The 57,671-nt window shown below is 38.9% G+C and carries 56 protein-coding genes (1 of these 56 running past the window's edge); 20 read left to right on the forward strand and 36 right to left on the reverse strand.

The genetic code is table 11. The annotated features are described in order from the left end of the window. The coding region (locus tag ABJE44_RS19605) for a methylenetetrahydrofolate reductase (RefSeq protein WP_348120891.1) at positions 1–463 on the reverse strand (463 nt) is incomplete at its 3' end. Positions 464–616: 153 nt separating this feature from the next. Between ABJE44_RS19605 and metJ the strand changes: the two genes are divergently transcribed. Further along, positions 617–949, forward strand: coding sequence for a met regulon transcriptional regulator MetJ (gene metJ, locus ABJE44_RS19610; RefSeq protein WP_348110526.1), 333 nt, complete (start codon positions 617–619; stop codon positions 947–949). Between the two features lie 87 nt (positions 950–1,036). Here metJ and ABJE44_RS19615 read toward each other — a convergent pair whose 3' ends face one another. Together ABJE44_RS19615 and ABJE44_RS19620 are read right to left on the reverse strand one after the other, a co-directional pair. After that, positions 1,037–1,717 (reverse strand): glutathione S-transferase, encoded by a 681-nt coding sequence (locus tag ABJE44_RS19615; RefSeq protein ID WP_348110525.1) that lies wholly within the window; start codon positions 1,715–1,717, stop codon positions 1,037–1,039. 133 nt (positions 1,718–1,850) lie between these two features. After that, positions 1,851–2,435 carry an HD domain-containing protein gene (locus ABJE44_RS19620; protein WP_348110524.1) on the reverse strand — a complete coding sequence of 195 codons (585 nt, stop codon included), beginning with the start codon at positions 2,433–2,435 and terminating at the stop codon, positions 1,851–1,853. A 484-nt stretch (positions 2,436–2,919) separates the two neighbouring features. On the opposite strand from ABJE44_RS19620, the gene ABJE44_RS19625 reads away from it, so the two are divergent. The 7 genes from ABJE44_RS19625 (at position 2,920) to ABJE44_RS19655 (ending at position 12,221) form a co-directional block, all read left to right on the forward strand. Beyond that, positions 2,920–5,766, forward strand: a complete 2,847-nt coding sequence (locus tag ABJE44_RS19625) for an EAL domain-containing protein (protein ID WP_348110523.1) — start codon at positions 2,920–2,922, stop codon at positions 5,764–5,766. Positions 5,767–5,991: 225 nt separating this feature from the next. Next, complete coding sequence (gene ribA / locus ABJE44_RS19630) at positions 5,992–6,615, forward strand: GTP cyclohydrolase II (protein ID WP_348110522.1); 624 nt, start codon at positions 5,992–5,994, stop codon at positions 6,613–6,615. 137 nt (positions 6,616–6,752) lie between these two features. After that, positions 6,753–8,135 (forward strand): DUF3300 domain-containing protein, encoded by a 1,383-nt coding sequence (locus ABJE44_RS19635; protein WP_348110521.1) that lies wholly within the window; start codon positions 6,753–6,755, stop codon positions 8,133–8,135. Between the two features lie 64 nt (positions 8,136–8,199). Continuing rightward, positions 8,200–8,661 carry a GNAT family N-acetyltransferase gene (locus ABJE44_RS19640; protein WP_348110520.1) on the forward strand — a complete coding sequence of 154 codons (462 nt, stop codon included), beginning with the start codon at positions 8,200–8,202 and terminating at the stop codon, positions 8,659–8,661. 74 nt (positions 8,662–8,735) lie between these two features. Then, positions 8,736–9,740: an aspartate carbamoyltransferase gene (locus ABJE44_RS19645; protein ID WP_348110519.1), complete on the forward strand. Its 1,005-nt coding sequence runs from the start codon at positions 8,736–8,738 to the stop codon at positions 9,738–9,740. 51 nt (positions 9,741–9,791) lie between these two features. Then, positions 9,792–11,087, forward strand: a complete 1,296-nt coding sequence (gene hemL, locus ABJE44_RS19650) for a glutamate-1-semialdehyde 2,1-aminomutase (protein ID WP_348110518.1) — start codon at positions 9,792–9,794, stop codon at positions 11,085–11,087. Between the two features lie 57 nt (positions 11,088–11,144). Then, a complete protein-coding gene (locus tag ABJE44_RS19655; RefSeq protein WP_348110517.1) occupies positions 11,145–12,221 on the forward strand; it encodes an adenylate/guanylate cyclase domain-containing protein in 1,077 nt (358 codons plus the stop codon). A 425-nt stretch (positions 12,222–12,646) separates the two neighbouring features. Here the strand turns inward: ABJE44_RS19655 and ABJE44_RS19660 are convergent, their stop codons facing one another. After that, complete coding sequence (locus ABJE44_RS19660; protein WP_348110516.1) at positions 12,647–13,570, reverse strand: Dyp-type peroxidase; 924 nt, start codon at positions 13,568–13,570, stop codon at positions 12,647–12,649. Between the two features lie 300 nt (positions 13,571–13,870). Between ABJE44_RS19660 and ABJE44_RS19665 the strand changes: the two genes are divergently transcribed. Then, the gene (locus tag ABJE44_RS19665) at positions 13,871–14,974 is read left to right on the forward strand and encodes a mechanosensitive ion channel family protein (protein WP_348110515.1); all 1,104 of its coding nucleotides are present in this window, start codon (positions 13,871–13,873) and stop codon (positions 14,972–14,974) included. Positions 14,975–14,996: 22 nt separating this feature from the next. On the opposite strand, the gene ggt is transcribed toward ABJE44_RS19665, so the two are convergent. From ggt to glnK, 3 genes are all read right to left on the reverse strand, one after another. Then, positions 14,997–16,688: a gamma-glutamyltransferase gene (gene ggt / locus ABJE44_RS19670; RefSeq protein ID WP_348110514.1), complete on the reverse strand. Its 1,692-nt coding sequence runs from the start codon at positions 16,686–16,688 to the stop codon at positions 14,997–14,999. A 199-nt stretch (positions 16,689–16,887) separates the two neighbouring features. Continuing rightward, positions 16,888–18,129 (reverse strand): ammonium transporter, encoded by a 1,242-nt coding sequence (locus ABJE44_RS19675; RefSeq protein ID WP_348110513.1) that lies wholly within the window; start codon positions 18,127–18,129, stop codon positions 16,888–16,890. 17 nt (positions 18,130–18,146) lie between these two features. Continuing rightward, a complete protein-coding gene (glnK, locus tag ABJE44_RS19680) occupies positions 18,147–18,485 on the reverse strand; it encodes a P-II family nitrogen regulator (protein WP_006992692.1) in 339 nt (112 codons plus the stop codon). A gap of 461 nt (positions 18,486–18,946) precedes the next feature. Between glnK and ABJE44_RS19685 the strand changes: the two genes are divergently transcribed. Both ABJE44_RS19685 and ABJE44_RS19690 read left to right on the forward strand, forming a co-directional pair. Further along, a complete protein-coding gene (locus ABJE44_RS19685; protein WP_348110512.1) occupies positions 18,947–19,135 on the forward strand; it encodes a hypothetical protein in 189 nt (62 codons plus the stop codon). Between the two features lie 15 nt (positions 19,136–19,150). Further along, positions 19,151–19,285 (forward strand): hypothetical protein, encoded by a 135-nt coding sequence (locus ABJE44_RS19690; protein WP_348110511.1) that lies wholly within the window; start codon positions 19,151–19,153, stop codon positions 19,283–19,285. A gap of 6 nt (positions 19,286–19,291) precedes the next feature. On the opposite strand, the gene ABJE44_RS19695 is transcribed toward ABJE44_RS19690, so the two are convergent. The 4 genes from ABJE44_RS19695 to ABJE44_RS19710 all read right to left on the reverse strand — a co-directional run bounded on the left by ABJE44_RS19695 (position 19,292) and on the right by ABJE44_RS19710 (position 22,010). Then, the gene (locus ABJE44_RS19695) at positions 19,292–19,714 is read right to left on the reverse strand and encodes a DUF2721 domain-containing protein (RefSeq protein WP_348110510.1); all 423 of its coding nucleotides are present in this window, start codon (positions 19,712–19,714) and stop codon (positions 19,292–19,294) included. A 130-nt stretch (positions 19,715–19,844) separates the two neighbouring features. Next, on the reverse strand, positions 19,845–20,219 hold the full coding sequence (locus ABJE44_RS19700; protein WP_348110509.1) for a rhodanese-like domain-containing protein: 375 nt from the start codon (positions 20,217–20,219) through the stop codon (positions 19,845–19,847). 114 nt (positions 20,220–20,333) lie between these two features. Beyond that, entirely contained in the window at positions 20,334–21,302 is a 969-nt protein-coding gene (locus ABJE44_RS19705) for a cobalamin biosynthesis protein (RefSeq protein ID WP_348110508.1), read from the reverse strand. Between the two features lie 12 nt (positions 21,303–21,314). Then, entirely contained in the window at positions 21,315–22,010 is a 696-nt protein-coding gene (locus tag ABJE44_RS19710; RefSeq protein WP_348110507.1) for a 5'-methylthioadenosine/adenosylhomocysteine nucleosidase, read from the reverse strand. Between the two features lie 226 nt (positions 22,011–22,236). On the opposite strand from ABJE44_RS19710, the gene ABJE44_RS19715 reads away from it, so the two are divergent. Beyond that, positions 22,237–23,415 carry a tetratricopeptide repeat protein gene (locus tag ABJE44_RS19715; protein ID WP_348110506.1) on the forward strand — a complete coding sequence of 393 codons (1,179 nt, stop codon included), beginning with the start codon at positions 22,237–22,239 and terminating at the stop codon, positions 23,413–23,415. Between the two features lie 49 nt (positions 23,416–23,464). Here ABJE44_RS19715 and ABJE44_RS19720 read toward each other — a convergent pair whose 3' ends face one another. The 5 genes from ABJE44_RS19720 to ABJE44_RS19740 form a co-directional block, all read right to left on the reverse strand. Further along, on the reverse strand, positions 23,465–24,304 hold the full coding sequence (locus tag ABJE44_RS19720; RefSeq protein ID WP_348110505.1) for a 2OG-Fe(II) oxygenase family protein: 840 nt from the start codon (positions 24,302–24,304) through the stop codon (positions 23,465–23,467). Between the two features lie 47 nt (positions 24,305–24,351). Beyond that, a complete protein-coding gene (locus tag ABJE44_RS19725) occupies positions 24,352–25,560 on the reverse strand; it encodes a NupC/NupG family nucleoside CNT transporter (protein ID WP_133470715.1) in 1,209 nt (402 codons plus the stop codon). 48 nt (positions 25,561–25,608) lie between these two features. Beyond that, entirely contained in the window at positions 25,609–26,232 is a 624-nt protein-coding gene (udk, locus tag ABJE44_RS19730) for a uridine kinase (RefSeq protein WP_348110504.1), read from the reverse strand. A gap of 149 nt (positions 26,233–26,381) precedes the next feature. After that, the gene (locus tag ABJE44_RS19735; protein ID WP_348110503.1) at positions 26,382–27,326 is read right to left on the reverse strand and encodes a hypothetical protein; all 945 of its coding nucleotides are present in this window, start codon (positions 27,324–27,326) and stop codon (positions 26,382–26,384) included. Beyond that, complete coding sequence (locus ABJE44_RS19740; protein ID WP_348110502.1) at positions 27,323–28,198, reverse strand: PhnD/SsuA/transferrin family substrate-binding protein; 876 nt, start codon at positions 28,196–28,198, stop codon at positions 27,323–27,325. Before ABJE44_RS19740 ends, ABJE44_RS19735 begins: the two co-directional genes overlap by 4 nt. Before the next feature lie 363 nt (positions 28,199–28,561). Here ABJE44_RS19740 and ABJE44_RS19745 point away from each other — a divergent pair, with 363 nt between their 5' ends. Then, a complete protein-coding gene (locus ABJE44_RS19745; protein WP_348110501.1) occupies positions 28,562–31,618 on the forward strand; it encodes a TonB-dependent receptor in 3,057 nt (1,018 codons plus the stop codon). A gap of 75 nt (positions 31,619–31,693) precedes the next feature. Next, a complete protein-coding gene (locus ABJE44_RS19750; RefSeq protein WP_348110500.1) occupies positions 31,694–32,872 on the forward strand; it encodes an endonuclease/exonuclease/phosphatase family protein in 1,179 nt (392 codons plus the stop codon). 20 nt (positions 32,873–32,892) lie between these two features. Here ABJE44_RS19750 and argR read toward each other — a convergent pair whose 3' ends face one another. After that, a complete protein-coding gene (argR, locus tag ABJE44_RS19755; protein ID WP_133470720.1) occupies positions 32,893–33,357 on the reverse strand; it encodes a transcriptional regulator ArgR in 465 nt (154 codons plus the stop codon). A 282-nt stretch (positions 33,358–33,639) separates the two neighbouring features. Between argR and mdh the strand changes: the two genes are divergently transcribed. After that, positions 33,640–34,575 (forward strand): malate dehydrogenase, encoded by a 936-nt coding sequence (gene mdh, locus ABJE44_RS19760; RefSeq protein ID WP_348110499.1) that lies wholly within the window; start codon positions 33,640–33,642, stop codon positions 34,573–34,575. Positions 34,576–34,638: 63 nt separating this feature from the next. Here the strand turns inward: mdh and ABJE44_RS19765 are convergent, their stop codons facing one another. Continuing rightward, positions 34,639–35,259, reverse strand: a complete 621-nt coding sequence (locus tag ABJE44_RS19765) for a DUF2726 domain-containing protein (RefSeq protein ID WP_348110498.1) — start codon at positions 35,257–35,259, stop codon at positions 34,639–34,641. A 130-nt stretch (positions 35,260–35,389) separates the two neighbouring features. Beyond that, positions 35,390–35,776, reverse strand: a complete 387-nt coding sequence (locus ABJE44_RS19770; RefSeq protein WP_348110497.1) for a hypothetical protein — start codon at positions 35,774–35,776, stop codon at positions 35,390–35,392. A gap of 107 nt (positions 35,777–35,883) precedes the next feature. On the opposite strand from ABJE44_RS19770, the gene ABJE44_RS19775 reads away from it, so the two are divergent. The 3 genes from ABJE44_RS19775 (at position 35,884) to ABJE44_RS19785 (ending at position 37,481) form a co-directional block, all read left to right on the forward strand. Then, positions 35,884–36,411, forward strand: a complete 528-nt coding sequence (locus ABJE44_RS19775) for a DUF2937 family protein (protein WP_348110496.1) — start codon at positions 35,884–35,886, stop codon at positions 36,409–36,411. Further along, complete coding sequence (locus tag ABJE44_RS19780) at positions 36,408–36,713, forward strand: antibiotic biosynthesis monooxygenase (RefSeq protein WP_348110495.1); 306 nt, start codon at positions 36,408–36,410, stop codon at positions 36,711–36,713. Before ABJE44_RS19775 ends, ABJE44_RS19780 begins: the two co-directional genes overlap by 4 nt. Before the next feature lie 114 nt (positions 36,714–36,827). After that, entirely contained in the window at positions 36,828–37,481 is a 654-nt protein-coding gene (locus ABJE44_RS19785) for a DsbA family oxidoreductase (protein WP_348110494.1), read from the forward strand. An 89-nt stretch (positions 37,482–37,570) separates the two neighbouring features. On the opposite strand, the gene ABJE44_RS19790 is transcribed toward ABJE44_RS19785, so the two are convergent. Together ABJE44_RS19790 and gltB are read right to left on the reverse strand one after the other, a co-directional pair. Next, the gene (locus ABJE44_RS19790; protein ID WP_348110493.1) at positions 37,571–38,986 is read right to left on the reverse strand and encodes an FAD-dependent oxidoreductase; all 1,416 of its coding nucleotides are present in this window, start codon (positions 38,984–38,986) and stop codon (positions 37,571–37,573) included. 10 nt (positions 38,987–38,996) lie between these two features. Continuing rightward, on the reverse strand, positions 38,997–43,463 hold the full coding sequence (gene gltB, locus ABJE44_RS19795; RefSeq protein WP_348110492.1) for a glutamate synthase large subunit: 4,467 nt from the start codon (positions 43,461–43,463) through the stop codon (positions 38,997–38,999). A gap of 547 nt (positions 43,464–44,010) precedes the next feature. Between gltB and arcB the strand changes: the two genes are divergently transcribed. After that, positions 44,011–46,356: an aerobic respiration two-component sensor histidine kinase ArcB gene (arcB, locus tag ABJE44_RS19800; RefSeq protein WP_348110491.1), complete on the forward strand. Its 2,346-nt coding sequence runs from the start codon at positions 44,011–44,013 to the stop codon at positions 46,354–46,356. Positions 46,357–46,448: 92 nt separating this feature from the next. On the opposite strand, the gene ABJE44_RS19805 is transcribed toward arcB, so the two are convergent. Together ABJE44_RS19805 and mgtE are read right to left on the reverse strand one after the other, a co-directional pair. Further along, complete coding sequence (locus tag ABJE44_RS19805; protein ID WP_348110490.1) at positions 46,449–47,309, reverse strand: DMT family transporter; 861 nt, start codon at positions 47,307–47,309, stop codon at positions 46,449–46,451. Positions 47,310–47,315: 6 nt separating this feature from the next. Then, complete coding sequence (gene mgtE / locus ABJE44_RS19810) at positions 47,316–48,671, reverse strand: magnesium transporter (RefSeq protein ID WP_348110489.1); 1,356 nt, start codon at positions 48,669–48,671, stop codon at positions 47,316–47,318. A 370-nt stretch (positions 48,672–49,041) separates the two neighbouring features. Here mgtE and ABJE44_RS19815 point away from each other — a divergent pair, with 370 nt between their 5' ends. Then, complete coding sequence (locus ABJE44_RS19815; RefSeq protein ID WP_348110488.1) at positions 49,042–49,779, forward strand: alpha/beta hydrolase-fold protein; 738 nt, start codon at positions 49,042–49,044, stop codon at positions 49,777–49,779. 2 nt (positions 49,780–49,781) lie between these two features. Here ABJE44_RS19815 and ABJE44_RS19820 read toward each other — a convergent pair whose 3' ends face one another. The 13 genes from ABJE44_RS19820 to ABJE44_RS19880 all read right to left on the reverse strand — a co-directional run. Then, positions 49,782–50,819: a mechanosensitive ion channel domain-containing protein gene (locus ABJE44_RS19820; RefSeq protein WP_348110487.1), complete on the reverse strand. Its 1,038-nt coding sequence runs from the start codon at positions 50,817–50,819 to the stop codon at positions 49,782–49,784. A 74-nt stretch (positions 50,820–50,893) separates the two neighbouring features. After that, complete coding sequence (locus ABJE44_RS19825; protein ID WP_348110486.1) at positions 50,894–51,364, reverse strand: GNAT family N-acetyltransferase; 471 nt, start codon at positions 51,362–51,364, stop codon at positions 50,894–50,896. Between the two features lie 50 nt (positions 51,365–51,414). Then, on the reverse strand, positions 51,415–51,630 hold the full coding sequence (locus tag ABJE44_RS19830) for a TIGR02450 family Trp-rich protein (RefSeq protein ID WP_348110485.1): 216 nt from the start codon (positions 51,628–51,630) through the stop codon (positions 51,415–51,417). A 51-nt stretch (positions 51,631–51,681) separates the two neighbouring features. Beyond that, positions 51,682–51,957: an HPr family phosphocarrier protein gene (locus tag ABJE44_RS19835; protein ID WP_348110484.1), complete on the reverse strand. Its 276-nt coding sequence runs from the start codon at positions 51,955–51,957 to the stop codon at positions 51,682–51,684. A gap of 17 nt (positions 51,958–51,974) precedes the next feature. After that, positions 51,975–52,820 carry an RNase adapter RapZ gene (rapZ, locus tag ABJE44_RS19840; RefSeq protein WP_348110483.1) on the reverse strand — a complete coding sequence of 282 codons (846 nt, stop codon included), beginning with the start codon at positions 52,818–52,820 and terminating at the stop codon, positions 51,975–51,977. Further along, the gene (gene ptsN / locus ABJE44_RS19845; protein WP_348110482.1) at positions 52,820–53,263 is read right to left on the reverse strand and encodes a PTS IIA-like nitrogen regulatory protein PtsN; all 444 of its coding nucleotides are present in this window, start codon (positions 53,261–53,263) and stop codon (positions 52,820–52,822) included. The genes rapZ and ptsN overlap by 1 nt, the downstream gene beginning before the upstream one ends. A gap of 33 nt (positions 53,264–53,296) precedes the next feature. Further along, positions 53,297–53,584, reverse strand: a complete 288-nt coding sequence (gene hpf, locus ABJE44_RS19850; RefSeq protein WP_348110481.1) for a ribosome hibernation promoting factor — start codon at positions 53,582–53,584, stop codon at positions 53,297–53,299. A 25-nt stretch (positions 53,585–53,609) separates the two neighbouring features. Continuing rightward, positions 53,610–55,112, reverse strand: coding sequence for an RNA polymerase factor sigma-54 (locus ABJE44_RS19855; RefSeq protein ID WP_348110480.1), 1,503 nt, complete (start codon positions 55,110–55,112; stop codon positions 53,610–53,612). Positions 55,113–55,167: 55 nt separating this feature from the next. After that, a complete protein-coding gene (lptB, locus tag ABJE44_RS19860) occupies positions 55,168–55,893 on the reverse strand; it encodes an LPS export ABC transporter ATP-binding protein (protein ID WP_348110479.1) in 726 nt (241 codons plus the stop codon). Further along, on the reverse strand, positions 55,893–56,441 hold the full coding sequence (lptA, locus tag ABJE44_RS19865; protein WP_348110478.1) for a lipopolysaccharide transport periplasmic protein LptA: 549 nt from the start codon (positions 56,439–56,441) through the stop codon (positions 55,893–55,895). Before lptA ends, lptB begins: the two co-directional genes overlap by 1 nt. Next, positions 56,404–56,970, reverse strand: coding sequence for an LPS export ABC transporter periplasmic protein LptC (gene lptC, locus ABJE44_RS19870; protein ID WP_348120897.1), 567 nt, complete (start codon positions 56,968–56,970; stop codon positions 56,404–56,406). The genes lptA and lptC overlap by 38 nt, the downstream gene beginning before the upstream one ends. After that, complete coding sequence (gene kdsC, locus ABJE44_RS19875; RefSeq protein ID WP_348112116.1) at positions 56,967–57,521, reverse strand: 3-deoxy-manno-octulosonate-8-phosphatase KdsC; 555 nt, start codon at positions 57,519–57,521, stop codon at positions 56,967–56,969. The genes lptC and kdsC overlap by 4 nt, the downstream gene beginning before the upstream one ends. Then, a protein-coding gene (locus tag ABJE44_RS19880) for a KpsF/GutQ family sugar-phosphate isomerase (RefSeq protein WP_348112107.1) crosses the window boundary here: on the reverse strand, positions 57,521–57,671 show its final stretch. It continues 815 nt past the right edge of the window; only the last 151 of its 966 coding nucleotides appear in the window; the start codon falls outside the window, past its right edge; the stop codon is at positions 57,521–57,523. The genes kdsC and ABJE44_RS19880 overlap by 1 nt, the downstream gene beginning before the upstream one ends.

A 57,671-nucleotide genomic window follows, 5' to 3' on the forward strand; every position in this document is an offset into this window, starting at 1 on the left:
GGTGTTTTTCGGGATAAGCGGCAACAGCAATGTCAAAGTCGGCAACATCTTTTAATAAAGTCACTAAATCAGAAGCGTAAGATTGAGGCTTAGCTATCCCTTCTGGCAAATCTCCTCGAAGAGCAACAATTTTTCGAATACCGCTGTCCCAATAATCTTTAGCTATTTGAATTAGCTCTTCCCGCGAGGCATCAACACAGGTTAAGTGGGGGACCGATTTGATACCTGTTTCTGATTGAATACGCTTTACCACATCATGAGTTCTGTCACGTTCACCACTATTGGCTCCATAGGTAACCGACATATAGGCAGGCTTTAGAGGCGCTAAACGTTCCACTGACTTCCACAGAGTCTGCTCCATAGATTCAGTTTTAGGAGGGAAGAATTCAAAAGACACATCTATGTCTTTTACTTCTGATAATGATTGATTTAATGCATCTATGCCGCGTGCGTAAGATACCATTGAGGTACTCCAAATAAATTTAGCCGTTTAGACGTCTAAAATAAGCTTTGTATGTAAAGCCGTCAAGATGTTTAGCAGTCTATCGTTGACCTTTTCTGCGTAATGTTTAGAATTTCCCCGTATAAGAAAGATAAAACTTGGTAAATTTTAGCAATGGCAGATCCAACAAAGTGGAATGGAGAGTATATCCATCCTTACGCTGAGCATGGTAAAAAAAGTGAATTGGTTAAAAAAGTCACGGTTTCTATTCCTCTCAAAGTACTGAAAGTATTAACCGATGAGCGTACCAGACGTCAGGTGAATAACCTGCGGCATGCAACTAACTCTGAGTTATTGTGCGAGGCATTTTTGCATGCCTTTACTGGGCAGCCATTACCCGATGATGAAGATCTTGAAAAAGACAACGCTCAGCGTATTCCGAGAGAGGCAAGGCGTCTAATGCAGGAAATGGGGTTGGAGATAGATACCGATACCGAAGAAGAGTAATACATTGAGCAATGTAAAACCTCATTCCATATAAATGTTAAAGTACTGCCTGCCTAGGGGAGGTAGTAAGTTTATGCTTGGCCGACTTTACCCATAGTCATACTGCCCTCCTTTAGTTAAAGCCTGTTGATAGGCACTGCGAGCGTGAATAGCTTTTACAAAACGGGTTATGTTTGGTAAATCAGCAGCTGTACCTCTCGCTACTGCAGCCTCTAGAGGAAAGCTCATTTGAATATCTGCTCCAGTTAACTTTTCTCCTGCAAACCATTTGTTTTTTGCCAAATGCTGTTCAATAAACTGCATATTTGTTTTGATTATAGGGCCATAATAAGCATCCATAAGTTTATCGGCTATTTTATTGGCTATGACTTTTACAAACCAAGGTTTGGCTTTTTCACGGGCTTTATCGAGTACCAGTTTTGCAACAAGAGGTGGCATTAAGGTACCTTCTGCAAAGTGAAGCCAGTAAGTATATTGCCAGTGAACAGGTGTATTTACTGTGGTTTGAAAAAGCTGGCTACTCTCTAACGTTGCACCGTAAGTTGATATTAAATATTCAATAATCGCCCCTGACTCGGCGACTGTGATGTCGCCATCCGTAATGATGGGGGACTTGCCTAAAGGGTGAACTGCTTTTAAAGATGCGGGTGCTAAATTTGTTTCACTGTCTCTCTGATATTGCTGAATTTTATAATCTAGGTTGAGCTCTTCTAATAACCATAAAATCCGCTGTGAGCGGGAGTTATTTAGATGGTGCAAAGTGATCATTTTAGTTTCCAGTTTAGGCATAGGTTAGCTGTTTATTGTTATGTATACGTCCTAAAACTATTTAGGACCAATTCTCCCTAAAAATTGTTATCTATTATTAGGCTTTATGTGGGGTGATAAGAGTTTCAGAAAACTATTTAAGTCTTACTCCGGCTTTTGTGCCTTTTTCTATCACTTGTTCTTTTACCCATTGCCAAAGTATGGGGTTGGCACCTCCAATGGCGCTATTTTTTGCTAAAATTTGCTCTATGGTTACATCATGTTCAAGCCAGCTTTGACAGCCATTATGAATATTTTGAATTACAGGCATGAGTCTATCTATGGCTTTGGCAAATTTAGCTTCAGGGGTGTTTGCATGTTCAAACTCAGTCCATAGGTCTAGGTAGGCGACTCCTTGTTGCTTGGGTAATATTGCAAAGATGCGCTGTGCCGCGGCTAGTTCATTTTCGTAGTCATCGTGATTGGCATCGTAGGCAAATTTGTCACCGGTATCAATCTCTACAATATCGTGTAACAGCAACATAGTAACTACTGTCAAAGCGTCAGTTTTTTGCTCGGCATAAGGCAGTAATGTCAAAGCGAGTAGGGCTATTTGCCAGCTGTGTTCTGCACTATTTTCATAACGCTTAACCCCAACAGGCTTTATTTTTCTGTCTACATTTTTTAGTTGTTCAATTTCAACAATGAAATGGGTAATCTTTTGAAAGTCTTCTGTCATAGTAGGCTCATTGTGTCGCTTAATAGTTTGGGATTATGCCATTAAATTGGCTGGGTGTTATTTTCCTGATGGATCTAAACTCGTAAAATAAGTCGCAATATTATCTATGTATTGCTTATGCCGCCACTTCAGAGGCCACTATCATATTTTAACGTTCAACAAATAATACTTGCTGTACCTCAGATTACTCCGATACCCAAGAACTTACTGCATCTGTTCTTTGAGTCTAGCTAAGACTACCGAAAGTGGCTTTTGATAGATAGTGAACTAGACATTGGAAGATTACTTGAAATTAGTTATAAATTTATTCTTCAATTAAAGTGAATCCAAAATAAAACAACAATATGAGGATATGCTTGTTTATGGTAAATATAGTAAACCTACTCCGAGTTGGGGTGGCTGTTTTGATGTTTCATTTGGTAGTTAAACGTGTACCTTAAGCATTCAATGCAATAAAAAAGCAATAAGGCGCTAGAAGATAAGTATGAAGATAAGGTTGTTAAATCAATTGATTATTAGATTTTTTGTAGTTCTCTTTTGGCTAATCAGTAGCGCTCAAGCTGAAGAAGTGTTTTTTGACGATGAAGTTAATCACATTGACCTTCTGCAGAAAATAACTTGGTTGCAGACAGATAGATACGTGCAGTTATCTGATGTTCAAGGTCTTGACAATTGGCAGCAGAATGCAATGCCAAACAAGCTGAAAGAAGATAAAAGCTTGTGGGGTACAATTGATTTATACCGTTCTATTTCAAGCGATGAACCTTTTGTTTTTAAAATTGGTAACCCTTTACTTGATTATGTTGACGTATATTTACTAGATGATAAAAATCGAATTTTAAGCTCCTATTTAATGGGAGCAAAACGGGAGTTCTCTAAACGCCCCATTGAGCATAGATTGTTTATGGTTCCTATTGACCCTCGTCAGCCTGTTATTAAAGTTTTCTTCAAGGTACGTGACGATGGGCCTATTGTATTTCCGGTAACGTTAAATAAACAATCCAATTTGATTGTTAACGAGCAGCTTTTGTTGTTAGCAACTGGCTTTGTGTGTGGTGGCTTAGCATTATTGGGTGGCTATTTTTTCGCAACCTATATATTTTTACGTAGTCCTGTACGTTATTGGTTTGCTGTATCCAATGCTGTTTTCTTTTTGTTTTTTTTAAACATCAAAGGCATGTTGGGTCAATTTACCGGTTTCACAACTTATATCTCAAATATAAATGCAGCGTTATTTGGGGTCTTGTTGATTACTATTGCTAAGGTGACTTTCTCCATCTTAGAAGTTGTACCTACAATATGGCGCCATTCTTTTTATGCTCTAGGGTTTGTGACCGTTGCAATGGCATTTTCTGCAGATACCAATAGTCAAATTATTTTTGCAGTATTAATGTCAGCATTATCTTGTCTAATTATTTTAATTATGGCGTTTATTTATAACAAAAGTGATAAAAAAGTCGCTAATTTAGCTTGCTTGAGTGGGCTTTCGCTTATCGCAATTAGTGGCTTTACTCGGGTTAGTATGTACCTAGCTACCGTGCCAATATTTGAATCAGTTTCATTTGTTTTTACCGTATTTATCATATTAGGTATGATATTAATTGCTTTGTCGATAGAAGCGCACGAACGAGTAATCATAAAGCGACATCACTTAAAGCAACAAACAGCTATAACCGATTTGCATCATTACTACGATTTTTTTCAAAATTCTGCAGAAGGCTTGTATGCCTCTAAAGTGGATGGACAACTTGTATCTGTTAACCCAGCAATGTGTAGTTTATTTGGTTATAAAAACCCTAAAGAAATGCTGCTTCAGGTGAACAATGCCGACGAGTTTTATGCTGATTCTTCAGACCGTGAGCTAATACTTGGTGAAATTCATAAAAACGGAAAAGTGATCGGTAAAGAAATTCAGGGTATTCGTAAAGATGGCAGTGAGTTTTGGTTTTCAATATCAGGGCAAATAAAAGAACAAAATGATGAACGTTATTTATTTGGTTCTATCTTTGATGTTACAGCACGTAAACAATCAAATATGAGCCTTAAATACTTAGCCTCACATGATTCGTTAACTGGAGTCTTTAATCGGCGCGAATTCGATACTCGATTACAGAGTGCCTTGCATCAGGCTAAAAGCCATAATACAGATCTAACCCTACTTTATTTAGATTTGGAGCAGATTAAGCAAGTAAATGATACTTGTGGCCATAAAGCAGGCGATCTATTAATTAAGCAGTTGTCTTTAAAGTTGGGCTCTGTGGTTTCAGACAAAGGTATGTTTGCAAGAGTCGGGGGGGATGAGTTTGCCGTGTTATTAGAAGGTGATGAAGCACCTATGGCCTACTTACTAGCTAATGAACTTCTAAATGTTGTAAGAGAGTTTCGTTTTACTTGGGAAAATAAAGTATTCACGCTAGGGGTGAGTGTGGGGCAAGCCCCTTGGCAGCCAAACATTAGTACTCCTGAAGAGTTAATGAGTATGGCAGATTCTGCATGTTTTATGGCAAAGAAGAAGGGTCGTAATCACATTCATACATTCTCTGCTGATGATAAACATATGCAAAGGTACGATAAGGAGCTGTCTTGGGTTTCCAAAATAAACGAGGCCTTACAAAATGAACAGTTTGAATTGTATTACCAGCACTATTTGCCTTTAAGTAAAAAGAACATTGGTCATCAATATGAACTATTACTTAGAATGACCCAATTAGATGGAAAGGCTATTTTACCGGAAGCTTTCTTACCAGCGGCTGAGCGTTATAGTTTGTCCGCTAAAATAGACCGATGGGTAATTGAGTATTATTTCAATTGGTTAACGAAACATCCTGAACACCTAGATGAATTAACCCAAGTTAGTATTAATTTAAGTGGTCATTCTATAGGTGATAAGGAATTAAAGTTATTTATTTTAAATGCATTTGAAAAGCATAGTATTCCCTACCATAAAGTAAGCTTCGAAATTACTGAAAGCATGGCCATTGTTAGGATGGAAGAAACCATAGAGTTTATCAATACGTTTCAGAAGTTAGGTTGCGTATTTGCCTTGGATGATTTTGGTAGCGGCATAACGTCATATAATTATTTAAAAAGCTTGCCCATTGACCAAGTAAAAATTAACGGAAGTCTTGTGAAAAATATTTTGGTGGACCCCATTGATTTGGCTATGGTGAATTCTATTCACGACATTACTAAAGCCTTGGGGATGGAAACTGTGGCTAAGTTTGTAGAGTCTACTGAAGTAATGGTGGCATTAGGCAAGGCTGGAATTGATTTTGCTCAAGGGTACGGCATTGCTAAGCCTATGCCTCTTTTAGAATTTAAGAAGTACTAATTCTAGCATCGTAAAAGTAACGCTCTTGTAAACAAAGTAATAGTGCCCATATAGACTGGTACTTTTATGCGTGTCATTGACTGGTCTATATTGAATACAATTGGATAGATTACATAGAAGTGTAAGTACTGGTTGGTTTATACAAGGTCTAGCCTTTTTGGCGAATATTCTAAGGTATACACACCCAGCAAGTTTTTACCTTATTTGAAGTATGTATAGAAAAATATGACCACTAGTGCCGAAAAGTATCAATATGTAAGTTCCGCAAAATTACCTACTCGTTGGGGCCAATTTACAATTCATGGGTTTGTAGAGCTAGATTCTGGTCAAGAGCATGTCGCCTTGTCTTACGGTGAATGGTCGATAGAAGAAGTTATACCTATGCGTATTCATTCTGAGTGCTTAACTGGCGATGCTTTGTTTAGTACTCGATGTGACTGTGGCGCTCAGCTTGAAAAAGGCCTACAAAATATTGTAGAAAATGGCAAAGGAGTGTTGCTGTATCTACGTCAAGAGGGTCGAGGGATTGGTTTACTTAATAAAATCAAAGCTTACAAATTACAGGACCAAGGCATGGACACTGTAGAAGCTAATGAGCATTTGGGGTTTGACGCAGATTTAAGAGACTACAGTATTTGCCAATTAATGCTGCAGACCCTAAAAGTACAAAATATTAAATTAATGACGAACAACCCAAAAAAGCGTGCGGCCCTTGCTCGCATGGGATTCAATGTAGCCGAACGTGTGCCTATTGACCATGGTGTAACTGATGACAATCGTTATTACATTCAAACTAAAACCGAGAAATTGGGGCACCAATTTACTCCAGAGCAATATATCAAGCGCTAACTAATTTCTTTTGTTCCGTTAATAACAAATTTCAGTCTGTATTCAGTCACTGTTAAGTTTACACAGCGTATAACTATTCTTACGATTTGTTCTGCAATTATTTGTTGAACTCTTAAAAGTCATAAGAGGAAAAGGATATGGGAAATCAAGAAAAGTACCTGCTGATATATTTATGCATTTTATGTGTGGTTGTGGGAAGCCTGGTGCAATTAGCCCAAGCTGATGAGCAAGACACATCCTCAATTAATGAATTAGGCTCCGTATTAGATCAAGCTGAAGTGGATCAAATGTTGGCTCCTATCGCTCTATATCCTGACACTTTGTTATCTCATATTTTGGTTGCCGCTACCTACCCTTTGGAAGTGGTTCAAGCTGCCAGGTGGCGCAATGCAAATGATACTTTAGATGCAGAGCAAGCCTTAAATTATGCTGAAACTCAAGACTGGGACCCCAGTGTTCAAGCCCTTGTTCCATTTAATGATTTATTACAAACTTTAAGTGATGATTTGCAGTGGCTACAGCAGTTAGGTGAAGCATTCTTGTTTAATGAAGAGCAAGTGTTATCTAGTATTCAAACCTTACGTCAAAAAGCCTATGCCTTAGGCACTTTGAGGGATAATGAATATCTAGATGTGGAGCAGCAAGATAGTGAAATTATTATTCAGCCGGTGCAAAAAGAAGTGGTATATGTACCTTATTACGATACTAGTGTGGTATACGGTAGTTGGTGGCATCACAGTCAACCATATAGATGGCATAGGCCTCTTCATAGTGTTTTAGTTTCAGGTTTTTATTGGAGTATTGGTTTTCACATTCGTCCTAGCTTTTATTTTGGTGGCTTCTTTTGGCCTAAACGTCATGTGTTTGCTGATTATAATTATCGTCGTCACTCAACTAAGTATTGGTCACAACATAAAACTAAAAGTCAAAAAGTAAAGGTTAGAGATTCACAGCGTTGGACTCATAATACTAAACACAGAAGAGGGGTGCAGTATCACAAAAATGGGCAAAAAGTTGTTTATGTGAGTAATAGTAAAAATGGTCGTTCTGCCATTGTGAAAGATAATACAAGGGGCAATAAGAATAATAAAAAGCGTATTATCAAATATGATAACCATTCACAAAAAGAGAAGTTAAACAGTAAGCGCGTTAAAACGGCTTTGCAGACTAAAAATGTAAAACAAGATAGAAGTAAAAATAATGCAAAAAGTAAGTACCAGTCACATCAGAAGAAGTCTACTGTATATCAAAAAAATAGTAAGCAGCATACGAGCACAAACAAACAGGTTTTAACTGAAAAAAATAAGCCCAAGTCTCAACAGTATGGCACGTATAAGGCTAGTAAAGTTGATAAATCACAGTCTCAAACAGCAAGCTATAACCGCCAAAACCAGACTAAATCGACTAAACAAAGCTATAATACTAGTAGGGCTAACTCGAATCGACAGAGCTACAAAGCGCAGAATAAGTCGCGCAATGTGAACAGTTATCGCCAGAGTCGTAATCAACAAAAACAATAATATTAAAACCCAGTGGCCCACGCTATTATCATTCCAATAGAATGATAATAGCGTGGGCTTTTTTGTGAACATAAAAGTAGATGATTTAACCCATCCCCAAATTAAACAGTTATTACAAAAGCATTTAGATGACATGTTTGCCACCTCTCCACGTGAAAGCGTCCATGCCTTAGATTTATCTGGATTACGTCAGTCTAACGTGACTTTTTGGAGTGGTTGGCAAGGAGATGAATTGCTAGGTTGCGGTGCTTTAAAAATATTATCCGCTACACACGGCGAGATTAAATCAATGCGCACGTCTGAACATCATATTCGTAAGGGTGTGGCGTCTAAAATGTTGCAACATGTTATTCAACACTCCCAAAGTATTGGACTACACCAATTAAGTTTAGAGACAGGATCCCAAGATTTTTTTAAACCAGCTCGTCAGCTATATATAAACCATGGTTTTAAATATTGTGGCCCTTTTGGTGATTACCTTCTTGACCCAAACAGCCAGTTTATGACTTTATTTATTACAGAGTAGACTTTTAGCGCTAGGGACTAAGCTGTTATTTTGATAAAATGCTCCTTATGTCAAGAGTTTGAGTTATAGGTCTTATGAATTTTAAAGGTGGTCACATCCTGTCGGTAAATCAATTTGACCGAGAGGCAATTGAGCAGGTTTTTACTGTTGCACATCAGATGTTGCCTTATGCAAAAAGGCAAAAACGAACCACTGTTTTAGACGGCGCTATTTTGGGAAACTTATTTTTTGAGCCTAGTACTCGAACTAGAGTGAGCTTTGGTACCGCATTTAATTTATTAGGGGGCGAAGTTCGCGAAACAACAGGTTTGAGTAATTCTGCTTTGGCAAAAGGCGAATCTTTATATGACACGGCTAGGGTATTAAGTGGTTACTCAGATATCATTGCTATGCGCCATCCAGATACAGGCTCGGTTGCTGAGTTTGCACAAGGAAGCCGTATTCCTGTGATAAATGGTGGTGATGGTGCAAATGAACACCCAACCCAAGCTTTGTTAGATTTGTATACTATTCAAAAAGAGTTACAGGATCATGGTAGTGGTATTGATGGCATGCACATTGCGATGATTGGTGACTTGAAGTACGGACGAACCGTTCATTCTCTTTCTAAATTACTATGCCTGTTTAAAAATGTGCGTTTCACCTTGATTTCGCCAAAAGAACTGTCGATGCCAGCTGCAATTATTGATGCAATAGAGAATGCCGGCCATCAGTATAAAATTACTGAGCAGTTTGAGGGCAGCCTAGATGCTGACATTTGCTATCAAACTCGCATTCAAGAGGAGCGTTTTCCATCGCAACAAGAAGCGAATCAATATCGAGGTAAGTTTCGTTTAAATCAACAAATTTACACTAAACACTTCCAATCAAAAACCGTGATCATGCATCCGCTTCCCCGTGATTCACGAGCCGAAGCCAATGAGTTAGATAACGACCTTAATTTAAACCCTAACTTAGCTATTTTTCGCCAAACCGATAATGGCGTGCTAGTGCGAATGGCCTTATTTGCCTTAACATTGGGGGTCGAAAATATCGTATCTCAGTTTGATCGTGACGTGCATTGGCATGTAAATCCTTAATACCTGAATTAGCAGAAGCTAGTCAATTTTATAAAATTTTAAGAAGACATTATGAACAAATCAGAAAGCTTATTTACTCGTGCCAAAGAACACATTCCTGGTGGAGTAAACTCTCCCGTTAGAGCATTTAAAGCTGTGGGAGGTACCCCACCTTTTATTAATAAAGCAGACGGTCCTTACCTATATGATGCTGACGGTAAGCGTTATATCGATTATGTGCAGTCATGGGGACCTATGGTTTTAGGTCACAATAACCCTAAAATTCGTGAAGCGGTTATTGATGCTGCGCAAGATGGCCTGAGTTTTGGTGCGCCCACAGAAATTGAAGTTCAGATGGCTGAAAAGGTTTCTAAACTGGTGCCTTCTATGGAAATGCTACGTATGGTGAACTCTGGTACTGAAGCCACTATGAGTGCCATTAGATTGGCTAGGGGATATACCAATCGAGATAAAATTTTAAAGTTTGAGGGATGTTATCACGGGCATGCAGATGCCTTGTTGGTAAAAGCAGGATCTGGTGCACTAACTTTAGGTGTACCAAGTTCACCAGGCATTCCAGTAGACTTCGCTAAGCATACTTTGACCATGGAATATAATAACTTGGATTCGGTAGCTGCCGCGTTCAAAGAATATCCTGAAGATATTGCTTGTATTATTGTTGAGCCCGTCGCCGGTAATATGAACTGTATTCCACCAGTGGATGGGTTTTTAGAAGGTTTAAGGGATATTTGTGACAAATATGGTGCGGTACTTATTTTAGATGAAGTGATGACCGGGTTCCGTGTTGCAAGAGGCGGCGCTCAAGAAAAGTATAATATTAAGCCAGACTTAACCTGTTTAGGTAAAGTGATTGGTGGCGGTATGCCAGTAGGTGCTTTTGGTGGTAAAACTGAAATCATGAAGTGTATCGCACCTGATGGCCCAGTTTATCAAGCGGGAACCTTATCTGGGAACCCAGTTGCTATGGCAGCAGGAATGGCATCTTTGACAGAAATAGAACAAGATGGCCTATATGAAAAACTAACTGCGACTACTAAAACTTTGGCTGAGGGCTTTAAATCTTTAGCGAACAAATATGGTATTCCGATGTCTGTTAATTACGCAGGTAGCATGTTTGGGCTGTTTTTTACTGATGTTGAGAGGGTCACAAATTATCAACAAGCTATTAGTTGTAATACTGAGCAATTTAATTTGTTTTATCACGGCATGTTAGAAAAAGGTGTTTATCTAGCCCCTGCATCTTACGAAGCAGGCTTTGTATCTGCTATGCATGACGATGATGTCATTGAAGAAACATTAGCGATAGCCGACCAAGTGTTTGCTATGGTTGCAGAGAAGTGCGGATAATATTAAGTTGGATAGTTTTAGGTATATACAGCATCAAATACAAGTGAATCTTATCTAGTGTTAGCGCAAGTTTTACAGCCAATATCATTAGCATTGCTAGGGATTATTGCTATTTACACAATAGTGCTGGTGGTATTACTCAAAAAGATATTGAAAAATAAAGCTGTAGAATTTGCAAGCTCACCTGCTACAAATAAACCATCAGATACCGCAGACTCTAGTTTTGAAGATAAAGCTGATGAAGCAATGCGTCTCAATCAAACATTTCGTAAGTTTGTTCCTAAGCAATTCGTAGATCATTTTGCTAAGCATGGCTCTGACACTCTTGAGCTTGGCCGTGCAGATGAAGATGAACTAGCGATTCTATTTTCTGATATCAGAGGTTTTACAGGGCTATCAGAAAATATGACGCCTCAGGAGCTGATGAATTTTCTTAATTCTTATTTCTTAAGAATGAACGACCCCATTCATCAAAATAGTGGTTTTATTGATAAGTTTATTGGTGATGCTGTAATGGCCTTGTTCGATAGGCCCGCTGGCACTAATACAGATAAAGCTCAGGATGCAATCCGTGCGGCATTAGGGTTACGTGAGGCTATTATTCTGTATAACGAGCATAGAGCTAATTGCGACTATCCAGCTGTGAATATTGGGATTGGGGTGCACTTTGGACCAGTAATTATTGGCACTGTAGGTTCAGAAGACCGAATGGACACTACTGTAATTGGTGACGCTGTAAATATTGCCTTTAGACTTGAAGCCTTAGCGCCTAAATACTTTACGGATATAGTGGTAAGTGCTGAAACGCTCAAGCAAGCAAATGCAGATGGGGTATTTAAATACAGACTTTTAGATTGGGTAAGAGTTAAAGGAAGACAAACGCCTCTTGAAATATATGAAGTGATTGACCATCAAGCTGATGAAGTCAAACAGTTAAAGTTAGCTAATGCTGAGTTTATTAAACTTGGCATAACTTACCGAAAACTACAGCAATGGGATCAGGCTCAACAATCTTTTCAAAGAGCGATAGAAATTAGTCCCAGTGACACATTAGCAAAACACCATTTATTTCAGTGCGACGTATTAATGAATTCAGACTTACCAAAAGATTGGGATGGTTCTATTCTGCTTTAGCTTAAGGTTAGCAACTTAGACCATAGTTGTTGCCATCGATTCACTTTATCTGTTGAACTTAGGAGTTTTGGGGATATGGTTATTGAAGGCTGCAACTCGCAGTACTGGTCTAAGACGGTTGCATTGAGACTAGCTAACCTATTGTTCTTATGAGTGTATGTGGCAAGCAGAAACGTTTGGCATAATGGACATCGTAAAAAATTTGCTTGTCCTGAACCTTGTTTGTAACACTTTAATTGAAATTGACTTGATAGAGTGATTTGTCCATGGGGATCAGATAAATACTCAAGTTTTTGAAGTTTACAAAAATCGCAATCGCATACCCTAGGTGAATAATTTGATAAGGTTTTGGGCAGGCTTAATTTGACCTGAACCTCTCCACAAGAGCATTTTCCAGAGTATTCATACATAAGTAATGTTCTTAGTTACTCTTTAGCCTGCTGTTTAATAAAGTTAATTGAAGGAGCAAAGAACGCACCGCCAGTTTCAGCGCTGGTGAAGTCTAGAAACTTGTCATAGTTTCCTTCTTCATCACCAACAATTCTACTTGTGAGTATCTCAGTAAAAGGTTGTGGACTTTTAGCACAGGATACGCAATATAAGCCTTGAATTGTCATATCACCGTAGGGCATATTTTGTCTGAGTACCTCACGGTTGTTGCCATACTCATCTTTTAAAGAAGTACGTATTGTATGAGAAAATGGGGCAGTGTTATCGCTCTTAAATTCAATATTATCTGCTTTTGTCCGTCCTATAATCTCTTCTTGTTCAGAGACTTCTAGTTGTTGCCATTTCTTCATATTATGCCGGTAACGTTGAACATGGATATAGCTACCACCGGTAAAGTCAAGGTCCTGATCACCTACTAGAGCTACCGAAAATTTACGCATACCTTTTGGGTTTTCAGTACCATCAACAAAGCCTGTTAAATCTCTACCATCTAGATAACGAAAGCCTCTAACTTCTTCATATAAATCCACATGGGGTTGCAGTAATTGAATAACTTCAGCTCCTATTGCATGACAGATATCCATTCGGTCAGCTTTTATTTGTATAAACAGGTCTCCCGGTGTGGCTGGTGCATTACGGTCGTCACTATTCGTAATGGGAAATGGGGATAATTCTTGAGGGATTAACCTTGGATACAGCTCATACCAATAGTCTGTTCCAATAGCCACTATGCCTGAGACCATAGCTTCGTAATACTCTTCATCATAGTGAGCAAACAAGGCTAATATCTGAGCGATCTTTTTACGCATGGTTGATGCGTCATCGTCAATAACATTAAGCGTTAAATATAGAGCATGCAGATTCGGCTCTGCACAAATACCTTTTTGAGCCTGAGTCATGAATACATTCTTATTTGAATAAGCACAAATACCTTCGAAGTGTCGTTATGTGGCTTTGATTATGCCTATATAGTAATCGTCTGATGAAGGCATTGAAATAGAATCAAATAGAATTGTTATCTTATCTTTACAAATTCGACGTCAACAAAAACTCACAAACCATAATTGAACATTATTCATGCTGTTATGGTGCATATTTGTTTTTAAAAGCACAGGTATACCGCTGAAGCCTATATAAGTTCTATTGGTGTGTTATTTGCACAAAATAATATACAAGGAACTGAGAAAGGGTAAGCCTTTATGCCAGAAACTATAGAGTTTATAAAAAATCTCATTGATGTAACACCCGTTTGGTTATCTTCAATAGTAACCTTTATTTGTGTATTTATGAGCCTTTGGCTGTGTAAACGTATTGTCTTTTTCTATTTAAGCTTTTTAACGAACAAGTCTAAGTTTGCTTTAGACTCTTTACTATTAGAAGCAGCAGCAAGAGCAACCAGTGTCTTAATTTTTGCTATATCTTTGAAGATAGCGGAGCTTATCCTAAGTAACTTTGTTTCACTTTCTGATAGCAAAAGTGATTTATTAAATACCTCTAGCCAAGTGTTATTAATTTTGGCTTTGATTTTATTTATCGATAAGTTTTCCCGTTTAAGTCTGAGCCAATATGAAAGTAGCTCACCCTTTATGAAGACTAGCGGCAGTTTGATACGGGGCACTTCACGCGTTGTTGTCTACTGTATTGGCATGTTAGTTATTCTCAGTACACTGGGTGTTTCGATTACGCCCATAGTGGCTTCTCTAGGTATTGGCTCCCTCGCTGTGGCATTAGCATTACAACCCACTTTGGAAAATTTCTTTTCTGGTATCCACATGATAGCTGATAAACCTTTACGGGTAGGGGATTTTGTAGAGTTAGATTCTGGTGAGCAAGGGTTTGTAGAGAAGATTGGCTGGCGGTCAACCTGGATAAAAATGCTGCCTAATAATATTGTGATTATGCCAAACAGTGTGTTAGCTCAATCTAAACTCATCAATTATTACTACCCTGAAAAACAATTATCCGTGCCCGTTGATGTTGGGGTGCATTACGATTCTGACCTTGAGCACGTAGAGAAAGTCACGCTAGAGGTGGCAAGAGAGATTTTGCATTCTCATAAATGGGGGGTCCCTGAATATGAAACATTCGTGGTATTTCACACTTTTGATAACTCGAGCATTAACTTTACTGTGATGTTAAGAGCTCAAGAGTATTTTAATCGATTCTTTATTAAGTCGGCTTTCATAAAGGCATTACATAAAAGATTTAAGGACGAAGGTATTGTTATACCTTATCCAATTAGTGCGATTAACTTAAGTCAAGAAAATGCTCAACAAAGCATAACAAACCATAACGACACTTAGTGTCGCTATGGTTTTAAAAGAATTAGTAGCCAGCCGCTTGTCCGTCTTTGCGGCTCTCAGATGCGCCAAAATACACACCTGTTTCAAGATCACGCATTATGGCTTGATAGCCGCCGTAGTTACCTACGCTATCTTGCAAAATATGACCTTTTTGAATTAAATTACGTCTTACATGAGGAGCAAAACCAGACTCCAAGTGTACCTTACCACTATCGCTCATTTTTGTGCCCGTTGGTTGACTTGAGCCTGAATGTAGCATTCTTGGGGCGTCTCCAGCTTCTTGCAGGTTCATTCCAAAGTCGATCAAGTTGGTAATGATCTGCGCATGCATTTGTGGCTGGGTGCCACCTCCCATTACACCAAAACTTAACCAAGGCTGGCCATTACGAGTCACAAAGGCAGGAATAATAGTATGGAAAGGCCGCTTGTTTGGGGCATAGACATTGTTGTGGCCGGGCTCTAAGCTGAACAACTCTCCTCTATCTTGTAATACAAATCCTAACCCTGTGGGTGTCATACCAGACCCCATGCCACGATAGTTACTTTGAATGAGTGACACCATATTGCCTTCTTTGTCTGCCGTTGTGAGGTAAACAGTGTCACCGTCATTTAAGCCTGCATCGAAGCGCTTGGCGGCTTTATTGCTATCAATTAGTAGACTGCGCTTCTTCGCATAATGTTTTGATATTAACTGAGCTACAGGAATGTTATTAAAATTAGGGTCAGCATAATATTTTGCTCTATCTTCAAAGGCCAGTTTTTTAGCTTCAACAAAAGTATGAATATACTGCTCTGAACCATAACCCATGTCTTGGATATCATAGTTTTCTAAAATATTGAGTATTTGTAGTGCTGCTATACCCTGACCATTAGGTGGTAACTCCCAAACATCGTAACCTTTGTAGTTGGCTGAAACAGGTTCAACCCACTCTGATGTGTGGCTGGCTAAATCTTCATAACTTAGAAAACCGCCTTGTTTTTCCATGTAAGCTGCGATTGATTGAGCAATATCTCCTTTGTAAAAAGCATCTCGTCCACCAGTGGCTATTTTTTCATATGTTACGGCTAAGTCTTTGTTGGTAAAAATTTGTCCTTTAGCAGGTGCTTTGCCATTTGGCATATAGGTTTCTTTAAAACCGGGAAATTTGGCCAGTTTGGGAACACTTAACTGCATATAGTGGGCAATTAGCTCACTAACAGGGAAGCCATTTTTAGCATACTCAATACTTGGTGAGAGTATGGCTGCCATAGGTAGACTGCCAAATTTCTGATGTAATTCAAACCAACCATCTACAGCACCAGGAACTGAAACAGGAAGTGGCCCGTATGCTGGAATTGTATCTAACCCTTGTAGCTGAAAATGCTCCAAAGTTAATGATTTAGGGGAGCGACCTGAAGCATTTAATCCGTAAAGTTTCATTGTTTTGGCGTCCCAAACTATGGCAAACAAATCACCACCTATACCACTGCCTGTAGGTTCTACTAGGCCTAACATAGCATTGGCTGCTATCGCTGCATCTATGGCATTGCCACCTTGTTTGAGTATATCTAAAGCCACCTGAGTGGCTAAAGGTTGGCTAGTTGCCACCATACCATTGGCAGCTATGACTTCTGAGCGAGAAGCAAATGACTCTCCTGTCACTCTGTCATATGACCAAGTAGGAAAAACGACACTCAAGAATACAAAAGAAGTAACAAAGTTGGTTAGATTCATTAATTAAACTCGTTTAGGTTTGATAGTTTAGGATACACGGATTTCGCAATACTATGTACTTAGTTATTTACAAGCAGAAAAAAGCCCCGCAATTGCGAGGCTATGGCCTTCCTGGCTTAGAGGTTCCGAGGCTTAACTCGGTATCTCTTTATGGGAGTTTGTAATTGTTATTATCCCATTTTTCTAAAGCTTTTTGATATTAACGACCAGATGTGAAGTCAGGGTAAGCTTCTAAGCCACACTCACTAATGTCTACGCCTTCAAACTCTTCTTCTTCACTGACTCGGATTCCGATAACAGCTTTGATAATTGCCCAAGTGATTAAACTTGTTACAAATACCCATACGAAGATAGTAACAGCACCTAGCAATTGGCCACTGAAAGTAGCTGCATCAGAGTTAGTAACTGGTACTAGTAATAGACCAAGTAGGCCCACTACGCCGTGAACAGAGATGGCGCCAACTGGATCATCAATTTTTAACTTATCTAAAGCTAAGATACTGAATACCACTAGAATTCCACCCATTGCACCAAACAAAGTTGCCTGAAGTGGAGTTGGAGTAGACGGTTCTGCAGTAATTGCAACTAGACCTGCTAATGCGCCGTTAAGAGCCATAGTAAGGTCAGCTTTCTTAAATAAGATGCGAGCAAGTAATAAAGCAGCTACTAAACCACCAGCAGCGGCAGCGTTAGTATTCATAAATACTACAGCAACACTATTTGCACTTTCTACAGTAGCAGTAGCTAATACTGAACCACCGTTGAAACCAAACCAACCCATCCATAAGATGAATGTACCTAAAGTAGCTAAAGGTAAATTTGCACCTGGGATAGCGTTTGCTTTGCCGTCTACATATTTACCCTTACGAGCGCCTAGCAATAATACGCCAGCAAGCGCTGCAGCAGCACCAGCCATATGTACGATACCAGAACCTGCAAAGTCAGAGAATCCATTTTCACCTAGGGTATACATTCCGAATACAGATGCACCGCCCCAAGTCCAAGAACCTTCCATTGGGTAAATGAAACCAGTTAGTACGATTGTAAATGCTAAGAAAGACCAAAGCTTCATACGCTCAGCAACGGCACCTGAAACGATAGACATTGCAGTTGCAACGAATACTACCTGGAAGAAGAAATCAGCTGAAGGAGCATAAGTAGCTGGCTCTGCTTCACCTGTTGCACCATCACCAGTAATACCACTGAGGAACCAAGTAAAGTCGTCACCGCCATACATGATTGAATAACCACACACCATGTACATAATGCATGCTATAGAATATAAAGCGACGTTTTTAGTTAAAATTTCAGTGGTGTTCTTAGCTCTTACTAAACCAGCTTCTAGCATAGTAAAACCAGCAGCCATCCACATTACCAATGCGCCACATATTAAAAAGTAAAATGTATCTAGGGCGTAGCCCAACTCAAAAGTTATTTCCACAATCCTCTCCTCAAAATCTAAATGGCTTCGCCATCGGTTTCGCCTGTACGAATTCGAACGGCATGCTCTAAGTCATAGACGAATACTTTTCCGTCACCAATTTTGCCTGTTTTAGCTGCGCCAACAATAGCTTCAACTAAGCGTTCAACTTGATCATCCTGAACAGCAACTTCAAGTTTTACTTTAGGTAAGAAATCTACTTGATACTCTGCGCCACGGTAAAGTTCAGTATGGCCTTTCTGACGCCCAAAGCCTTTAACTTCAGTGACTGTCAAACCATCGATGCCGATTTCAGATATTGCTTCTCGCACATCATCAAGCTTAAAAGGCTTAATGATCGCTGTGACTAGTTTCATGGTGTTACTCCCAGTGTTTTAGTTATATTTTGCAAATGATTGACAAAATTACAACAAATCCTATGCCATAATTTTTTTCCATTAAAAACAATAGATTACGTTTTTTGATTAATGTTTTGATACATATTGTCGCACTGTTTGAGTGCGATTGTTCCGTGTTGCCTTTGTTTGGTGCTTTAGGTTTTGCGGAGGCATATTTAGGCCAGATACATGATGAATATATGGCTTTTTCCTTGCTAAATATTGAAGGCAATTAGAGTCTGCTAGACATTATTAGTAGGTACTACCTTTAGTGGCGCTCAATGTTGTTTACGGCCTTCCTGCATAGATAACACTGATATGATTTTTTACTGAACTTCTATGTAGTTACGTATACGCTGAGCTAAGCTAAAAAAGGCTTTCTCTTAAACAGGTGGTAGATTAGGCAGTTTGAAATATCTGAAAGCGATGGATTTGCAATCGTGAGTATTGAAGGGTCTCTAAACGCTTTAGATTTGCTGTTTATGTTACAAAGCCGTGATTATAAAAGCGTTATTGCAAAGTACGATAAGGTATTAATTGACTACTCAGATGTAATTGGCTCTTCACTTACCATGGAAGAAGCAGTTTGTATTACCTTGCTAGGTAAAATGGATTTAGATAATCAGTAAGGTATACATATAGCAGTGGCAGTAAACGAAAATGAGCGAGCTGTGATGGAGAAAGTTACAGCTGAATTATTTTCTAATGGTGACGCTAAAGTCACAATCGTAAAATCAAAACAGCAAGGTATCGATATTCTTAATTTACCTAGCCGTTAAATTAGATTATTTTTTTTGATTCTTAGTATTCCATACACGCTTTTTTGTAGGTAAGTTCAACTGGCTAAGATGCATGTCTAATGCTTCTATGGATATGCGTATTTCCCTTACGGATAACCACAGAGAATACAATAGTAGTACTAGGCTACAGGCGAATATTGAGCTTCCTACCGTTTGGTAGTTGGCGTAAATAGCTAGCATAGATAACACGCACATAAAAAAGGAAGCAATGCCAGCCGCTTGCATATTTTTTATTAATTGAATTCGCTGCCTTAAGTTTTTGATTTGTGCATTAGAGTTTGTATTTTCTTTTTCTAAATCAAAGTTTCGAATGACGCTTGCAAGTGCTAAAAAACGATTAGTGTAAGCGAGCAACAATAAGGATATTGCTGGGAACAACATGGCAGGTGTAGTGAGTGTAATATCCATTGAAATTGGTTGCTTTCTTTAAGTTACTAACGTTTCTGTGATTAATATTGTTGCGTTTATTCAGAAGGGCTTGCCTAAATCTTTACATATTATAATCACTGTATGTGGGTATATTTAGAAAAATACTGCTTTATTTTTCTATTGCGAGCCCAGATTTAACCCAGCCTAACATATCCCCTTCAAGATGGTTAATCTTAGAAAAACCGTTGTCGGTTAAAATGCCTGAAGCTTTATTGGCTCTATACCCAGAACGACAATACAAAACAATTTCTTTATCTGTAAAGCTATGAAACTGGTCTAGGTTGCTAGAAACCTCACTTAAAGGAATATTGATGGCTTTAGGAATATGTCCATCTGCAAATTCTTCTGGGCTTCGTACATCGATTATTATATATGAATAATTTTTATCATTAAGTATTGCAGCTTGACTAAGCTCAATCATGTCAGAAGCTTGTGCAGACAGCCCAAATAAACTTAAAAAACCAAACATAATTTGTTTAACCATCTATATTTCCTAAGTAATGTTAACAACTAGGATACTAAGTACACTTAGCCAAAGTGTAAAGTATTTAAGCTATAACTATGGCATTGCTAACAAGGGAATAAACTAAACATTAGATTAATGAATTTGAGCTGTTGAGTAAGTTAAGAAGTAAAATAGCAAAGCAGCAATCATTGTTACCCAAGTTGCACTGTTAACAATGATTAGTACTCGTTGATTGTCTGCTAACGTAACTTGTTTTGGCAGCCCGCAGCTAGGCATTCTTATCTTTTTATTATTGTAGTAGGCGGGCCCTCCCAAGCTAATGCCCATGGCTGAAGCCGAGATATTCAAGATAAACATTGATAAACTTTTATAGCTTTTTACTTGAGTTAGAGCTGTAGCTCCTAATTTGAGGTTGCAGGCCAATATAAGACTGCAACAAGTTAGGCATGATGGGACTAGTTGTAATAGTTTTATTAACCTCCTAGTTGGCCCTCCAAAATATCTAAAACGAATGAGCTTCACATTCCAAGAATGGCTTAATTCATATAAAACCCTATAGACTAAGGCTCCAACTCCTCCGGCAATAAGGTACCAAAATATAACGGAGCAATACTGATAACAAAATCGTAATAACACTGATTCTATATTGGCTTTTACTATACCCATTGGGGATAGCTTTTCGGTTTCACGTAGCACTATGGGGGACAGCATTTGCCGAGCTAGAATTTTCTTCTCAGATCTTAAGGCTTGGTTGACCTTTTGGGTTTGCTTAATAACATACTGAAATTTTAACGCTGTCAAAAGCATGATACTTTCAAAAAATAGCGGGAATTGAGACAGTAAAATAAATACAGCAATAACCGTACATACAGGGAGTAAAAGGGTTAAGGGGGCTAAAATTCCGGCTATTTGTTGCTGCCGAATCTGCCTTGGTTCTGAGGTCACCACTTTGTTTGCCATGCCTTGAGCCATTAGCTTGAGTAATGTGAGAGGATGGTATTTTTCAGGCAGGTATACGAATTTTTCAATGAGTACAACTAACACCAATACCCAATAAGCGAGTAGCTGCTCACTTATTAGTATATTGATTAAATTAGACATACCGACTCTAGCTTACTTCAGAGCTAAAATTGTTTGTATCACAAGCTCTGCTGAGTTTTTAGCCGCTTTTTCTAAATAGGTTTGGAATGAAACCGTCGATGTTTTTCCTGCTATATCTGATAACGAACGTATTACTAAATAGGGAACGCCAAGTAAGTGGCAGCTCTGAGCTATAGCGACACCTTCCATTTCAACGGCACAGGCTGTTGGAAAATTTTTACGAATTGTAGCAGCAGCTTGATCACTTCCAACGAATGAATCACCCGTGCAAATTAATCCAAGTTCAACTTGAATGTTAGTCATACTCTTGGCTTGGTTATAAGCTGCATCAACCAGCTTTGTTGCACATTCAAAGTGGGTAGGCATGCCGGCACACTGGCCAATTTCATAACCAAAGTGAGTTAAATCGGCATCAAAATGTCGTAATTCAGTTGCAATAACAATGTCACCTATATTCAAATGATTGGAAAAGCCGCCAGCCGATCCGGTATTAATGACATAGTCTGGTGAGAATTGCTTAACTAATAATGTGGTGGAAACAGAGGCTGCAACTTTACCAATACCGCATTTGACGAGCACAACATCAATGGAGCCAAGTTTGCCTGAATACACTTTTAAGTGGTTTACATGTTGTTCTTTACATTGTTGAAGAGAGTCTTGAAGAAGAGTTATTTCTTCATCCATTGCACCTAATATGGCAATTTTCATAGAGAGGTTTCTGAGTCGTTTTATTTTGAATTAAGTTTATTACGTAAGCGTTTGATTTAAAACATGCAAATAAACAGATCTCTTAAATAATCGTGTTTTAACTCTGTTGTTTGGGGGGCATTGAGTTTCGATATTTAGGACGAAATCAATCTATTAAGCGACAAATAGATTGGCTAATAGCGTTTAAAAGCGCTAATGTTAAATAAATGTTAGCGGTGGGGTTGATATGTTTAATATTAGACTTAGTTTGACGCATTATGTTTGTTTGTTATTTGTGTTTGTTTTACTGGGTTGTCAGTCTAGGGCCTCTCACAATCATGTTGCCGTTTCTGCAGAATCCCTTCTATTTGATCAAGGTTTTAAAAGCTTTTCCAATCATAGAGTAGAAACTGAATATGAAATATTTTATCTAGATGAAGACGCCAAAACCTTTGTGCATGACATCATAGGTAACATAGATAACGAGGTTGATCAGGTTGAGGCTCTAGTACATGCTGTATTTGATCGCTCTGAATTAAATCTGCTGTATCAAGCCAATGCAAACACTGTTGCCAATGATACTTTTAAATTGAAAGAAGCAAATTGTTTATCCATGTCTATTATGACCTATGCACTGACTAGGGAAGCCGGCTTTAATGTGGATTTTCAAGAAGTTTTGATTCCTGAGTATTGGACTCGTCGCCAAGGTTATAACCTGCTTAATGGCCATATAAACTTAAAATTCACTCCCCACCTGGATGCTAATGTGCTCAATTTAAGAACTCGTAGTTATCAAATAGATTTCGACCCTCAGCCTTCTAGACGGAGCTTTCCTAAAAAGCTTGTATCTAAAGAGCTGGTAGTAGCCATGTTTTACAATAATAAAGGTGCTGATGCTCTTGTGAAGCAACAATTTCCCTTAGCTTATGCCTATTTCAGAGAAGCAGTATTAAGTGAGCCATTGTTTACTTCTGCTTGGATTAATATGGGGATCTTATATCGTATGGCTGGATATTTAGAAGACGCTGAGAAGGTTTATTTGCATGCTTTACAGCAATCTCCTGATAATTTGACAGGACTGGAAAACTTGGCTTATTTATACAATATTACCGGTAAAGTAGAGTCCGCCAATGAGATTATTGCCAAAGTTGAACATAAGCGCGCTGTAAATCCCTATTACCACGTAAACTTAGGCGAGCAGGATATAGAGCAACAAAACTGGAAGTTAGCTCTGGGTCATTTTAAAAAAGCACTTATTTTAAATAGGAACATGCACGAGGGATATTTTGGTTTGGCTAGAGTTTACTTTGAAATTGGTGAGCTAGATGAAAGCGAGCGTTATTTGAAACTGGCAAAAAATAAAGCTCTCAATAATCATTATGAAGAAAAGTATCAGAGTAAATTAGATTTTTTAAGCAGTTTGTAATCGTACAAACTGCTTAGTTTTATGTTTAACAATGGCTCTAATTAAAGGGCTAGGCGACACCCAACTCTTCTAGCCTCTCTTTTAAATAGCTTTTGGCTGTATATCTATCTGATAAAACAACTTCGGGATTTGGATGTAAAAATAGAGGCAGTGAAATACGAGCTTTAGTCTGATCGCTTCCTTCTGGGTTTACAACCCTGTGAGTGGTTGACGGGAAATAACCGGCAGAGGCTTCTTGTAACATATCGCCTATATTCACGATAAGATTACCAAAATCGCATGGTACATCAATCCACGAATCGCCAGTGCCTTTAACTTGTAACCCAGGCTCATTTGCTGACGGTAATATAGTTAGTAGATTAATATCTTCATGTGCAGCAGCTCTTATCGCATCTGCCTCTTCTGAGCCGTCTAAGGGGGGGTAGTGTAAAATACGCAGTAAAGTCTGCTCACTTTCGGTCACCATGGTCGATAGTGACTGGGTATACTTAGCAGATATCTCTGCCGGCGAGTATTTTTCAACCCAAGTTAATAGCTCTGAGGCTAATGCATTGGTATCTCGGTAATAAGCTGCTATTTCCTGTTTGAGTGATTCTGGGCATCGTCCCCAAGGGTAAAAATGAAAATACTCTTTGATATCTTTCTTTTTAAAGCCTTTGGCTGTCTCTGATACACTGGTTGGGAAGAAACCATCATGGGTTTCACGGTTGTACAAAAAGTCATTTTTTTCATCAGTATTAAAAAAAGCTTGCCAGTTTTTATATATGCTAGTGACACGCTCTTTGCTTATTGGGTGATTTTTTAATACCCCAAAACCAGTTTTGTGTAATGACTCTACAAATAATTTATCGGCATTTGGTGCCTGGTAATCTACAGCTGTTAATTCCATGGTTTACTCTCAACTCAAAATCTTTATATATTTACTACAGTTATTTTTTATATGCTTAGATAGAAACCCGCTAAAGCGGCGCTCATTAAGTTTGATAAGGTTGCGGCTAATACTGTTTTTAATCCAAGTTGCGCAATTTCTTTTCGTCTATTTGGCGCTAACGCTCCTATGCCACCCATCAATATTGCTATTGAAGAGAAGTTAGCAAACCCACACAATGAGAAAATCACAATAGCCTGAGTATGGGGTGACAACTCTGCTTGATATTTCAAAAAGTCTAAATAGGCGACAAACTCATTAACCACCATTTTTTGGCCAATAAAGCTACCCGCTATATTAGCTTCATCCCATGGAACCCCTAGGGCCCAAGCTATAGGCTGAAAAAGGTACCCTAAAATAATTTCAAAGCTTAAATCTCCTGCTCCAAACAACCCGCCGGCCCATCCAATTAAGCCATTTAGTAGAGCAATAAGCCCTATAAAAGCCAGCAACATTGCCCCTACATTCAATGCTAAGTGTAATCCAGAAGCGGCACCACTTGCAGCAGCATCAAAAATGTTAGCGTACTGGTTATCTTCAGTGGTTTTTTGATCTAGCTCATTTTTAAACTCTTCTGTTTCAGGAATGATTATTTTTGCCATCAACAAGCCTCCAGGCGCAGCCATAAAGCTAGCAGCTAATAGGTATTTAATCTCTACCCCCATTCCTGCGTAACCTGCCATTACAGAGCCTGCAATAGACGCTAGACCACCAACCATCACAGCAAACAACTCGGAGCGAGTTAAATTAGGTATAAATGGCTTAATAACGAGAGGCGCTTCTGTTTGACCTACAAATATATTTGCTGCTGCAGACATAGATTCTGGGCGACTTGTCTTTAAGAAAAACTGCAAGAATCCACCGATCACACGAATAATGACCGTCATTACCTTCAGGTGATACAGCACTGTTATCAAAGAAGAGAAAAACACAATGACAGGTAATACATTGAACGCAAAAATAAAGCCCATTGATTTATTACCCATAGGGCCGAAAATAAAATTAATACCGTCTTGGCTATAACCAATGATGTTTTCTACATATCCAGTTAAAGAGAGTAAAAAGCTAATTCCTGGCGGGAAGTACAACACCAAGGCTCCAATACCTGCTTGGATTGCGAAAGCGCCGCCCACTGTACGCCAATTTATGGATTTTTTGTGAGCAGAGAATAGATAGGCAATAAACAACATTAAGGCAACGCCAATTAGACTAACCATACTTTTTCCTTATTTTTATTATTTTGTGTAGCATGTAACGGTAAGTTGTTATAACAAACTTTGTTGAATATGTGACTTAATAACATCTAGGGCGATACGATTTTCTCCCCCTTGAGTGACTATGACATCTGCTGTAAAGCGACTTGGCGCAATAAATTGGTGATACATAGGCTTTACCGTCGATTCATATTGTTGAGCTACTGACTCCAGAGTGCGACCTCTTTCAGCAATATCTCTTTTCATTCTACGTAGTAAACAAATATCTAGTGGGGTATCGACAAATATCTTTATATCAAAAAGAGGTTGCAATGCTTCGTTTGCCAATAACATGATCCCTTCAATTATAATGACAGGCGCTGAAATCAAGGTATCTGTTTGCTCGAGTCTAGTGTGGGTTTTATAGCAATAACTTGGATATTCTATAGACTTCCAATCTTTCAATGCTTTTAAATGTTGAATTAACAACTCATGCTCAAAGGCTTTGGGATGATCGTAATTATTCTTTTCTCGTTCTAGCATTGGAAGATGATCTTGGGACCGATAATAATGATCTTCACGTAAAACTTGAACGGGTTTACCTTTTTCTGAAAATTCTTTTAGAAGATTTTCGGTAAACAGTGATTTACCAGATCCTGATGCTCCAGAAATGGCAATAACTAAGGGGGCAGACATACCACTCCAGATAATTGAATTAAGACTTATAGAAAGATAACAGCGGAAACGCAAAAAGTCAGCACTTGAAATCCGCTTTCAAGTAACTAATGAAGTAATAGGCTCTGAACTGATTGTTTTTTATTCTATCGATAAATTTATAGTCGTATTTATTTACCAATTATTTCTAAATGCGATGGGTCAATGTGCTCAAGCGCATAGTTATGAAGTTTAGATCTAGATCCTTCTCCTTGAGCTTTGGGAGGATAAAAGAGCTCTTTTTCGTGGGGCTGATGTAAAAATACAGCATCTAAAGTTGCCCTAATTTCACTCAATGTTTTGTCTAAATTGGTACTGAAGTCGGGACGTTTTCGCTTGGTATGACCAATTTCAATTAGTCTGTAAAAATACTTATTTGCTAAAGCTATTATGTCTTCTGGTACATCTTTGCTTTGATTTAGAAGAGGGTTTGGCTCTTTTATACAGTACTCTAATAAAGCGACATAAAAACAAAATGGCTTATTGGATAGCTCTACTTTTTTTCCAAATTTTACATTGTTTAGGGTCTTGTCGTGTAGGTTGATGGATAATTTCACGGGTGAGTCTGGGGCCGAAGGCTCACTTAGATTGTTGTCAGCGTTATTGCCTTTTGCATAAATTTTATAATTTAGGTAAGTAAAAATTAGGGCTAAAAATAGAGCTATAGGGGTTAGCGTCGTTAAATAGGGCCATTTGAATACCGCTATTGAAACCTCAATTTTTTGACCTGTCGGCGTTAGGGTTGAATTACGTGTTAGATACGCCCCGTCAATATCAATACTGACATTTTGCAGTTTTAATAGTTTTACATTGGAATCTTGTTCAGTTAAGTAAAGATTAAGCTGATCAATGTAACGCTTAACTGATGGGGGGTGGGAAATAGTATTGAATATTGGATTGGCTAAACGAAGTTTGCTGATGTCCAATGCTATTCTTTTCTCTATGTTTAGGGTAAATAGACTGGCTTCATATTGGTGTTGAAAATATTTTGCAGTTGAGTAAGTACCTTGAAACATTATCCATAAAATAAAAAAGTAGCCAGTATATTTGTATGATGTTAACTGTGGTGAAGTCATAATTGAGGCACTTCTATTAATAAACATTCATCGGGTAATGACATATGATTGAAATATTCAGAGCCCATGTTAGGACTCAACATTAATAGTATTTTTTGCATCTCACACACTAAATCTGTGTTTTGGGTATCCATCTTTAAATACCACTTCGCTCCACTTACATTTTCCTGAATTCGGGTAATGTAATTTTGCGAGAACTTTTTACTGTCTTCTTCTTGCCAATAAGATGAAATAATATCCACCTTTCCTGAGGCTAATAATTTACGTAACTCATTGTGATCATTCGCATAAGTAATCTTTACATCCTGTTCAGATAAATCCAAAGATTTTAGCATTCCCTTGGGTATTATGTGGCCAGAGCGGCTGCTGGGATAATCTAATAAACCTAATTTCTTGCCCCATAAATATTGTTTGTTGATAATCGGCTTTTCTTTTACTGAAATTAAATAGGCAGAGTAGTTTTGATAAGCCCCAATGACTTTATAACCATATGTTTGATCGGTGGCAAAAGCATTCATTAGATTTTCTTTTACTAAGGCTAAATGTGCTAAGCCTTTACCTATATACTGAATAATATCTTCATCTCTATTGCTCCATCTAACCTCAACTACTCCAAATTGCCGATCGATTACTGGGTCAGAGCATAAAGCGTCAAGTAATAAGTCTGCTTGATATTGATCTTCCACAAGAACAACAAAGCTATCTGCATTTGTTTTTGAATGAGTATGACAAGAATCTGACTCATTGATGATGACAGGAATCGGTTCTGGAGTATTTACATTTACATAGGCACCTAAACACCACATCAAAATTATGGATAAACTGATCGCAGAAAGAAAAATTGTTTTGTAATATGGTGAAAAAATAGACAAAATTTAGTGGGCTAAGCTTACTTGTTGAGATGCTATTTGTTGATTTCAACAGTTAGTTTTATTTATTGCAATAGGTAAGTTTATTTGTTTGAGTTAAGTTGTTGATTTTTATGAATTAATAAAAAACAAGGTTGAATGATATTAAATGCTTTTTACTTTTTGTAATTTGTTCAGTATAGACGTATGTGTTTTAATTAGTAATAAGCTAAAAAAATACGCCAGTACTTATTTTGTACAGGGAGTTTTCAAAATAAAAATAAAAGAAATAATTTAATAAAATAGCAATATTTAGTAGGTACAGTTTCGTCAAGCATACTATATATGCCAAAAAACTTAGAAAACACAAAACTTAGGAAACACACAATGTTTAAGAAAACTAAACTCAATCGCATAGCGATTGCAGTGGCCATGTCTGTTGGCATGTCTTCAGCTGCAATGGCGCAAGTTACCTCTTCTGGGATGTCAGGACAGATCGTTGGTCCAAATGGTAATCCAGCTGCAGGAACAGAAGTAAAAGTTACGCACGTTCCAACTGGCTCTGTAAAAACGGTATTAGTTAATTCAGCTGGTACCTTTAACTTGAGAGGCTTACGTGTAGGCGGCCCTTATATTATTGAATTAGACTCAGATACCTTTGCAGATCAAACCATCAGTGATATTTATTTAGAGTTAGGTGATACTTACAGTCTTAATCGTGCATTAGAAAGTGAAGTAAACATTGAACGTATTTCTGTTACTGCATCTCAAATTAGTAGTGCAGCGTTTGGTCAAATAGGCCCTTCTGCTAGTTTTGATCTTTCTACATTGGAGAATGCTCCTGCAATCAACCGTGACCTTACAGATATAATACGTATAGACCCTCGTGTTTATGTTGATGAAGGCGGAAATGGCGGAATACAGTGCGCAGGTAAGAGCCCTCGCTTCAACAGTTTAACTGTTGATGGTGTTCGTATGAATGACTTGTTTGGTCTTAATTCAAACGGTTACCCAACAGAAAGAATGCCTTTCTCTTATGACGCTATCGAAAGTGTTGCAGTTGAAATTGCACCATTTGATGTTATTTACGGTGGATTCTCTGCTTGTAACATTAGTGCGGTAAGTAAAACCGGTACTAATGAAGTGCATGGTTCGTTTTTTGCGGATTATGGAAGCGATGAGCTAAGAGGCGATTCTTTAGAAGGCGAAGGTGTTTCTCTTGGTAATTATTCAGAAAGAAGATACGGCTTCACAGTTGGAGCTCCGTTGATAAAAGATAAATTGTTCATCTTTGCTTCGTACGAAAAATTAGAAGGTGCAAACTTATTTGATCGTGGGGCCAGTGACTCTGATGCGGTTGTTAAAGTAGCAGCGACTCAAGATGAATTAGATCAAATAGTTAGTATTGCGAACAGCCTTTATAATTATGATCCAGGTTCAATTCCTTCAAGTTTAGAAAATGAAGATGAAAAGCTTCTAATTAAGCTAGATTGGAACATCAGTGAAAAACATCGTGCTTCGTTTACCTATAACTACAACGATGGTAATAACTTCACTGAGTCAGATGGTGATTCAGATGAATTCGAGTTTTCAAATCACCTATATGAGCGTGGCGCAGAGTTAGAGTCTTTCGTTGGTTCGTTTTATTCTGATTGGTCAGATAAATTCTCTACAGAGATTCGTTTGTCTCGTACAGAGCTAGATAATCGCCAGAATTCAGTTGGTGGTGACGGAACGCCAGGTGGTAATGACTTTGGTGAAATTCGTATCCAAACGGAGAATGGAGTTGATGTTTATATTGGTTCTGATGATAGTCGTCAAGCTAATGACCTCGATTGGACTGCTAACAGCATTATGTTACGTGGTAACTATTACGCTGATAATGGGCATACTTTTACTTTTGGATATGAGCAAGATAAGTTAGATATTTTCAATTTATTCGTTCAGCACACAGAAACGGAAATCCGTTTTTATAACCAATATGACAATGATGGTGTTTTAATCAGTTCAGGTATCGACCAATTTGAAGCTGGATTAGCAGACGCAATCTACTACAACTACGCTATTGACGGTGAGTTGGATCACGCTGCTGCGGACTGGAGTTACGCAACTCATAGTTTATACGCTCAAGATGAATTTTATCTAACAGACGACCTTACAATAGTTGCTGGTTTACGTTATGACTGGATTACTTCCTCAGATAAGCCAGCAGAAAATTCTGACTTTGTTGCAGATTATGGATTTAGTAACTCTGCTAACCTAGACGGCGTTGGTTTATTTCAACCACGTGTTGGATTTAACTATACCCTTAGTGCTACTACTGAATTACGCGGTGGGTTAGGTTTATTCTCTGGTGGTAACCCTAACGTTTGGATGTCTAATAACTACTCAAACACTAATACTACTCAAGTAGGTGCTAGAGGACGTGATCACGGATATACCGATGGTTCACGCAGTTTGTTTGATGACGACATAGTATGGGTAAATACTGAAGAAGGTGTGACTGCAGGTCCTGGTTACTCTATTCCTTCTGAGTTAGATGCAGATGTTGATGCTGGTGAAGGTTCTAACTTTGAATTAAATTACTTAGATCCAGGTTTTGACATGCCTAGTGAATGGAAGTTGTCTGCTGGTTTAACCCATGAGACTGCCGCTGAATATATCTTCAATGCAGATTTACTTGTAACCTTTACTCAAAACCAAGCTATGACTTTCGCGGGTCAGTTAGAAGAAGATGGTGTGAATGATGAAGGTTATGTTAATTACTCAGATAGTAAAATGGATACGTTTGTATTGACAAACTCTGATGAAACTTCTGTTTCTTATTCATTGACTGGTACAGTAGAAAAGTCTTGGGAGTCAGGTGTTCGTTTATTCGCAGGTTATACCTATAACCACGCAGAAGATACGCAACCAATGACTAGCTCTGTTGCATTTTCTAACTATCAGTATCGTGCCTTTACTAATCCAAACGAAGATGTTTCTTCATTGTCTGATTGGAACATTGCGCACCGTTTTACAGCCGATTTAAGCTACACAGTTGAATTGTTTGATGGTTTAAATACCCGATTTAATTTGTATGCAGTTGCTCAATCGGGCAGTCCATATAGTTTAACTCGTGATGATGGAAATAGTATTTTTGGCTTCGCTCCTTACATTGACAGCAATAGTGTATTACCTATTGGTGGAGAGCGTAACGGTGAGGAAGCCCCTTGGTGGTCTAAAGTTGATATTGCAGTACGTCAAGATGTGCCTGCATTTGCTGAAGGGCATACTGCTTCAGTTAGTTTTGTAATTGATAATTTCACCAATATGTTGAATGACGATTGGGGTATATTAGAAGAGACTAACAGTACAGTAACTGTAGGTACTCCTAGTCCTGCATTCATTGATGGTGATGCATCACTTTGGGAAGCACGCATAGGATTTGATTACAAATTCTAAACTTTAATTAAGTTTTAATAATGTTAAAGCCGACTCGAATGAGTCGGATTTTTTGTTCTAAGGGGTATATTGTTAATGTTTAAATTGTATTTAGGGTTATTACTAATGTTGTCTTTAGGTGGGTGTGCGGTCACGCAAACGTCTTCAAAATTACGGGTCGCAACCTTTAATGTCAGCATGGAAGCCACAAATTATGTGGAACAAATTAGTAACATAGAGGGAAATGAGCTCTCTCAGTATTTAATTGCGGGTAATCACCTTCAGATCAAAAATATTGCTGAAATTATTCAAAGGGTTCAGCCTGATATTATTCTATTAAATGAATTTGACTATTTAGCTAGCTCTGACTCAGATATTAAAGCTTTCTTAGATAATTATTTAGCTTTGTCTCAGAATGACTCAAGCCCTGTTTTTTATCCATATTTCTTTGCCGCACCTGTGAACACAGGCGTTGATTCTGGCGTTGACCTTAACAAAGATGGTGTGACTTCAGGTACAAAAGATGATGCCTTTGGATTTGGCCTTTATCCTGGTCACTATGGCATGGTGGTGTTGAGTAAATACCCTATCAAAAAAAGCAATGTACGTACTTTTCAAAAGTTTCTGTGGAAAGATATGCCTGATAATTTGTTAGACACTGTTAAATATGAAGATGGCACTCATTATTACAGTGAAGAAGCTCAGCAGGTACTGCGCTTATCCTCTAAATCTCACTGGGATATTCCAATTGAGATCAATGGTAATGAGCTACATATTTTAGCAAGCCACCCAACCCCCCCTGTATTTGATGGTCCTGAAAATCGCAATGGTAAGCGAAACCATGATGAGATCCGTTTTTGGCGAGATTATTTATCCACAAAGACAGAATCAAGTTACATTTATGATGATAAAGGTGAGCGAGGAGGCTTTAAAGGAATAAACTTTGTCATAGTGGGTGACTTAAATGCTTCAGCTGATGAAGGGGATGGTTTGAAAAGAGGCATTCAAGGACTGTTAAATCATCCTGACGTAAACGATTCATTCACACCTGAAAGCCATGCAGCGAAGTTACATACACCCGATAGCACTTTTTCTGCGAGCCATACCGCATTTTGGAGAATGAGAGCGGATTATGTTTTGCCGTCAAACTCATTCAAAATAATAGACAGTGGAGTATTTTGGCCAGACAGTGATGACCTTCATTACCGTCTTATTAAAGATAGAAAAAGCTCTTCTGATCATAGACTGGTTTGGGTAGATTTAGAATTTATGTGATTGAGACTAAGGTGTTAGCCTCATACATTTTCAAAAAGCGCTTCAACTCTATCTCGGGTGTCTTCAATGTCATTAACATCAGCGGGTGCGATGAAAATAGTATCGTCACCTGCTATGGTCCCTAACACACCATCTTTTTTACCCAAAGAGTCTAGTAAGCGGGCGATGAGTTGTGCAGCTCCTGGGCTAGTTCTAATAATTACCATTGAATTATTATGTACAACATCTAGTACAAGTTGTTTAAGGGGGCTTTTCGCTGTTGGCATGCCCAATTCTGGAGGCAAGCAATATACCATGTCACCTCTAGCGTTTCGGGTTCGGACTGCGCCAAACTTACTTAGCATGCGAGACACTTTAGATTGGCTGATATTATCAAACTCTTGTGTTTTCAAGGCTTCAACAATATCTCCCTGAGAACCAAAACTTTCAGTTTTCAAAATATCTTTAAATGCTTTAATTAACGCTTCTTGTTTGTTACTTGCCATAAGTCCCTCGATTTTTAGTTAGACTATTTTGCCGTATTGCTTGGGTTTTCGCAATTTGCCCTTATAACGAATACGCGAATAAGAGCATTTTTTGGAACTGTTTGACTCTATTTATTCTTTAGTTGAATAATAATCATCAGCTTATGCATATATTAAAAACTTTCGGTTCCTTGTATAATCATTCGGTTACAAACTGTTAAACAAGAATAAACTTGTATTTCACAACCTCGTTAGCAATATCTTATTGATTGCAACGCAGAAAGTACTTCACAGGAGAGAATCATGAAAATAGCTGTATTAGGTGCAGCCGGCGGTATCGGCCAAGCGTTATCTTTATTGTTAAAAACTCAATTACCAGCAGGTTCAGAGTTATCTTTGTATGATGTTGCTCCAGTAGTTCCAGGTGTTGCTGTAGATTTAAGTCACATACCAACTGATGTGAAAGTTAAAGGTTATGGCAAAGATGACTTAGCTGATGCATTAACCGGCTGTGACATTGTATTGATACCAGCAGGTGTACCTCGTAAACCAGGTATGGATCGTTCTGACTTGTTTAACATTAACGCTGGCATCGTAAGAAACCTAGTAGACGGCATTGCAGATAATTGCCCTGAAGCTTGCACTTGTATTATCACTAACCCTGTAAATACAACTGTTGCAATTGCTGCAGAAGCTCTTAAAGCTAAAGGTGTTTACAACAAAAATAAATTATTTGGTGTAACGACTCTTGATGTTATCCGTGCCGAAACTTTTGTTGGTGATTTGAAAGGTTTGAACCCAGCTAACTTACATGTACCTGTAATCGGTGGTCATTCTGGTACAACTATCTTACCTCTACTTTCTCAAGTTGAAGGTGTAGAGTTTACTGACGAAGAAGTAGTAAGTCTTACAACTCGTATCCAAAATGCTGGTACTGAAGTAGTTGAAGCTAAAGCAGGTGGCGGTTCTGCGACATTATCTATGGGTCAAGCTGCAGCTCGTTTTTGTTTGTCTCTAGTTGACGCTATGCGTGGCGAAAATGTTGTTGAATATACTTACGTTGAAACCAATAGTGACGACGCGGTATTTTTCTCTCACCCAGTACGCCTAGGTAAAAACGGCGTAGAAGAAATTCTTTCTTACGGTGAGTTAAGTGAGTTTGAAGAAAACGCTAAAGCTTCTATGATTGAAGGCTTACGTGGTGATATCACTTTAGGTGTAGATTTCGTTAAAGGTTAATTAACCTTTAGAAAGAAAAAACCAGCAAGCTCGCTGGTTTTTTTATGCCTTTAATTTGAGTAGCTAGGCTGGAACAACTGGATTTCTAGGTACAGTCTTGTTGGTTCTAATAGGGCGAGTTGGCCTAGGTTGCCCCGTTAATTCATTGGTCAATGAATTCCTCCCCTGAGTAGTTGGAGGGCTTAGCTGTTTCAATTGTGTTTTTGGTAGTTTAGTGTAAATACAATCTCGTATATTCGCAGCTGTATAACCAGCCCGTACCTTAATTCTTACATGGGGAATGTGAGCCGCATCTAATGCACCACTTACAAAAAAGTCTCTTTGGCTCTTATAGCCTTCCTTCCCTTTTAGGTGTACTAAGTCGATTGCCATTACCGGCGACATATCACTCTTAGAACATAAAACGAAATCTAAATGTTTGCTGCTAGCTCTGGTGGTGGCACTAACACTGGTTTTTCTGTTAGTACTTTGGCGCACGCTTAAAATATCACTCATTTTAACGCGACATAGAATTCTGTATTCGTTGCCAACGGCTTCATCTATTAGAGATAGAAATGTGCGCTCCACAGGAGTAAACAAATTCCCTTTCTTCTGAAATGGAAAAGCAATGCCAGGTTCGTTAAGTTTCATTGCGGCTACTGCTACTATTATCAGTAGCATCATTAATATAATTCCAAGTTCCATGATCTCTCCAAGAGCCAATGTCGGTTTTTTGACAAACGTTTGTTGTTACTTGGATAAGCAAAGAGAGTGCCAATGAATTAGAAATAAATAATGGCACATGTAGAAGCAAGGAGGGTTAAGTAAGGAGTACCTAAATACTTGATTTAACTAAAATATCAACCTGACTTCCGGTGCCGTCTTTAGAAATGATAACTACTTTTTCACCATGCTCATATTGTAAAACGATTCTACCTTTCAACATCTTTTCATCTTCAGCCTCACCAAGCTCTTGAAGATAAAAGTTTTTTGTAGCTTGCTGGCCACTTACGGCAAAGTAAGACAAACTTGCGGGTAATTTAGTGTCAAATAGTTGGCAAAATTTCGCGTTTGGATAAAGGGGTAAAGTGTAAAAGTCAGCTGGGCAAATTTTGCTTACAGTTGGAGTAACCTGTTTATCTATCGATAGCTCGTCTGCAATTAAATTGCTTGAAGTTACCATCATAAGTAAGCTGGTAGATTTTAGAATATATTTTAACAAACACGTATCTCCTAGTATGTCCTTTTGCTTACTATAGAAGTTCATCAAGTTAGCAGCAAGGCAATTCAGTTGTGTAAAGGTATGCTGGCTGGGCAATGAGTATAATTATGATAAAACTATGTATAGATTATTTAAGGCTGACTTTGTTTTGTAGTGGTTTATTGATAGGTATTCAGGTGCCTGCCGTAGTGGACCAATATGAGAAACGAGTGGATGCGCAATTGACAGAAGCACAGGCTATTCTTGCTGGGTTTCAACAAACTGCAGAACGTTATTTTCAAGGTGATATACACGCTCTTTTAAAGCATTATGAGTTTAGTGAAGATGCGGTGTTTAGACATGATGCCCAAAATATTCGTTATATCACTGAGCGTGTCAGTTCATTAAAGGCAGAGCAAAACGCCTTGTTACAAAGTGCGGTTTACCGAGTGTTTCATGTGTTAGTTACTCCCGAGCGGGAGACATTTAGGCAAACCATGGAAAATTACAGTTATATGATATTAATTGATCTTCAAGCTCTAGTTTGGGGGGTATTATTTGGATTTTTAAGTGCCACTTTAGTTGAGGGAATATTACATCTATTTGGGTATTGTGTGAGCTGCCTTAGGCCACATAAACATAAGGATAATACGTGATTCTAGAGCAAGCGATATTAGATATTATTCCTGGCAAACAGCAAGAGTTTGAGGGGGCGTTTAAACAAGCACAAGTCATTATTTCGTCTATGGGGGGATATATTGACCATCAATTACAAAGATGTCTTGAAAAAGATAATCGTTATTTACTATTGGTGCGATGGCAAACTATAGAAGACCATACATTAGGTTTTAGAAAATCTCCTGAGTATCAGCAATGGAAGGCTTTATTACATCATTTTTATGACCCTTTTCCTGAAGTTGAGCATTTTCAGTGCTGTGGGGTTTTGAAACAAGTTTAAATTAAATACTAATTACATGTTTTTGGTTCATTTAAAGATAAATGAAAATAAATAGCTTCAAATACGTTCTATTTGTCATAACATAAAAATTTTAAATTCTTAGAGAAGAAAAATATGAAAGAACTCATACTGGACATTGTCTCTGATGTATCATGCCCTTGGTGCATAATTGGCTACAAAGCTTTAGAACAGGCTCTAAATAACCTTTCTTCAGAAATTGATGCCACTATTACTTGGCAGCCTTTTGAGTTAAATCCTCACATGCCTCCAGAAGGACAAGAAATAACAGAGCACATCACTCAAAAATATGGCATTAGTATTGAGCAAGCGGCTGAAAATCGTGAAGCTATTGTGCAGCGTGGCTTATCAGTTGGTTACGAGTTTGGTGAACGCCGTGGCGGAGGCATGATCTATAATACATTTGATGCCCACCGTTTACTGCATTGGGCTGAAGAGCTTGGGCGAGAGAAACAAATGGGATTAAAATTAGCCCTGTTTGATTTGTATTTTAAAGAAAATAGTAACCCAAGTGATTTTGAGCAACTGTTAGCTGTGATTGATAAGGTAGGTTTAGATGTTGCAGAAGCTAACGCTATTTTACACTCAGATAAATTTACGGCAGAAGTGCGAAAGCAACAACAGCATTATCAGGCTGCGGGCATCAGTTCAGTCCCCGCGGTGATTGTGAATAATAAACATCTCATCAGTGGCGGCCAACCTACAGAAATATTTGAAAAAGCACTCAAACAAATAGCGAATGAAGTTTAGCTAAAAATTTATATTTTTAACGTTGTGTAAAGTGATACAAAAAAGCCGCTCAAAGAGCGGCTATTTTGTATCGAATGATATCTAGCAAATTAGACATTTAAATAATCCATAATGCCTTCGGCTGCCACTCGGCCCTCGTCAATAGCTGTCACTACTAAGTCTGAACCACGTACCATATCTCCACCTGAGAAAATCTTAGGGTTTGATGTCTGGAAAGCGTACTTGCCATTTCTTGGAGCTCGTACACGACCTTTTTCATCCAATATAATCCCAAAGTCAGCAAACCAATTTGCTGGGCTAGGTTGAAAGCCAAAAGCTATAATAACGGCATCGGCTTCTAGTAGATGCTCAGAACCTTCGATAACAACAGGACGGCGACGGCCTTCAGCGTCGGGCTGGCCCATTTCGGTTTTCACCATAGTCACACCTATGGTTTTACCATTTTCATCAACTGCTATATCTAATGGCATTAAGTTAAACTCAAACTCTACGCCTTCTTCTCTTGCATTAACTACTTCACGGCGTGAGCCTGGCATACTGGCTTCGTCACGACGATAGGCACAGGTTACTTTAGTCGCGCCTTGACGGATTGAGGTACGAACACAATCCATAGTGGTATCCCCCCCCCCTAACACCACTACTTTTTTGTCTTTCATATCGACAAAGTCAGCGGGATCTTTTTCAAGACCAATATGACGATTAATATTCGCAATCAAGAAAGGGAGTGCTTCATATACACCTGGTGCTTTTTCGTTATCAAAACCACCTTGCATAGGTTTATATGTGCCCATTCCTAGGAAAACAGCATCATACTCATCTAGTAGTTTTTGGAATGGAATGTCTTTGCCAACCTCGGTATTTAAAACAAACTCTATACCCATTTCAGTGAAAATTTCGTGACGTAAATCGAGCACTTCTTTTTCTAACTTGAAAGCAGGAATACCAAACGTTAATAAGCCACCAATTTTTTCGTATTTGTCAAAAACAACAGGTTTAACACCGTTACGGATCAGAATATCAGCACAGCCAAGACCTGCAGGGCCTGCGCCAACAATGGCAACCTTTTTATCTGTTGCTACAACGCCAGACATGTCAGGTCTCCAACCTTGTTTAAAGGCTGTGTCCGTAATGTATTTTTCGATACTCCCTATAGTCACCGCCCCAAAATCTTCGTTCAGGGTACAGGCTCCTTCGCACAACCGGTCCTGAGGACAAACTCGACCGCAAACCTCTGGCAGGGTATTGGTCTTGCTAGAAAGTTCAGCCGCTTCAAATATACGTCCTTCATTGGCTAGGCTTAACCACTGAGGTATATAGTTGTGTACCGGACATTTCCATTCACAATAAGGGTTTCCACAATCAAGACATCGGTCAGCTTGACCCGCTACTTGCGTATCACTCATTGGCTGATAAATTTCAGCAAATTCTTCACGCCTGATGTGAGAGGGCTTTTTAGGTGGATCGATACGCTCTACATCAACAAATTGGTATACATTCTTCGACATGTGATACCCCTTATTGCACTTGAACACGAAGTTCGGCAGTTGACCGACTTATGTGTCCGAGTAAGTTCTTAACATCACTGGTTTTCGGTTTAACCAGTCTGAATTTAGGTAAATAACTTGCAAAATTACTTAGGATATTATGAGCATGTTGACTGCCCGTCGCTTCGTAATGCTTGTTAATTAAACCGCGTAAATGCTCGGTTAGAATGGCTCTATCTACAATAGATAGCATCTCAACTAATTCACCATTTACACGTTGCTCAATATCGTCTTGTTCATCCAATATATAAGCAAAACCGCCGGTCATACCGGCGCCAAAGTTAACACCTGTACGCCCAAGTACTGCAACTATTCCGCCTGTCATGTATTCACAGCCATTATCGCCAATACCTTCAACAACCGCTATGGCGCCTGAGTTACGTACTGCAAAACGTTCACCAGCTAAACCTGCGGCATATAATTTACCGCCGGTCGCACCGTATAAACATGTATTACCTGCAATCACACTTTCGTTAGACTTGAAAGTTGAGCTTGTCGGTGGGTGAATGATTAACTTACCACCGGCCATTCCTTTACCAACATAATCGTTAGCATCGCCAGCAATCTTCATCACTAAACCGCCTGCATTCCACACACCAAAACTTTGGCCTGCGGTACCAGTGAAGTTTAATTTGATAGGGTACTCATCCATGCCTTTGTTACCATGATGCTGAGCAATCAAACCAGACAATATAGCGCCCACTGAACGGTCAGTATTACGAATATCGTAATTGAAGGTACCGCCTTTTTTACTTTCAACTGCTTGACGTACATCGTTTAACAGTTGTTGATTTAGGTCACCTTTGTCAATTGGGTCGTTAGTCGCTTGGTTGCAGAATAATTTAGTGTGGTCGCCTGCTTCTGGTTTAGTCAAAATAGGGCTTAAATCTAATTTACTCTGTTTTGCAGTGACACCATCTAACATTTCTAGAAGGTCGGTACGTCCAATTAGCTCATCTAATTTACGAACCCCCATAGATGCCATGATTTCACGTACTTCTTGGGCTACAAACTTAAAGTAGTTCATTACCATTTCTGGTAAACCAATAAAGTAGTTATCACGTAGGTTTTCGTCTTGAGTTGCCACACCTGTCGCACAGTTGTTCAAGTGACAAATACGTAAATATTTACAACCTAAAGCAACCATAGGGCCTGTTCCGAATCCGAAGCTTTCAGCACCTAAAATTGCGCCTTTAATAATATCTAAGCCTGTTTTTAAACCACCATCAGTTTGAACGCGTACTTTATGGCGAAGACCGTTACTGACTAAGGCTTGTTGAGTTTCAGCCAAGCCTAATTCCCAAGGACTACCTGCATATTTAACCGACGTTAACGGGCTTGCACCTGTTCCGCCGTCGTAACCAGAAATGGTAATTAGGTCAGCATAAGCCTTAGCAACACCACAAGCGATAGTTCCTACACCAGGTTCTGAAACTAATTTTACAGAAATAAGGGCGGTTGGATTCACTTGTTTCAAGTCAAAAATTAACTGAGCCAAATCTTCGATAGAATAAATATCATGATGAGGCGGTGGAGAAATCAAGGTCACACCTGGCACTGAGTGGCGTAACTCAGCTATATACTGATTGACTTTATCGCCAGGTAATTGACCACCTTCACCAGGTTTAGCACCTTGAGCAACTTTAATTTGCAGTACTTTCGCATTTACCAAGTAATGAGGCGTCACGCCAAAGCGGCCAGATGCAATTTGTTTGATGTTTGAATTACGTTCGTTACCAAAACGTTTTGGATCTTCACCACCTTCACCTGAGTTAGAGTTACCTCCTAAACGGTTCATGGCGATAGCGAGGGCTTCATGAGCTTCGGGGCTAAGGGCGCCAATTGACATAGCCGCTGTATCAAAACGTGGATATAAGCTTTCAGCTGGTTCAACCTCATCAATTGAAATAGCTTCAGTTGTAGGTGTTAAAGCCAACAGGTCACGTAAACAAGCGATTGGACGTTCGTTAACTAATTCACTGTACTTTTGATAGTCCTCATAATTTCCACTGACAACCGCTTTTTGCAGGGTAGTCACCACATCAGGATTATATGAGTGGTATTCACCACCGTGTACATACTTCAATAAACCGCCATGAGAAAGAGGTTTACGTTTAAGCCAAGCTACCCGGTTTAAGTTAATTTGATCTTGTTGGAAATCATCAAACCCCGCACCTTGTATGCGACTAGGCACACCTTTAAAGCAGGTTTCCATTACTGCATCGTTGATACCTATAGCTTCAAATAACTTGGAGCAACGATAACTGGCAATGGTTGAGATCCCCATTTTAGACATGATTTTATACAAGCCTTTATTAATCCCTTTACGATAATTAATAATGGCTTGCATGGGCGGGATATCTAATTGATTAGCTTCACACATTTGCTCAATGGTTTCATATGCAAGGAATGGATAAATAGCCGTTGCACCTAAACCTAATAATACAGCGTAATGATGTGGGTCTCTAACTGAAGCCGTTTCAACAACAATGTTAGCATCACAGCGCAGCCCTTTATCGACTAAGCGTTTCTGCACTGCTCCTACCGCCATTGCTGCAGGGATAGGAATACGGTTTGCTTTAATCGCTCGGTCAGACAAAATAACAAATGCGGCACGCTTGTGTGAAACTAAATGCTCTACTTCATCACATACTCTGCTGATCGCTTTTTTGAGGCCTTCATCTGGATTGTAGTTCAGCTCTACAAATTCAGTGTAGTAATGCTCTGGATCGTACTCACGAAGTTGTTTTAAATCGGTGTAAACCATAACGGGTGAGTCAAATAACACACGGTCAGCATAGCCAGATGTTTCTGTAAATACTGACTTTTCACGGCCAATACAAGTAGCCAGCGACATAACGTGATTTTCACGTAATGGATCGATCGGTGGGTTAGTTACCTGTGCAAACTGCTGTCTGAAATAGTCATAAATTGTACGGCTTTTACTAGAGAGAACAGCCATAGGTGTGTCATCACCCATAGAGCCTGTCGCCTCTTGACCATCTTTAGCAAGCACTTTGATGACTTGCTCCATCTCTTCAAAGCTAATATTAAATTGCTTGTAATAGGTGTTCATCATTTCATCGTCAAACATTCGTTTGCCGATTTCTGGTGTTTCGCACTCTTCAATTGGGGTAAGGCGGCGAATGCTATGATCTAACCATTCTTTATATGGGTGACGGTTTTTTAAATCATCATCAATTTCGTTAGAGCGCCAAATCCTTCCTGACTCAGTATCTATTGCGAACATTTCGCCTGGCGCTACACGGCCTTTTTCAACAACTTCAGATGGCTTGTAATCCCAAATGCCAACTTCTGAAGCAAGTGTAATTAATCCATCTTTAGTAATCACGTAACGGGCAGGGCGCAAACCATTACGGTCTAGGTTACAGGCAACATGGCGGCCATTAGTCAAAACTATACCGGCTGGTCCATCCCATGGTTCCATATGCATCGAGTTAAATTCGTAAAACGCTTTAAGGTCCTCATCCATGGTTTTGTTATTTTGATATGCGGGTGGAACAAGTAGGCGCATCGCGCGAAACAAGTCCATGCCGCCAGCTAAAAATAACTCTAACATATTGTCTAATGACGAAGAGTCTGATCCTATTTCATTTACAAATGGTGCTGCGTCTGCAAGGTCAGGAAGTAAAGGTGTTTTAAATTTACCAGTTCTAGCTTTAGCCCAGTCTCTGTTACCTCGTATAGTATTGATCTCACCATTGTGAGCTAAAAATCTAAAAGGTTGCGCCAATGGCCAACGAGGTAGTGTATTAGTTGAAAAACGTTGATGAAATACGCATATAGCAGACTTCATATTCTCGTCAGCTAAGTCTAAATAAAACTTAGGTAGGTCACCGGCCATTACTAAGCCTTTGTAAACGGTAACTAAGCTCGATAGGCTAGCAATATAAAACTCTTCATCTTCGGCTAAGCGCTTTTCAGTGCGGCGACGAGCCATGAATAATCGGCGTTCTAAGTCTTGAGAGCGCCATCCTGGAGGACCGTTAACGAAGACTTGTTCAATCTGTGGTACACAAGATGCAGCTAAATCACCTAATATTGTTTCGTCAGTTGGGACGACACGCCACCCAACAATACTCAAGGTTTCTTTTTCTAACTCTTCAGTTAATACGGCACGAGCAGCGTCGGCTAATGTAGTATCTTGATTTAAGAAAATTACACCAACGCCGTATTTATGGCTTAAATGCCAACCGTTATCAGCAGCTACTTGTTGGAAAAAAGCGTCTGGCTTTTGCATTAAAAGACCACAACCATCACCGGTTATGCCATCGGCAGCGATACCGCCTCGATGTTGCATACGGTCAAGCCCTTCAATCGCAGTACTGACTAATCTATGACTAGGCTCACCTTGAGTGTGGGCAATTAGGCCAAATCCACAATTATCTTTCGAATCATTCGGATGATATAAACTCATAATGTTCACTCCTTCAATCTTCGACTGGGCAGAAATTTGTATATCTATACTGCCAATTATAAATGCAAAGCACGAACAGGATATGAAACATCCTCATACTTCTAGTGCTTACTTTATGCTGTATTTGTTCTTGGGGATACCAGTCGAGTATCGAATATTTATCTTAAGCAGGAGGTACAAAATACCGAGTATCATTTTATAAATCAATTACCATCTATTCGGGAATTTATTATTTTTGTGAATTTAATGTTGTAAATTCTTTTTAATATATAAAAAACAAATAGATAGGTTGTTTTTTTAGCTTAGTTATATGCTATAAAAAAATGTTTGTTTTTGGGTGTTTTTGTTATCAAATAGCGATGTTTTAGGATTTTAGTTAGTTATATATTATTAATTTTTTAGATATTTATTTAAAAAAAATGAATTTTTAGTCAGTTTTGTTGTCCTTCATCGATATTTAACGAGCGCGGAATTATGATCCTTTTAACATTCTTGTTAGCATGTCAGGAACACATAAAGAATTATTTCTAATTTGAGACTTCAAAATATGCCAGAATCCACTTCCGTTGAACCTTGGGCAATTCGATTTGCACAACTAATTAGACGTTTTGGAGCTATAAAAGCCGCCACTATATTTGTTATTTTTACATTGCTTTTCAATTTTGCAGGTTCTTATTTCATCAGAATATGGATAGGAAATCCTGTCCATGCTGAAGATTTCATTAGTGCGACTTTATTAACTCTGCTGAGTGCCCCATGGGTACTTTGGTACTTTTTTCAGTTAGTTAAAAAACTAGAGCAATCTAGGGCTAGTTTGGCAGGCGCTGTGGAAGAGTTAGAGCGTTTACGCAAAGATGATGAAATACTCAATCGCACTTTACAAAATAATATTAAGCAACTAAATCATGAAATAGAACAACGTAAACAAGCTCAACTAGAGCGTGAAAGCGTATTCAGTGATTTAGAACGCGAAATTGAAGATAAATCAGATAAAGAGCAACAGGCGTTACGTTTGTCTACTTTGCTACGCTCTATTATCGATGCCTCGCCAGATTTAGTTTATTACCGTAATGAAGAAGGTCGTTTTGCGGGCTGTAACCGTGTCGCTGAGCAAATGACAGGTAAGACTGAACAAGAGTTAATAGGCTTAACCCCCCATGAGGTTTATGATGAAGAGTTAGCTAGGCAAGTTGTAGCAAGTGACCATAAGGTACTTGAAAACAACGAAAGTATTACTGAAGAGTTATGGTTACGCTTTGCTGATGGACGTCGTGGCTATTTTGAAATGCGTAAAGTGCCGTTTTACGGAGATGGTAACGTGCGCTTAGGACTTTTGGCTTTTGGTCGTGATATTACTGAACGTAAAAAAGCTGAGAACCTGGTAGCAAAAGCCAGTAAAGATAAAACCGCCTTTATTGCCACTATCAGTCATGAATTACGAACGCCTTTGAATGGCATAGTTGGTTTAAGTCGAATGTTACGTGATACTAATCTTACCAGTGAGCAATTTGCTTGGGTAAGTACGATTTATGCCAGTGGTATAACTTTAGGTAATATTTTTAACGATATCATTGACTTAGATCGTCTAGACCGGGATAGATTAGAGTTATCACTAAAAACTGTTTCACTGAACGACTTTACTTCTGAGCTTGGCAGTATTATTGAATTATTAGCTGACGATAAAGAACTTACGTTTGTGGCAAAAGTTTACGATCCATTACCTGCATTGGTTGAAGTAGACGGCACTCGGTTGAGACAAATATTATGGAACCTTTTGTTTAATGCCGTTAAGTTTACTCAAAAAGGTACAGTGTCATTGGAAGTTAAAGCTGAGCCAATAGATGCTGAAACTAGTAAGGTTACTTTCCATGTTCGTGATACAGGTGTGGGCATACCTCAGCAAGAATTAGATAAAATTTTTGCTATGTATTATCAAGTCGATTTACCAGAACATCAAAGTGCTACAGGGACAGGTATAGGTTTGGCAATTTGCCAAGAAATGGTGTCGCTAATGAATGGTAAAATTAGTGTAAGCAGTGAAACTGGTAAGGGTACATGTTTCACTGTTGAGCTGCCTCTAGCAATTAGCAAAAAACCTATTCAGGTTGAGTCTTTAAAAGTCACAGGGTTACAAATTCTTCTGGTTGAAGATATTGAATTGAATGTCATGGTGGCTAAAGCTCTTTTAGAAAAACTAGGCCAATATGTCGATGTTGCCATGACAGGTAAAGAGGCTATCGATAAAGCTAGAAATAAAGAATATGACCTAATTTTATTAGATATTCAGCTGCCTGATATGAATGGTTTTGAAGTGGCTAATGTTCTTCACGAAGAGTCGTTAGTAGAACAAACCAGTATAGTGGCTTTAACTGCAAATGTGATTAAAACCCGTCAAGAATACCTAGAAAATGGTATGGATGATGTTATCGCTAAGCCTGTCAAAAAGAGTCGTATTATTGAGGTCTTTAATAGCCTCTTCTGTGAGCAACCTATTGAGCCACACCAACCTAAAGAAGAGCCAAAGAAAGACGAGTTAAATACCTTTTTAGACTTGGAGTTGTTACAAATGTTAGTGGATACCATAGGCCATGAAATGGTTCGCACTAGTGTAAAAGTGTTCCAAGAAAATATGCCGGAGTATATGGATATTCTGCAGCTTAGCTTAAGTGCTGATGAAAAAGATGAAGTTTGCTCACAGGCTCATAAAATTAAAGGGGCTGCAGGTTCGGTAGGCTTGGCTAGAGTACAAAAAATAGCAAATGAAATTCAACAAGGTGATCACCCTGCTTGGTGGCAGAATGTGCATGATTGGGTTGATCAACTCAATCAAGCTGCGGATCAAGATATGCAGAAACTGGATAATTGGTTAAGTAAGCAAGATATAGATGACTAAACCTGATATCTGAATATTAATTTAATTGGGAAGAGGGCGAATGCCCTCTTTTTTAATGCACTAATAAAGCTATTCCAAGCCAAATATGCTTGTTAGCGTTTAGCTTTTGCTAGTATGACTAACAGAATACCACCCAGTATAACGGTAGTTGAAATAGCCAAGTGCATGTCTATTGGTTCATTCACTAACAAAATGCCCCCAGCAGCGGCCCATATGGGGACCGATAATTGACACACAGCAGCAATGCTTGGTGCCAAGTTAGGCAATACTAAATACCAAATAGCATAACCTACACCTGATGCCAAAGCGCCTGATGCAATTGTATATACCCAGCCCATGGGGGTTATTGATAAGCCAGAGTTCACTAGAATAAACACTAACCCCAATAAACTAATTGGCATAAGGCGTAAAAAATTACTCGCAGTGTCATAAAGAGGTTGCTTTGATTTTGAGCCAACTATGCTATAAAACCCCCATGCGACGCCTGCAATTGCCATTAATATACAGCCTACTAGACTCGGCTTTTCTAATTCAGGTAGTACAAAATACACAAATCCAGCCACTGACAATAACACTCCAATATGCTCTTGTAAGCCCATGCGAGAGCCATTTAGCCACGCCTTAAACAACATTGTAAATTGAACGCATGCAAACAGTATTAAAGCCCCTGTCGCTGTGCCTAAGGATACATAGGCGTAAGAAAACCCGGCGGCATAGATAAATAAATACAAAGCACCAGCGTAACTACCATAGTTAGTCATTTGTGTAAGCTTTATTTTATTTTGAAGGACAATGATAACTGCCAACACAAGGGAGGCAGAAATTAAACGAATCACTGTAAAATCTAAAGGGGGGACTTGCTCCGAATTAAGAGCAAGGCGGCAAAATACTGAGTTTGCAGCAAACGCGAATAATGCAATTAGCGTAAGTGGTATCGTTTTTGTGGTGTTCATTTATACCTACATTAATAACCAAGTAGCCGTTCCTAGAAAGGCGAAAATACCGACTACATCGGTTATAGTTGTTAGAATTACACTACCCGCTAGGGCAGGATCTATTTTTAATTTTTTCATGATCATGGGTAAAGTCACGCCGGCTAGTCCAGCGGCGATCATATTGATCATCATTGCAAAAGCTATGACAGCGCCTAACATGAAATCTTGCTTCCAAATTGCTATGACTGACGCTATGAGCACGGCCCAAATAATGCCATTAAAAAAGCCAATGGCTAATTCTTTGCTAATCAACCATCTAGCGTTTGCAGAGCTGACATGACCTAGTGCCATCCCCCTTATTACTAAGGTTAAGGTTTGATTACCTGCCACACCGCCCATACTTGGGACAATCGTATTTAGAATGGCTAAAACCGCTAATTGGCTTAAGGTTGCTTCAAACATATCACTTACAGCTGCAGCCATAAGCGCAGTAAATAAATTAACACCCAGCCAAATAGAACGGCGCTGAGTACTTTTTATTACAGGGGCAAAGGTATCTTCTTCATCGTCTAATCCCGCCATGCTCATCATTGAGTGTTCAGCGTCTTCACGAATAATATCAACCACATCATCTATGGTAATTCGACCTACCAGTTGATTGTTTTTATCTACTACAGGTGCTGATAGCCAATCATAACGTTCGAAAAGGTTAGCGACTTCGCCATCATCCATGTCCACAGGTATGGCTTCAGAATCTTTGATCAAATCTTCTACTGGCGTATCTGGAGCGGCAGTAATTAGTGTGGTTATGGCCACGCCGCCCATTAATTTATCTTCGCGATTTACCACATAAAGCGTATCTGTGTGTTCAGGAATATCCCCCTTTAAACGCAAATACCTAAGCACTACATCAACATTTATTTTAGGCCTTAAGGTGATGGTATCTGTATTCATGATAAAGCCAGCCGTGTCTTCACCATAAGAAAGTCCTAGCTCAGCTCTTTGTCTATCTTGTTCGTCCATGGCTGCTAAAATATCTTGAGATACGGATTCAGGAAGCCCTCGTAATGTATCAACAAGGTCATCGGTATCCATTTCTTCTAACAGGTCAGATGCCATGTCTGGTTGCATGGTATCTATAATGCCATTACGCACATCTTCGGCTAATTCTTCTAGTACATCACTATGTAAATCTGAGGAGATGAGTTGCCATATATCTAAGCGGTTTCGACTTGGACTTGATTCCAATAACAAAGCAATATCACAAGGTTGTAAACGCTGTAATAACTCTGTGGCTAAATCATTGTGCCCTTCTTGCAATGCTTGATTGATGGCATGTCTTTGGCTACGAACACTTTTGGATTCAAAGGTATCTGGCATAGTTGATTAAAAATCCCCAATAGTAGAAGGTTGAAAGGACATGCTGAAAATAAAGCGGCTCTGTAATAAATAGTTTAATTGATGCAGGTGTTCTGGTCAGCTGATATTTACGTTCTTTTTAAGTCCATTTGATGAACCTGACTAACTTTAGGTAAGATAAGAAAAACCTTGAGCAACATAGTCAGGAGGATACAGCCTTATCATCACTTGTAATGTAAATTCACTCGTCATTCTTCTTTTATCTGTCTCTTTATTTTTTGTATCAGAAGTCATAGGAGGTGAAACATCGAAAACTGATAAAAGTGTCAATGCTTTTGTTGCCCAGGATCCTGTTTCATTAGCCCAGTGGTATCATTTAGATTCAAACACCATGAATGAAACGCGCGCGATAGGCGTTTATCTTCCTCCTTCTTATGAAGAGCAACCAGATAAAGACTACCCGGTTATATATCTACTAGATGGAGATAAAACAAATTTACTTGGGATGAGTGCAATCGTGGAGTCTTTGAGTACTGATGCACTGGAAAAACAAATTCCCGAGTTTATTGTTATAGCTATCCCTAATACCCATAGAGCCAGAGATTTAACGCCTACGGCTACGGATTTAATTTTTAAGGGGACGGAATTAGCTAAAATTGAAGGCAGTGGTGGTGCTGACATTTTCCTAAATTTTCTAGAATCAGAGCTCCTTCCAAAGATTGATAACACCTTTCGTACTACTGAGACCAAAGTATTGGCAGGCATGTCTTTTGGCGGTTTATTTGCTGGCCATGTTTTGCTTCATCGCCCTAAAGTATTTAGCCATTATCTATTGGCCGACGCTACCTATGTTTGGGATGATAATTACTTGAACCGTATGCTGCATAAGTCTAAAAATCTATCTTCATACAAAGTAAAGGTATTTATGGCTTTAGCAAATAATGACCATATAGGGGCACATGGTGTTGCCAACCTAGCTTGGGGTATTGAGTTTTTTGATAATTTACAATCTCAACGTTCTGACACTTTTAACGTCTCGAAGCGCTATTTTCCAAAGGAGCGACATGGTACTGTGATGATGTTGGCTTGGTATCACGGCTTAATAGCTTTATTTAAAAAATCACCTTAATTTTATTTGTCTTCGGGGAGTTCTATAACTTCTTTTAACTCACTGACTTTATGCTTAAGTTGCTCAATTTCTGCCTCAATAAGTTTGTGTTTTTCTTTTTCAGCATAAGCTAGGCTTTCCTTTAGCTGTTCGATTTTTTGCAGCATATCGTGTTTGTCTACTTCAATCTGCTGAGCTTGTTCAGCCTTATCGAACACCACATCTTCCGCTGTGGATTCACTTTTTACTTTTTTGAATGCTGGAGAGTGGGCTATTACCCTTTTAGCATCAGGACCTGCATGTTGACTAACAAAATTAGGAGACATAATTTCAATGTCGTTATCGTGTAAACAATCTAACACATGGCGATGAAAATTTGAGCGTGCGGTTAATAGATTTTTAGTTTCGACCAATAAACCACTTACTTTGTAGCTAACTGAAAAGTCACCTAATTGGATTACATGAACAAATGGGTCTTCAAGGCCGCATTGATCGGCAGCTCTTAATAGCAACTCATCGATACGGCTATGGTGTAAATCGTATCCTAAAGATAACTCAACTGAAATTATAGTTCCTGAGCGACGAACCACGCTCAATGCTTTATTGATCAATATACTATTGGGGATAGACACTAGCTCACGAGATTCAGTTTGCACCTCACAGTCAAATAAACCCAATTCAGTGACACGACCAAAGGTATCGTCAATACGAATAAAGTCACCGGTACGAAAAGGCTGAGTGAAGCGCATTAAAGCACCGGCTACTAAATTTCCAAATATCGTAGTTGATGAAAATGCTAATAACCCAGACAAAACCAAACCAATTAAACTTAGGACTTGTAACTCTAAGTTTTCTTTTAAAGGTAATGAGATGACTACACAAATCAAACCTACAAGCATTAATAATAAGAGCACTAGTTGGCGGGTGAAGATGTTTTCATCACCAGTATGCTTAAGCTTATTGAACATGAATTTTTGGCTTAACCAAGTCATACAACCAAAAAAGCATAGGGTTACCAGTACAGGTATCCAATCCATCAATAAATTATCACTTAAATCCATAGTATCTCAGTTTTTCAATAGGAAGTTATTGCGTAAAATGCATCTTATCACCTTGCTATCGTGTATCTAGATAATTACCTATGAATTTGCTCCAGTACCATATATAAACAATCATCTATAGGAGCTTTCTCTGGATATTCGGCTTTAGAAAAGCCAAGTTTAGTATAAGCATTAATGGCGTTTGTGTTATCAGAAAAAACAAATAGTGAGCAGGATTCAGTGTTTAAATCAGTCTTACCTAAGGTGATTAACTGCTTGATTAGGTGGGCGGCAATGCCTTTTCCTCGAAATTTTGGGTTAACCACTAACCTTGCTAAGTGGCATTTTCTAAGCTTAAGGTAATATTGCCCAAATGCTAAAAGTTCTTCTTCCTTAGATATCAACGCAAATGACTTTAAGGTATTAATATTTAAATCACGTTTAAAATTAACTAAATTTAATGGATAACTAAAATTAGGGCCTGCCCATGTCTTTAGTTCATCTTCATTTTTAAACCAAGACATTAATTCAATAGTGTTTTCTTCAGTAACTTGGGTTAAATACATAGTCGTCCAATGGGTAGGTCAACTAAAATTAAGGGAGTTAGGTGTATTCATTATGATTTCCAACCTTGTAACCAAACCTCTTGGTTTTTAAGCTGAGTCCAATCAATAGGTTCAGATCGTTTTGATAAGATTGCTTCGATTAGGCAATGTATTAGGTTGCCATTTTCATCAAACTCTACCTCTGTAATCAAGAAGTGCTTTTCTTTGTTTCTAGGCTGAACTGCCGTCCACTTACTATTGAGCAACTTTCTAGGATTAAGGTTCATAACTTTAGCTTTCCAATTACCTTTCCAATTTGCAGGTGAGAAGTTATACGTTTACTCATCTTCATTAAAACAAGTTGCCACCAATACCTCAACGGCATCCAGTGCTTTTTCTGCATCTTTGCCTTCACTCACAAACCTAATTTCTTTACCTTGATTTCCTTCGAGCATCATAAGGCCTAAAACGCTGTTAGCTGAGGCTGTTTTGTCACCTAAATGTAGGGTGATTTCTGCATCAAACTTATTAGTCAGCTGCACAAGTTGTGTGGCTGCTCTGGCATGTAGCCCTAGCTTATTAACAATAAGTAATGTTTTTTCAAATGTAGGCATAGCTGGTTTGCTCCAACTTAACGATTAAGCTCACGATGTCGTATTTGTACATCAGGGTGAGAGTCAGTAAAGGTCTTGGCTAGCATTTCTGCCACATACACTGAACGGTGTTGGCCGCCAGTACAACCAATAGCAATGGTAACGTAACTGCGGTTGTTGCGCTCTAAATGCGGTAACCAAGTAGATATCAGGTTTTGAATCTGCCAAATAAATTTAGTCACGATAGGCTGTGATCCCAAAAATATTTGTACAGGTGCATCCAAACCTGTGAGGTGTTTAAGGTCTGGCTCCCAATGAGGATTGGGTAGAAACCTCCCATCAAACATATAGTCAGCGTCTTTTGGGGTACCATATTTAAATCCAAAAGATTCAAATACTAAGACCAATCTAGAGCTTTTTTTACCTAAAATTCTTTCCCTTACGAGTTCAGCCAGCTGATGTATTGATAGTTGGTCTGTATCTAGGTATAAATCGGCTCGTTCCGCTATGGGTGCAAGAAGTTGGCTTTCAGCCTGAATGGCAGCAGATAAGGACTTATTTTGTTTTGAAAGAGGGTGTAAGCGCCTAGTTTCACTAAAACGCTTTATCAAGATGTCGTCACTGGCATCTAAATAAAGGATCGTCATATTCCAAGACGGGGGTAAGTAGTTAAGTATTTCCACCAATTCATTGGGATCTTTAGGTAAGTTGCGTACATCAATACTTACAGCTACTTGATCATATTCATCCACGACAGTGTGAATTAAGGTTGGCAGTAAATTAACAGGGATGTTATCTACGCAGTAATAACCTAGGTCTTCTAGGGAGCGTAACACGACTGATTTACCTGAACCCGAACGGCCACTGATGATGATGAGTTTCATTATACTATAGCCTTGAATAGTTCTTCATCTGTGGTGGCAGCACGCATCTTTTTTAAGGTTTCTTTGTTAGTGAGTTTTGCGGCTATCGCCGATAAAGTTCCTAGGTGTTCAGAAGCTTTATCGGTTGGAACTAAAATCGCAAAAAACACGTCCACAGGAGAGTTATCTATGGCTTCATAATCTATAGGGGTCTCACTAGTAACCACTATCGCAATGACTTCTTCAAGGTTTTCAAGCCGCCCATGGGGTAAAGCAATACCATTACCAATTCCTGTGCTGCCCATTTTTTCTCGGCACATTAGGCTAGATAATATGGTGGCCTGATCAATCTCTAATATGTGCTGATTAGCAATATCACTGATACGTTCCAGAATTCTTTTTTTACTCGCTCCCTGAACTGCACATATGGTGCAGTCAGGGTGAAGGATATCTTTAATTTCCATTAGCACATTCTAATTATTGTCACGAATTTTAGATTAGTGGCGTTGTTGTTTTTCCTTGTACTTTAACACCTGTCGACCGAGCTTATCTATTAATCCATCTATTGCTGCATACATATCTGTATGTTCTGAAGTGGCAAAGACCTCAGTACCACTGAGATGTAATGTGGCTTCGGCTTTTTGATTAAGTTTTTCTACATTTAAAATCACGTGTACATTATTAATGTGATCAAAATGTCGTTCTAATTTAGTGAATTTTGTGTCTACGTAGTCCCTCAAAGAATCTGTAATATCTACATGATGACCGGTAAGGTTAATTTGCATATCGCCTTTTCCTTCTTTAATTCGCCTATAATAGGCTCTTACGTTGATTTGACGGGGGTATCATTAATGATTCCCGGTATTTTGCGATTGTTCGCCGCGCCACCATAATGCCTTGGTCGGCCAACAATTGAGCAATTTTACTATCACTTAATGGTTTACTGGGCATTTCTGCTGCGACTAACTTCTTAATCAAAGCGCGTATAGCAGTAGAAGAACATTCGCCACCTGTCTCTGTGGCAACGTGGCTTGAGAAGAAGTACTTAAGCTCAAAGATCCCACGTGGTGTGTGCATATATTTTTGAGTAGTTACCCGTGAAATGGTGGATTCATGCATGTCGACCATTTCGGCCACATCATTTAATACCATAGGCTTCATCATTTCAGGGCCATGTTCAAAAAAGCCCATTTGTTGTTGTACGATACAGTTAGATACTTTCAGTAAAGTGTCGTTACGGCTTTCAACGCTTTTAATGAACCACTTGGCTTCCTGCAGGTGAGATCGTATAAATTGGCTGTCAGATGAGCTTTTGACACTTTTACTCATGGCTGCATATTGCTGATTGACATTGAGCTTTGGCAAACTATCTGGATTAAGCTCTACTGTCCAACGACCGTTCTTTTTGGCTACCGATACATCTGGAATAACGTACTCTGACTCACCTGTTACTATGGCGGTGCCTGGTCTTGGGTTCAGAGTTTGTAATAAACGCATTGCTTCACGTAATTCGTCTTCTTTCATGCGAGTCTTACGCATTAAGGTACGATAATCTTTACTACCGATTAAATCACAGTAATCGGCAATCAACATTTTAGCTTCTTCTAACCAAGGTGTGTCTGGTGCAAATTGTTTTAGTTGAATTAGCAGGCACTCCTGCGCGCTACGTGCTCCAGATCCAATTGGGTCAAACATCTGAATACGCTTAAGTACCACTTCAACTTCATCCAGTTCAATTTCTTCGTCATCCATGCTTGCAAGTACTTCCTCAGTACTAATGGTTAGATAACCAGCTTCGTCTATGGAGTCGATAATTGCCATGGCTATAGCTATGTCGGTATCACTAAAGTGAGTTAAGCGCATTTGCCATAATAAATGATCTTGAATATTGTCTGTGGTTTCCCCTTGGAATATTTGATCGTCGTCGCTTATGGAGCCTGAGCTCGAAGAAGACGATGAAGGTGCTGGAGCTGATGATGCGCTGAGATACTCGTCCCAAGTGCTGTCTAGGGGTAAATCTTCTGGGATGTCATTATTTTGTAGGGCATCGCCAGCTTCCACACTGTCAACGTTTACATCTTGTTGCTCGGTTGCTTTCTCTGCGCTATCAGCGGAGTGATTCGTCTCAAGAGCTTTATCGCCATTGGAGCTTTCGGGTTGCTCATCAACCTCAAGCAAAGGATTAGAATCAAGGGCTTCTTGAATTTCTGTTTGTAAATCCAACGTAGACAGTTGCAGCAGCTTAATGGCTTGCTGTAACTGAGGTGTCATTGTGAGCTGTTGGCTAAATTTTAACTGTAAAGAGGGTTTCATTCACTTCTTATATTTAATGTAATGTGTTTATCAGCCGCGTTAGTTTATGTGTTAACTATAGCCTGAATTGCTCACCTAGGTATACATCTCTTACACGTTGATCACTTAAAACTTCTTCCGCCGTACCCGACGCAATTAATTCTCCGTGACTAACAATGTAAGCTTTCTCACATACATCTAGGGTTTCTCGTACATTGTGGTCTGTTATTAAAACACCTAAACCACGATCTCGTAAATGTTGAATTATGACTTTAATATCGTTAACTGATATAGGGTCAACACCTGCAAAGGGTTCATCCAGTAGGATAAAGTCTGGATCAGCCGCTAAGGCTCTAGCTATTTCAACTCGACGCCTTTCACCACCAGATAAGCTCATACCTAAACTATTACGAATGTGATTGATATTAAACTCGTCGAGCAGAGCATCCGCTTGTTGTTCTCTTTGTTCTTTAGATAATTCTTTGCGAGTTTGCAGTATTGCCATTAAGTTTTGAAATACAGTTAACTTTCTAAAGATTGAGGCCTCTTGTGGAAGGTAACCTATACCTTGCCTCGCTCGAACATGCATGGGTTGCAGGGTTAATTCTTGTTGATCTATGTATATATCACCTTTGTCCAAAGGGACTAAGCCTACAATCATGTAAAAAGTCGTGGTTTTTCCGGCACCGTTTGGTCCTAACAATCCCACTATTTGTCCCGTCGATACTTCAAGGCTTACATCTCTGACCACTTGGCGAGATTTGTATGACTTTGCTAAATGGCTAGCTTTTAATAGGGCCATTAAGGTTGTTTATCCTGTTGTTTTTTCGTTTTGGTTTTTTCTTTAGTGACAGGTTGAAAGGTTGTGATTACAGGTACACTTCCTTTCTCATCACCTTGAGCAATAATTTGTTCAAGTTCCATATTGAACACGATAGACTCGCCTTTTACGCTACTTGCGTTTTGTTCTATTTCGGCGCCACCAGAAAGGGACAACGCTCTGGTTTCTCTTTGATATTCAATTCTGTTTGCCTTGGCTGTGACTATACTGCCATCTTCTTGTTGTTGCGAGTATTGGGCGGGTTTACCTGTAGCAATGAATATTTCTTTACCATCACCGGCGCTTGCATCTATTTCTAACTCATCCGCTTTTAATTCTAAAGTACCTTGCTTGATGACAACATTGCCTTCATGAAATGCTTTTTTAGCGATACCGTCTGCTTGCTGGTACAAAGAAGACAACTCAATCTTCTGATTAAAGTCATCCTTGCCGGCTAGACACTGCGCCGAGAATATCGATGCAGCTATAAAGCTAGTGAGATGCAGAAGGTTGATAAACGGTTTTGACATGATTAAGTAACTCGTATCTTTGGGTTTCTAGGTTTGCGGTAAAGCCATTACTATTAATGACATAATTTGGACCAACAATTTCTACAGCTTGGTCTGAATACATGGTTTTGTCAGTTAAATTGACTTCAATAAAATTAGTACGAATAGTTTGTACATATCCTTCTTTATTCAAACTAGTCACTTTTACATCTGTTTCGAATTGTAATCTTTGATCCTCGTATAGCGTCCCTTCTTTTGCGTCGACTTGCCAAGAATGTAACGTTTGGGCATATAACAAATAACTTGGTTGTTTAAATAGGGTGAAGCCTAATAAGTCATAGTTTTCCATTTTCTCTGCATAGACTTGGTGATTAATTTGACCGGATTTATCGTATAGCGTGCTTTTCATTTTTTGTGCTTGGTAGTTGGGGATCCAAGCTTCTTCAGTTTCCGGTAAATTTAGTTGTTTATCTTCTTTCAACCAACTAGGTAAGACAAGCCCCAAAGCTAAGCTAAACAACACTAAAATACATATAGTCAAACGACTCATACACTGGCGCCATGCATATTGGTGAGTTGTCCTTTAGTTAATAGGATTAAATCGCATATCTCTCTCACCGCACCAAATCCACCTTTGGTGTGTGTTACGTAATGGGCGTTACTTGCAACTAATGGGTGGCCGTCATTAACACATACATTCAGCTTGGCAGTGTTAAACATACCTAGGTCAGGCATGTCGTCACCAATTGCGGCTGTTTCGTCAGCAGTAATTGATAATTCTTTTTGCAACGCTTCTAGTGCAGGTTGTTTATCTTCACAGCCCTGCAATATATGTGTTACCCCTAACGCTGTCATTCTGTTTTCAACCATCTTTGAGCGGCGACCGGTAATCACAACCACATGAATACCTAAATTTAAGAGTGCTTTGACACCATAGCCATCTCGGGTATGAAAAGCTTTTAACTCTTCACCGTTTTGTCCCATATAAATACGTCCATCGGAGAAAACGCCGTCGACGTCGCAGGCTAGTAATTTTATGGTAGACAGTTGCTCAAATAGTTGACTATTTATTTGTCCGTATGGGGTATCAATAGCCATGATTAAATTATTCCTGCTTGAAGCAACAGTTGCATATTAATAGCTCCCACTGGTTTATCATCTGAGTCGATAACAAATAATGAGTTAATTTTATGTTGTTGCATTAATTTTAGTACCTGGGCTGCTAACATCTCTGATGATGCTGTAATACTA

The sequence above is a fragment of the Paraglaciecola sp. genome (assembly GCF_039942875.1).
In the GTDB taxonomy this organism is placed as follows: domain Bacteria; phylum Pseudomonadota; class Gammaproteobacteria; order Enterobacterales; family Alteromonadaceae; genus Paraglaciecola.

What these genes read in the sequence shown, in the direction of transcription:
- metJ (WP_348110526.1), top strand. Translation starts at nt 617, where the DNA reads ATGGCAGATCCAACAAAGTGGAATGGAGAGTATATCCATCCTTACGCT.
- ABJE44_RS19615 (WP_348110525.1), bottom strand. Translation starts at nt 1,717, where the DNA reads ATGATCACTTTGCACCATCTAAATAACTCCCGCTCACAGCGGATTTTA.
- ABJE44_RS19620 (WP_348110524.1), bottom strand. Translation starts at nt 2,435, where the DNA reads ATGACAGAAGACTTTCAAAAGATTACCCATTTCATTGTTGAAATTGAA.
- ABJE44_RS19625 (WP_348110523.1), top strand. Translation starts at nt 2,920, where the DNA reads ATGAAGATAAGGTTGTTAAATCAATTGATTATTAGATTTTTTGTAGTT.
- ribA (WP_348110522.1), top strand. Translation starts at nt 5,992, where the DNA reads ATGACCACTAGTGCCGAAAAGTATCAATATGTAAGTTCCGCAAAATTA.
- ABJE44_RS19635 (WP_348110521.1), top strand. Translation starts at nt 6,753, where the DNA reads ATGGGAAATCAAGAAAAGTACCTGCTGATATATTTATGCATTTTATGT.
- ABJE44_RS19645 (WP_348110519.1), top strand. Translation starts at nt 8,736, where the DNA reads ATGAATTTTAAAGGTGGTCACATCCTGTCGGTAAATCAATTTGACCGA.
- hemL (WP_348110518.1), top strand. Translation starts at nt 9,792, where the DNA reads ATGAACAAATCAGAAAGCTTATTTACTCGTGCCAAAGAACACATTCCT.
- ABJE44_RS19660 (WP_348110516.1), bottom strand. Translation starts at nt 13,570, where the DNA reads ATGACTCAGGCTCAAAAAGGTATTTGTGCAGAGCCGAATCTGCATGCT.
- ABJE44_RS19665 (WP_348110515.1), top strand. Translation starts at nt 13,871, where the DNA reads ATGCCAGAAACTATAGAGTTTATAAAAAATCTCATTGATGTAACACCC.
- ggt (WP_348110514.1), bottom strand. Translation starts at nt 16,688, where the DNA reads ATGAATCTAACCAACTTTGTTACTTCTTTTGTATTCTTGAGTGTCGTT.
- glnK (WP_006992692.1), bottom strand. Translation starts at nt 18,485, where the DNA reads ATGAAACTAGTCACAGCGATCATTAAGCCTTTTAAGCTTGATGATGTG.
- ABJE44_RS19695 (WP_348110510.1), bottom strand. Translation starts at nt 19,714, where the DNA reads ATGGATATTACACTCACTACACCTGCCATGTTGTTCCCAGCAATATCC.
- ABJE44_RS19700 (WP_348110509.1), bottom strand. Translation starts at nt 20,219, where the DNA reads ATGGTTAAACAAATTATGTTTGGTTTTTTAAGTTTATTTGGGCTGTCT.
- ABJE44_RS19705 (WP_348110508.1), bottom strand. Translation starts at nt 21,302, where the DNA reads ATGTCTAATTTAATCAATATACTAATAAGTGAGCAGCTACTCGCTTAT.
- ABJE44_RS19710 (WP_348110507.1), bottom strand. Translation starts at nt 22,010, where the DNA reads ATGAAAATTGCCATATTAGGTGCAATGGATGAAGAAATAACTCTTCTT.
- ABJE44_RS19715 (WP_348110506.1), top strand. Translation starts at nt 22,237, where the DNA reads ATGTTTAATATTAGACTTAGTTTGACGCATTATGTTTGTTTGTTATTT.
- ABJE44_RS19720 (WP_348110505.1), bottom strand. Translation starts at nt 24,304, where the DNA reads ATGGAATTAACAGCTGTAGATTACCAGGCACCAAATGCCGATAAATTA.
- ABJE44_RS19725 (WP_133470715.1), bottom strand. Translation starts at nt 25,560, where the DNA reads ATGGTTAGTCTAATTGGCGTTGCCTTAATGTTGTTTATTGCCTATCTA.
- udk (WP_348110504.1), bottom strand. Translation starts at nt 26,232, where the DNA reads ATGTCTGCCCCCTTAGTTATTGCCATTTCTGGAGCATCAGGATCTGGT.
- ABJE44_RS19735 (WP_348110503.1), bottom strand. Translation starts at nt 27,326, where the DNA reads ATGACTTCACCACAGTTAACATCATACAAATATACTGGCTACTTTTTT.
- ABJE44_RS19745 (WP_348110501.1), top strand. Translation starts at nt 28,562, where the DNA reads ATGTTTAAGAAAACTAAACTCAATCGCATAGCGATTGCAGTGGCCATG.
- ABJE44_RS19750 (WP_348110500.1), top strand. Translation starts at nt 31,694, where the DNA reads ATGTTTAAATTGTATTTAGGGTTATTACTAATGTTGTCTTTAGGTGGG.
- argR (WP_133470720.1), bottom strand. Translation starts at nt 33,357, where the DNA reads ATGGCAAGTAACAAACAAGAAGCGTTAATTAAAGCATTTAAAGATATT.
- mdh (WP_348110499.1), top strand. Translation starts at nt 33,640, where the DNA reads ATGAAAATAGCTGTATTAGGTGCAGCCGGCGGTATCGGCCAAGCGTTA.
- ABJE44_RS19765 (WP_348110498.1), bottom strand. Translation starts at nt 35,259, where the DNA reads ATGGAACTTGGAATTATATTAATGATGCTACTGATAATAGTAGCAGTA.
- ABJE44_RS19775 (WP_348110496.1), top strand. Translation starts at nt 35,884, where the DNA reads ATGATAAAACTATGTATAGATTATTTAAGGCTGACTTTGTTTTGTAGT.
- ABJE44_RS19785 (WP_348110494.1), top strand. Translation starts at nt 36,828, where the DNA reads ATGAAAGAACTCATACTGGACATTGTCTCTGATGTATCATGCCCTTGG.
- ABJE44_RS19790 (WP_348110493.1), bottom strand. Translation starts at nt 38,986, where the DNA reads ATGTCGAAGAATGTATACCAATTTGTTGATGTAGAGCGTATCGATCCA.
- gltB (WP_348110492.1), bottom strand. Translation starts at nt 43,463, where the DNA reads ATGAGTTTATATCATCCGAATGATTCGAAAGATAATTGTGGATTTGGC.
- arcB (WP_348110491.1), top strand. Translation starts at nt 44,011, where the DNA reads ATGCCAGAATCCACTTCCGTTGAACCTTGGGCAATTCGATTTGCACAA.
- ABJE44_RS19805 (WP_348110490.1), bottom strand. Translation starts at nt 47,309, where the DNA reads ATGAACACCACAAAAACGATACCACTTACGCTAATTGCATTATTCGCG.
- mgtE (WP_348110489.1), bottom strand. Translation starts at nt 48,671, where the DNA reads ATGCCAGATACCTTTGAATCCAAAAGTGTTCGTAGCCAAAGACATGCC.
- ABJE44_RS19815 (WP_348110488.1), top strand. Translation starts at nt 49,042, where the DNA reads ATGAATGAAACGCGCGCGATAGGCGTTTATCTTCCTCCTTCTTATGAA.
- ABJE44_RS19820 (WP_348110487.1), bottom strand. Translation starts at nt 50,819, where the DNA reads ATGGATTTAAGTGATAATTTATTGATGGATTGGATACCTGTACTGGTA.
- ABJE44_RS19825 (WP_348110486.1), bottom strand. Translation starts at nt 51,364, where the DNA reads ATGTATTTAACCCAAGTTACTGAAGAAAACACTATTGAATTAATGTCT.
- ABJE44_RS19830 (WP_348110485.1), bottom strand. Translation starts at nt 51,630, where the DNA reads ATGAACCTTAATCCTAGAAAGTTGCTCAATAGTAAGTGGACGGCAGTT.
- ABJE44_RS19835 (WP_348110484.1), bottom strand. Translation starts at nt 51,957, where the DNA reads ATGCCTACATTTGAAAAAACATTACTTATTGTTAATAAGCTAGGGCTA.
- rapZ (WP_348110483.1), bottom strand. Translation starts at nt 52,820, where the DNA reads ATGAAACTCATCATCATCAGTGGCCGTTCGGGTTCAGGTAAATCAGTC.
- ptsN (WP_348110482.1), bottom strand. Translation starts at nt 53,263, where the DNA reads ATGGAAATTAAAGATATCCTTCACCCTGACTGCACCATATGTGCAGTT.
- hpf (WP_348110481.1), bottom strand. Translation starts at nt 53,584, where the DNA reads ATGCAAATTAACCTTACCGGTCATCATGTAGATATTACAGATTCTTTG.
- ABJE44_RS19855 (WP_348110480.1), bottom strand. Translation starts at nt 55,112, where the DNA reads ATGAAACCCTCTTTACAGTTAAAATTTAGCCAACAGCTCACAATGACA.
- lptB (WP_348110479.1), bottom strand. Translation starts at nt 55,893, where the DNA reads ATGGCCCTATTAAAAGCTAGCCATTTAGCAAAGTCATACAAATCTCGC.
- lptA (WP_348110478.1), bottom strand. Translation starts at nt 56,441, where the DNA reads ATGTCAAAACCGTTTATCAACCTTCTGCATCTCACTAGCTTTATAGCT.
- lptC (WP_348120897.1), bottom strand. Translation starts at nt 56,970, where the DNA reads ATGAGTCGTTTGACTATATGTATTTTAGTGTTGTTTAGCTTAGCTTTG.